Source organism: Ruegeria sp. N7 (genome assembly GCF_056531345.1).
This window is the reverse complement of record NZ_JBQFLR010000001.1, coordinates 114549-172219: the sequence shown is the minus strand read 5'-3', so window position 1 is coordinate 172219 and position 57671 is coordinate 114549. Positions and strand designations below refer to the sequence as shown.

Below are 57671 nucleotides of genomic sequence, written 5' to 3'. Positions count from 1 at the left end.
ACCTGCGATGCCGCGTGATGGATCAAAAGGTTCCTTGGTGTCACGGTCAACGACCAGTTCAATACCTCGGAACAACCCACGACCACGGATATCTCCCACGTTCGGGTGCTGTCCGAATGCTGCCTCAAGGGCGGATTGCAGCTTGTTGCCCATGACCCCGGCACGCGCAGGTAAATCCCGTTCGGTCAACTCACGGACCACCGCCAATGCGGCGGCTGTGGCGACCGGATGACCGACATAGGTGTGCCCATGCTGGAAAAACCCTGATCCATCGCGGATCGCGTCATAAATCTTGCCGGTGCACAGCATGGCCCCGATTGGTTGATATCCAGCCCCCAACCCCTTGGCAATACAAAGAATATCTGGTTCGATACCGTCATGATCGCAGGCAAACAGGTGACCGGTTCGGCCCATACCGCACATCACCTCATCCAAAATCAACATCACACCATAGTGGTCGCAAATCTCGCGAATACGCTTGAAGTATCCTTCAACCGCAGGAACTGCGCCAAGGGTGGCCCCGACCACTGGTTCGGCCATAAATGCCATGACCGTATCGAGACCCAGCCGCAGAATTTCAGTTTCCAATTCATTCGCCACACGCTGGCCGTAGTCAAAACTGCTCTCGTCTTCCGGTTTTTCGGCATATTCGTAGCATGCAGAGATATGGGTCATCTCGATCAGCATCGGGGCGAATTGTGCCCGTCTCCATGCGTTGCCCCCGGCGGACAAAGCCCCCAAAGTGTTGCCGTGATAGCTTTGCTTTCGCGCGATAACGTGACGGCGTTCAGGTTGTCCGATTTCAAGGAAATATTGGCGCGCCAGTTTGATTGCCGCTTCGGTCGCTTCGGACCCGCCCGAAACAAAATACACACGGTCCAGATCCCCCGGTGCATGCCGGATCAACAATTCGGCCAAAACCTCGGCCGGTTCCGATGTCATGAACCCGGTATGTGCAAAGGCGATCTGTTCCACCTGCTGCTGTACCGCTTGGATCACAGCCTGATTCGAATGACCCAGACATGATACTGCGGCATCACCGCAATCCAGGTATCGCTTGCCCTCTGTATCAATCAGATAACAGCCATCGCCGCCAACCGCGACGGGGAGGTCCGATTTCGTGTGACGTGGGAAAACATGACTCATTTCTTTGCCCTTCCAAGCAATTCAACTAATGCTGCGACCGAAGCCGCGTTATCTGCCCACGGTCTGCCATCCGGCCCGGTCAGACTGTTTTCAAACCCAACCCGCACGTCACCACCGCGTCGCGCAGCCTCGGCCAGACAGGCATGTTCTTGCGCACCAAAGGCGCACACCATCCAACGAGCCGGGCTTTTTGGAAAAGCCTCTAGATCGGCTGGCATAGATTGCTGGCCATCACCGTATCGCCCCAGAACAAGCAAACGGTCTGTCTGATCCGCCTGTACGATGCCCTGAGCGCGCCAATGGTCCAGTAGTCGTGCATCGTCAGCATCATACAGTATATGTTGAACCCGCGTGCCCTGATCCGCGCATTGTGCATAGACCCTGGGCGCAAGGTTCAGGTCGCGCGCGATTTCACGCACCGAGATTGAGGCCCATTCAGGTTGCACCTTTTGCAAACAGTCCAGTTGCGATGCTACGTCGAACTGCCCGGCTGCTTCGGTCGTGATCTGTAGCTCCATTCCTGGAACCTCGCGCTGCAATCCCGCAAGCGTTTCCCGGTACAATCCGGCGTCCAGTGAATGCAGTCCGTCTGCATCTCGAATATGCAGATGCAACCCGTCCGCACCCGCAGCATGACAATCCCGTGCTGACGTGACGATCTGATCAATCCTGAGCGGTAAGGCGGGATGATCCAACGCGCTCCGCCGGGCGCCGTTTGGCGCAACCAGAATGTAGGGCCTGTCCAAGCTGTCAGTTGTTTTTGATGTCATAGCACCACCCAAGTCTTTGCCCTCAGTTAGAGTCGCTGGATGACGTTTTCAATTTACACTAAAGAAAACATATGTTTCTTTTCTGCATGACACCCACCCTTGCAGCCTTGACCAGCCAAATTCGGCGCGAGATCGATGAGATGCCTGCGCAGATGCAAGTCGCGGCGAAGTATATCATCGACCATCCCGGTGATTTCGGCCTGAACCCGGTCCGGGTGACCGCTGACCGGATCGGCATCAGCACCAGTGTTCTTGTTCGACTGGCGCAGCGTATGGGTTTCGACAGTTTTGACGCCTTCCGCCACCCATTTCGCCTTGCCCTCACAACAGACAGCGAAGACAGGATAGGTCATGGGTGGCTAACCACATCACCCGGACAAGACCCTTTCCACGGCGCACAGGCCAGATTCGCGCGCAATGAGATGAATGTTGTGTCCCGCTCTCTGCGTCTGATGGAGCCGAATTTGGCCAAGCGTGCCGTTGAATACATGGTGTCTGCACGTCACTGTTATGTGACCGCCACAAGGTCCAGTCATGCGCTGGCCTATTATTTTCACTACGCGGGGCGCATGGCCCATCCCGGATTACAGCTGATACCTCGGCACATGGGCTCGGCCATCGATGACCTGGTCGAGGCCACGTCCGAGGATTGTTTGTTTGCCATCACGGTCCATCCCTACTCCGCAGATACGATCCAGTCGATGCGCTTTGCCCGCGACAGGGCCATAAAGATTGTACTGCTGTCGGATAGCGAGGTGATTGCCCCCGGCGTCAACCCGGATGTGGTTCTGCCCGTCAGCACCCGCACATTACATCCGTTTTCAAGCTTTTCCGGCGCGATGGCGGTTCTGGAATGCCTGCTCGGTCATCTCTTTGATGCAGGGGGCGAAGCTGCACGGGATAGGGTCGAACAGTTTCAAAAAGCGCGGGAGGACACCGGCGCGTATTGGCGGCCCGGCGTTTTGCCAAGGATGAGAAAACCCTAGAATATCAATAGTACATACGCAATATAGCGGACCTTGGCGGCGGTCAGTCGTTTCGTTTCGCTCGCGGCTGGGGTCTGGTCGGGATTTCCTTCAACAACCCGCCAACCCCCATTCCGGCAATATCTGCGCCTGTTGTTTCAATCCCGCATGCGACACGCGACAGCACCCAATCCGCCCCATTCAACGCCGGAGAGCGGGCGCATCCCGGCAAACCGATCACAGGTCGGCCTTGCAGGTCCCCCAGAAACAGCAGGTTTCCCGGATCAACCGGCATACCAAAGCGATCAATCGTCCCGCCAGCCAGCCGAACGGCCGACGGTGCGACATCGTTCGGGTCCGAGGTGGCCGAACCCGTCAATATCATCAGAAGATCACCTTTCCCCTTAGAAATCGCGCTGGTCAAAGTATCCGTTCGATGCGGAACAATCTGCACCTCCGAAAGCTCCATTCCCATTGCCTCGACCCGTCCCCGAATTGCGGCAATCCCCTTTTCGTTCGGCGGCCCACCGGGAATTTCCGTGACAACAAGACCGGCTGTCCGATGAACTGGCCGCGCCAAACGCACAGCTCCTTTTGCCAGCCCGGCGGCGCGCTGAACATCAGCCTCTGGCACGGCATATGAGATGACCTTGATGGTCGCCACCATGCCGTTCGCCCCCATTTGCTGGTACTGGGGAACGGTCGCAACGGTAATCATCGGATTGACCTGATTGAACATTTCAAGTGCGTGAACATCAAGCACGGCAACCCCGGGCCCATCGGCCAAAAGATTTACCCGCCCGGTAAAAGCCTCGGTTACCCGCAAGTTGGCTGAAGCTGGATCAGGTGCCAGCGCAGACGCCAGTTTGAGTGCCGCCTGATCTTCATGGCAATCACCGGTATCCAGCCGGGCAACAATGACCTCGCTTAAACCAGCCTTTTCCAGTTGCGCTACATGTTCCGCGCGCAATTCAAGCCCTTTGCGGAGCTTTCGCCCATCCGCTGTAACCGAATGCGCCAGAATAGCTCCTTCTGCCCGGGAGACCGGTACAGGCCCAAATTTCATGCCTTCCCTCGAAGAACTGCAGTGATCTGCGCCAGTATCGCAACCGCGATTTCCGAGGGACCGGCGGCCCCAATATCCAGGCCGATGGGCCCATGAATGCCAGAGATCTGCGCATCGGTGAAACCGGCCGCTTTCATACGCTCAATGCGCTTGGCATGGGTGCGTGTTGACCCCAATGCGCCGATATAGAACACATCGGCGTCCAATGCGGCTTGTAGCGCCGGATCATCAAGTTTTGGGTCATGTGTCAGCAGGACAATCGCGGTCCGCGCGTCCAGTCCAAGCTTCGCAACGGCTTCATCCGGCCAATCCGTCAGGATCGTTTCGCCGGGAAAACGCGCACTGGACGCGAAGGCGTCACGTGGGTCGATGATGGTTGGATCGTAGCCCGCAATCCGCGCCATCGGTACCAGAGCCTGCGCGATGTGAACCGCCCCAACAACCAGCAACCTCAGCGGTGGGTTATGTACTGCGACAAAGGTCTGGCCATCCTCTTCGAACCCTGACCGATCCATACGCAGCCTGTCGGCATAAGCGTTGCGACGCAGCGCCCTGCGCCCGGTCTCGATGTTGACTTCGTAGGCAACGGGCGTTCGAGCGGCCCGAGCGGCAACCAGTTCCGCCAACATAGATTCTGGCAGGACTTTTCCTATGGGTTCGACAAGAATGCGTATGGTCCCCCCACAGGCCAAACCAACCGCGAAGGCATCGTCGTCACTGACCCCGAATTCAAGCAAACGCGCTTCGCCTTCATCAATGGCTTCAAGCGCCTCGACGATAACAGCACCTTCGACACATCCACCAGAAACAGAGCCTTCTATCCGACCATCACCGCCAATCACCAATTGGGATCCCACCCGCCGCGGCGCACTGCCCCAGGTTTCGACAACTGTAGCGAGCGCCGCGCCGCGCCCGCTGCGGTGCCAGTCAAGCGCCGTTTCAGGACTGTTGTCGAATCGCTCCATCGGAACCTCCGGATGACCTATGACACCAACATAAGCGGGATTTGCGGGATGAAAAGCGCACCAAGCTTACCAAAAGGTCTATATTGAACCCCATAAGGCAACGCCACGGCCTGAAAGATATTCAACAAATCATAGCATTGATTGTTTGTGACCCGAGTTCTAGCCTGTACAGGCAACCGGCATCGGGTCTGGCTTGCATACCAAACAATTCATAGATCGGAGACATGCAGTTGAAACGTATTCTTGCACTGGGCGCGGCAGTTGGTCTTTTGACTTCAACCGCAGCGTGGGCTGACACATTCCAACGCTATGGAGAGGTTGAAGGCTGGAAAATCTTCATCGACAATGAAAAGAAATCCTGCCTGATCGAGGCCGTTGATGATGCGGAAAACGTCGTTCAGATGGGTCTGACCGAAGATCGCGGTGTGGGATATGTCGGCGTGTTCACCAAGGCTGAAACCGATATCAAACGTGGCGAGACGCAAGAAGTCGCCATCCTGCTGGGCGACAACATCTATCTGGGTGAAGCGACCGGCATGAAAGGTAACATCACCAAAGGCTATTCCGGTGGTTATGTCCTGTCGGACAGCCCTCAGTTCGCGGATGATCTGGCAAAGAAAAAGGTCATGATCGTGTTCCCCGAGACATCCTATGCCTTCACGGTCGATCTGACAGGCACTTACAAAGCCATGGAGATGGCCCGCAAGTGCAACGAAGAGCAGCTGTCGTAATCTGCTAATCAGAAAGCGCGGCCATCAGCCGCGCTTTCTGCCCCTGGTCGTCGGGTTCTGAAATCGCTGCGGCCAAGTCTTCGAGTGAGGCAATCGAATGCCCTGCGCGAAAACTGTCAACATGCGGCAGCATCGCGGCAACGCCTTGCGCCCTGGGTGCGAACCCGTCCCAACGCAACAAGGGATTCAGCCAGATCAGGCGTTTTGAGGAAAGGTGCAGACGCTCGATCTCTTTCCTGAGGAGCTCGGGATCACCCCGCTCGAGCCCGTCGGTGATCAGCAGAACGACCGCCCCTTGCCCCATCACCCGGCGTGACCAGTCCCGATTGAATTGATGCAGACACTCTCCGATGCGAGTGCCGCCTTCCCAATCCTGCGCCTCGGCCCCTGCGGCGGCAAGTGCCGCGTCTACATCCCGTTGGTGCAGGTGGCGCGTTATGTTGGTCAGGCGTGTGCCGAATGTGAAGGCATGGACCTTCGCCCAACCCGCTCCCTTGGTGTTCGATACCGTGTGCAGGAAATGCAGGATGATCCGACTGTACTGGCTCATCGAGCCGGAAATATCGCAAAGTGCGACAAGATTTGGCCAGCGCGGTTTGGGCTGTAGCCTGGCAATATCGCGCAACTCACCTCCTTGCCGCATGGCCGCGCGCAAGGTGCGGGCACGGTCGATGCGGTGCCCCAGATGGCTGGTCTGCCCGCGGCGTGATTCAATTGGCTTTACTGGCAGTGTCATCCGCGCCAATACGCGCTTGGCCTGCGCTATTTCGACCGTGCTCATCTGCTCGAAGTCCAGATTGCGCAGCCGCTCCTCGGACGATGCGGTCTGGGTTGCGTCGATTTCGATCTCGGTTTCGTCTTCCTCTTGTCCTGCAGCGTCCGGCAAATCACGCTCAACCCCGTCCAGCAGCGCCTCAGCTGCGCGCTTTTCAGCGGCATCGGCATTGCGTTCTTCCTGAACGCCGCGAATTGCAGGAAGCATCATAGCCATCATGTGTTCCATGTAACGCGGATCTCGCCAGTACATTCGGAAGACTTGCGCGAAAACCACGCGGTGTTCCGGGCGGTTCACGAAACAGGCGTGTAAGGTCCAATAGAAATCCTGTTTCTCGGAAAAACCTGCCGCCTGCACGGCACGAATTGCGTCGATCACACGACCGGGTCCGATTGGCAGCCCAGCCTTTCTGAGTGCGCGGGCAAAATGGGTGATGTTGTGCGCCAGCTTTGGGTTGTCCGGGATATCCAGCGAAAGTTGTTCGGCCATCAGACGTTATGGGGGCTCTGCCCCCATACCCCCGGAGTATTTGGAAAAAGATGAAACATCAGACCGGTTCGAGCGTGGCCTTGGCCTCGTCGAGGATGCGTTTGGCCTCGGACCCCTGAAGTTTTTGAATGTCGTCCTGATATTTCAGGATCGCACCCAGCGTGTCGCCGATCACCTCGGGGCTGAGGTTCAACACATCCAGCGCCAACAGGCATTTCGCCCAGTCGATGGTCTCGGCCACACCGGGTTTCTTGAACAAATCCTCGGTGCGCAAACGTTGAACGAAGGCTACAACCTCGCGACTAAGCCCTTCCGCAGCTTCAGGCGCGCGCGCATGCAGAATTTCGATCTCACGTTCGAAATCAGGATAATCAACCCAGTGATACAGGCAGCGACGCTTGAGGGCATCGTGCACTTCGCGGGTCCGGTTCGACGTGACAATTACAATCGGTGGTTCGGGTGCTACAACAGTGCCCAGTTCAGGAATCGTGACCTGAAAATCACTCAGAGCTTCCAGTAGAAAGGCTTCGAACGGTTCATCGGTCCGGTCCAGTTCGTCGATCAGAAGAACCGGCGCTCCATTTTCGTCCGGGCGCATTGCCTGCAACAAGGGGCGTTCGATCAGGTATTCGTCCGAGAACAGTTCAGTCTGCAACGCGCCCCGGTCGGCCCCACCCGCGGCCTCAGCCGTTCGGATCGCGACCATCTGCGCCGGAAAATTCCATTCGTAAACAGCTGACGACGCATCCAGCCCTTCGTAGCACTGCAACCGGATCAGGCGCCGGTTCAACCCGGATGCCAGAGCCTTGGCGATCTCGGTCTTTCCAACCCCTGCTTCGCCTTCCAGAAATAACGGGCGTCCAAGCTTCAGCGACAGGAACACAACCGTCGCAAGGGCGCGACCGCAGACATAGCCCTGACGACCCAGCATCTGCTGCACGGCATCGATGGAATCTGGCTGTGTCATGGAACCCCTCTCTGCTTTAGGGATAAACAGGTCATGCAAGTGTCTGGGCGTCAAGGCCTCAACCTTGGACAGAGCTACGACGTTCAGGTCGGTTGACAAGATTTTTTTTGTGCCTTGCGCGGACGCAGTTGGTCTTTCGCAACAGCTATGCTAGCGGAAGGCCATGACCGACACCCTTACGCTCCGCCGCCCCGACGACTGGCATCTGCATCTGCGCGATGGCGCGATGCTACAGGCCGTCCTGCCCGAAACCGCGCGCCATTTCGCCCGTGCGATCATTATGCCGAACCTGGTGCCGCCGGTTGTGCGCGGCGACCAGGCCGCTGCCTATCGAGACCGCATTCTGGCGGCCCTGCCCGACGGTATGACGTTCGAGCCGCTGATGACCCTGTATCTGACCGAGGATACAGATGCCGAAGATGTCGCTGCAGCCCATGCCAGCGGTCTGATCAAAGCCGTCAAGCTGTACCCTGCCGGGGCAACGACCAACTCTGCCTCGGGTGTGCGCGATTTCGACAAAGTGCGCCCGGTGCTTGAGAAGATGGCCGAAATCGGCTTGCCCATGTGCGTACATGGCGAGGTGACGGATCCCGAGATCGACATATTTGACCGCGAAGCCGTGTTCATCGACCGTGTTCTTGATCCAATCCGCAGATCGACACCAGGCCTGCGTGTGGTGATGGAACATATCACCACGTCAAATGGTGTGGATTATGTCAAAGCCAACGCGGTTGATCTGGGTGCAACGATCACGGCGCATCACCTGATTATCAACCGCAACCATATCCTGGTTGGTGGCATCAAACCGCATTACTATTGCCTTCCTGTTGCCAAGCGCGAAGAACACCGTCTGGCCCTGCTATCCGCCGCGACATCGGGCGATGCGCGGTTTTTTCTGGGCACGGACAGCGCCCCGCACACGGATGCCAACAAGGAAATGGCTTGCGGCTGTGCCGGTTGTTTCACAGCGACCAACACCATGTCTTTGGTCGCCGAAATGTTTGACCGGGAAGATGCATTGGACAAGCTGGAAGGCTTTGTGTCGCTCAACGGGCCAGGTTTCTATCGCTTGCCGGTGAACCAGGATATGATCACCCTGACCAAGGGTGAGCCCGTTTCGTATCCCTCAAGGATTGACACAGGCGATGGACCGGTCACTGTGTTTGACCCGGGTTTTCCGTTGCACTGGTGCGTGGCTTAACCCGCCATTCGTTCGGCCAGATCGCGGGCACGCCCCCCGGTGCGCAGCATCGACCAGATCGTGTCCGCCTCATCCGCGCCGATCAGCTTGGTCGCTTTGTCGCGCACGCGATCCTCGCGGTCAGACAGCGACATTGGGTTCAGCAGATCATGCGTTGCTTCGCGGCGAATGCCATCGCGACGCAACAGGGACAGATGCGCCTGCGTTTCTGACAGGCTGTCATCTGCCTCGACCGTGATGCAGTCGCGCAAAGACGTAATACGCGGGTCAAGGCAGACCTTGTCAGTGAAACTGCCAGGCAAAGCCGTATCATATCCCAGTGCCTGCATCGCGATCACTGTCCGATAGGAAAACTTGGCTCCCAGTCCGGTTGTCGGTGACAGCTGATTGCACACACTCATCCAGCGCGGATGCGTTTTTATCTGGATCTCGGCGACCTCGGGTTCTGCTATGTCCAACTCCCGCGCGGCTTCCAGCGCGGCGTGAAGACCGTGGCAACAGGCGTGAAACTTGTGGCTGACCGTTTCAAACAGCCATTCATCACCCACCCCATCCAGAGCAGTTTGGTCTGCCGCGCCTTGATGCGTTGCGCCAAACCCAAAAGGACCTTCCAGCGCGTCGGCGTTGGCCTGAAAACCGCGCTGCACCAGCAATGCTGTCTCGACCCCTGCCGAGGCGGCAAGTCCGGCGTTATACGGCTTGCCCATGGTTCCGAACTGCGCCTTCAGCCCTGCCGCACGCGTTGCCGTCAGACCCAGAACCATTCGCATCTGGTTTGCGTCAAAACCCAGCAAACGACCGACAGCGACAGCCGCCCCAAAGGCACCGGATGTTGCCGTCTGGTGAAATCCTGCCTGATAGTGGCCGCGCCCCAGCCACAAGCCAACTCGGATTGAGGTTTCCATACCCACCAAAGCGGCTTCGAGCATATCGACAAGAATACGATCATCCCATTCGGCCACCGCAAGGGCTGCGGGCAAAATGGCGACGGAAGGATGTCCGATATGGGCGAAATGCGTGTCATCGTAATCCAGCGCGTGAGACACCGTGCCATTGACCAACGCAGCACCACGCAGCGGCGCCGAGCCGCCGCCAAAGAGATGCGCCTGAGGGTTCCCGCCCTCGGACAGTATCATGTCACGAACCGTGATTGAGACAGGTTCGCGCGCGCCTGCCCGGCCCACAGCGACCCAGTCAAGAACAGAAAGCGACGTGACGATTCTTGCCTGAGACGACGTCGAAACCGGGCCTGCCGCAAAAGCGGCCAATGATGCAGTAAATTCCGTCATGCGCGTAGTCTAGCGTGCGCCTGACAAGGGTAAAGACCTAGCTGTAGAGTTGTTGCGCGCGCGCCTCAAACGCGCGCACGATCCGATGCATGGCTTCGTTGAATACCACGCCGATAATCCCTTGCAGGATGGCATTCTTGAATTCGAAGTCCACATGGAACGAGACGTTGCAACCCCCATCAGGCGCGTCCTCGAACTGCCAGTCGGATTTCATGTATTTGAAGGGGCCGTCCAGGTATTCGGTGTCGATTTTCTTTTGATCCGCAAACAGGGTTACTTTGCTGCCAAAACGTTCCCGGAAAACCTTGAACGAGATGACCAGATCGGCCTCCATCACCTCAGCCTCTTCCAGCGCATAGGTATTGCGAATGCGGGCAGCAGCGCACCACGGCAGAAATTGCGGGTACTTGGCCACGTCGGCAACCAAGTCGTACATCTGCTGGGCAGTATAAGGCAGGTGGCGGGTTTCCGAATGGATAGGCATGACGTCCGGTATTTGCAGGTGACAATGGCGCGTCATGTCGTATGTTGCGCGCCAAAGATCAAGGGGGCTGCGATGACTGACCGCGCATATGTGATAGATGAGATGATCTCGGCAAAGGCCATCGCTGCTCGAATCGAGGAGCTGTGTCGCGACATTTCGGCAGAGTTCAAAGACACCGACAAGCTGGTGGTCGTGGGTCTGCTGCGCGGCAGCTTTGTATTCATCGCCGACCTTGTGCGCGAACTTGACCTTCCGATCGAAGTGGATTTCCTTGAAGCTTCTTCTTACGGAGACGCGATGGAGAGCAGCCGGGAAGTTCGTATTCTCAAAGACTTGCGCGGCGCAATTGAAGGGCGCGACGTGCTGGTTGTCGAGGATATCGTTGACACCGGTCATACGTTGAACCATGTCACCAAGTTGCTGCAAAGCCGTAACCCCGCGCGCCTGAAATCCATTGCCCTGCTGGATAAGCCGAGCCGCCGTGAAGTGGATTTCCGATCAGACTGGATCGGGTTTGAGATTCCAGACGAATTTGTCGTGGGATATGGAATTGACTACGCCCAACGCAATCGCAACCTGCCCTATATTGGCAAAGTCCGCTTTACAGACGAATAGCTGAGCGGGCAATTTACAGATCACGTGCTCAGACCTGTTTAAAATTCTATTTTTAGAACATCATTGGACAATCATCGCCTCGTCGCTTTACCTTTCAGGAAATAGCAGGAGTATTGATAATGAAGCGGTTTTTCGCGATAGCGGGCGTCTTTTTGGCGATCGTGTCCCTTGCAGGTGCGTCTTATGCAAAAGACAACAAGGGCAAAGGGCAAGGTGCCAACAAAACCAAAGTAGAGAAATCCATTAAGTCAAACGGCAAAGCTGTTCCGCCCGGTCAAATCAAACGATACACCCGAGGTCAGAAATTGCCGAACGACCTGCGTTTTGATTATATTGACGAGCTCGACAACTGGAAGCTCAAACCGCTGAAGCCAGGGCAACGGTATATTCGGGTCGACGACGAAATAATCTCGATATCGGATGATACGAAGACTGTAATAGAAGCTGTTGGAATCGTTGGCGATCTGATGAACTGAAAGCCTCGGTCCTAGCAGTCGCGGCCTAACACAGCGTCGATGGCCTTCAAAAATATCCCGGTCCCAATCGGAATAAGCGCATCCGGGAAATCATAGTCCGGGTTGTGCAACTGGGGATGGTCGCTCCCCGACCCCAACCAGAACATGGCGGTTTTCGCGCTTTTTCCAAACTGGCCGAAATCTTCTGAAAAACGCTGTGGCTGATCGGTCAACCTGCAAGAAACGCCCTGCTCCGTGCAGGCTTTGGACAGGATCGAAACTGCTTCCGGGTGATTGGCACAAGCCTCAAACACTTCGTCATAACTGATTTCGACCGCCAGCCCGTCGGCTTTGGCCGTTTCGCGGACCAGCGACTCAGCGTCGCTGATCAGTTGCGCCATTCTCGCGTCCGTGACGGTGCGAAGCGTCACCCACAGCTCGGCCCGCCCCGGTGCTACTCCGACCGTGCGCTCACCCAACGTGGCATGTGTGACGGTCGTCAACGCGTAGCCGTCATTCAGATCCCCGCCGTCCCCTAACACGGTCAAAGCCGGCATCAGGCGTGCCAGCGCACCGGCAGGTGACACCCCATCTTGCGGAGCGGCAGCATGTGACGTCTTTCCGGTCAGAACAATCTGCATCCCGCGTGAGGCACAATTGGCAGAACCGCTGCAAATTTCGACCGCCCCCAACTCCAATCCCGGTAAGTTGTGCAAAGACAACACCAGGTCGGGCGCAACCTCGGCGTATTGGGGATCAGCTCGGAAAGCGATTGCACCATGGCCGGTCTCTTCGGCTGGCTGGAAGATCAATACGACGCGGCCCTTCTTGGGGCGTTGATGATTCAACACGTCTGCCACGCCCAGAACCATTGTCATATGCCCGTCGTGGCCGCACAAATGCCCTTTGCCCGCGACCTGTGATACATGGGAATGGTTCGCCAACTCCTGGATCGGCAGCCCATCCATTTCGCAGCGAATGCCCAGCGTGGGACCGGGTTGGCCACTTTCGAAAACAGCAGCGATCCCGTGCCGACCTATTCCGGTCATAACATGGTCAGCACCAGCGTCGCGCAGAAATTCAGCCACCCGCGCCGCGGTTTTCTTTTCTTGTCCCGAAAGTTCGGGGTGTTGATGCAGCTCGTGGCGCAGACGAGTCAGTCGCGCGATCTTATCCGGTGTCACGCTTTTTGTAGCTTTTCTAGACGCGCCGCGCGCAGTCGGGTGAAATCGTCACCAGCGTGATAAGAAGACCGGGTCAAAGGTGTCGCAGATACCATCAGAAAGCCTTTGCCGTATGCCGCCTTTTCGTATGACGCGAACTCGTCGGGTGTAACGAAACGATCAACGCCGTGGTGTTTCGGCGTTGGTTGCAGATACTGGCCAATCGTCAAAAAATCGATATCCGCCGCGCGCATATCATCCATGACCTGGCGCACCTGCTGTTCGTTTTCGCCAAGCCCAACCATGATGCCAGACTTGGTAAAGATCGACGGATCAAGTTCTTTCACCCGCTGCAAAAGACGCAGGGAATGGAAGTACCGCGCACCGGGGCGAACCTCGGGGTACAAACCCGGTACGGTTTCCAGATTGTGATTGAAGACATCCGGCTTCGCCTGAACCACAATTTCCAGAACATCCGCATCGCATTTCAGAAAATCGGGTGTCAGAATCTCGATCGTGGTTTTGGGAGAGCGGTGCCGCACCGCGCGGATGGTCTGCGCAAAATGCTCGGCTCCTCCATCGCTCAGATCATCCCGGTCGACAGAGGTGATAACCACATGGTTCAGGCCAAGTTTTTCGACTGCATGTGCCACCCGGCCGGGTTCAAAGGCGTCAAGGTCGTCTGGGCGACCGGTAGCGATATTGCAGAATGTGCAGCCACGGGTACAAATCTCGCCCATGATCATCATGGTGGCGTGACCCTGGCTCCAGCATTCGCCGACATTGGGGCATCCTGCCTCTTCGCAGACGGTGACCAGATTGTTGTCGCGCATGATCCGGCGCGTATCTGCATAACCTTTGCCGCCGGGTGCCTTGACCCTGATCCAGTTCGGTTTCTTGGGCTGCGCATTATCCGGGCGGTGCGCTTTTTCCGGATGGCGCTGTTCGGGGACCTTCAGATCTCGCACGGGCAATTTTCCTGACTTTGGGTCAATCCTGTCGCTCATAACATAGACAGATGCGCAGTGTTACACCAGCGGCGCATAGCCGCTATGCAACGCCGCCGTGCATAAGCAAGAGCACGATTGCAAATTCCCGTTTTACCGCATGTTTTCAATGCCTAATGAGAAGAGATTATTAGTTCAAAATGCGGCGTTTCGTCGATTGAAGGTAGTTTGGAACTGTTTTAAGTCACAACAAAATCACAAGTGAATCACAGGAGCTTGACCATGAAATCCGGCGCAATTCTGCCCAACGTGACCTTTCACACCCGTGTCCGTGATGACTCAATCGAAGGACCAAACCCATTCCGTTGGGAAGACAAGTCCACCGCTGACTATTTTGCAGGAAAACGCGTGATCCTGTTCTCGTTGCCCGGTGCGTTCACGCCCACCTGCTCGACATATCAACTGCCCGGCTTTGAAAACGGGTATAGCGATTTCATTGCCCGGGGCGTCGATGAAATCTACTGCATGTCTGTCAACGACAGCTTTGTGATGAACAAATGGGCGCAAGATCAGGGCCTGACCAACGTAAAGGTCATTCCGGATGGATCGGGCGAGTTCACCCGCAAAATGGGTATGCTGGTTGACAAGGATAATCTGGGCTTTGGCATGCGGTCATGGCGCTATGCGGCCATCGTAAACGACGGCGTTGTCGAAGCGTGGTTCGAAGAACCTGGCCTGATGGATAACTGCCCCGAAGATCCCTATGGCGTGTCTTCGCCCGAAAACCTGATGAAACACCTTCAGGCAACAGCAGAGCCCGAACTGGCCTGAGTATTAACAAGACGAATAAAGGCCCGTTTTGACGGGCCTTTTTTGTGCCTTCAGCCTATCATGCGGTCGCGTTCAGCCTATCATGCGGTCGCGTTCAGCCTGATCCTGATAGTGGCGCTTCAGCCGCTGTAACGCGATCCGCAGAACAATCTTTCCGGATCGTGCTGACCAGCCCATGCGTTTTTCCGCCAGTTCCAACCCTTCGAGATAGCAACAGCACCGCAGGGCAACGTCACTTAGTCCGGGGCCAAGATCAGACAAGGCCCGCGCCACGCGATCCCGCGCATCGGATGACCCCTTTCCTCCGTGGCTTTCACTGTCATAACTGCCGCGGCCACCAGCCGTTAGAAACCGCTCCCAGTTCTGTGAAACCTGAGGGCCAATCTGCGCCAACTCGAAATCTTCGCGCAAACGCTCTCCGGCGCTGACAAGCGATTCATCCAGAAATGGCTTGCCATCGCGGTCACGCCTGCGTGCAAGGGCAACCAACGGACTTTCCGTGGCGCTATAGCGAATGCGCTTGATCCGGTCAGCCGCCCCGGCCGACGTCTTAGACTGAAACAACGACTGGGCTTCGGCAAATCCAAATTCAGTCCCCACCCGCGCCTTGTTTTCCGCTTTCGCAATCAGGTGGCTCAGGGCCGTTCGGCCAGCTGCAGAAATCCGATACCGTGAAATACGACCGGGGTTATCGCAGGAAATCCAGTCCTTTAAGGCCAGAGCCTGAGCGATCTCGCAATCGACGACCGCGGTTCTGGTCGCTCCGGCGTTGCCGGTGTCGCGAACGACTACCGCTTTGTCCATTTCTTCAGCCACGGCAAGAACCGAACCGGTTTCACTCAGGCGGCGCAAAATGCGCAATGCTTCTCTTTCGAACGCTTCTTCCTGGGCAGCTTCATCCGCGATCACGACCGCGTCGCCTGCGTCATCGGACATGGAAAAATGTGTTTCTGCCAGCGATTGCAAAGCAGCATCCACCAATGGATCGTCACGGCGCATCTCGATACGCCGGATTTGCCGGAGGATGGTTGACGCATGGCAGCCTGCCGATCTCGCGATATCGCGGATCGAGCGTCCGGTTTCGGTATGAGCAAGGTATCTTTGCGCCCCCTCTGGAACCCATGCCGGAATGGTGAAAGCCATGTTGTTTTCCATGATTATTTGCCCTCGTCGACAAAACAAAATGTCACTTTTCGCCCTCGGATTGCGGGTTAACCAAATCTAACTAGAGGTCCATTCGTTACTCGTTCGTTAACCTCACAAGGCACGAACCAGATTTGATTCAAAAAGATAAACAGTCGTGAAACCATCGTTCGGAGAGGCTGTCACGCAGGCAACACCCGCTTAGGTTGTGCATTTAATGGTCCCGTAAACCTTCAGACACAGGACACATAAGATGCAGGACCTGATGACAATGATCTCAACGCTTCACCGCCCACGCATGTTGGCAAGAGCCGCAAATTTCGGAGCGAGAGAGTACAACCGGGACAGGCATCTGCAACGTATTCTGGGATACGGATCATTGCCGGGTTCAGGTCAGGCCCTGCTGCGACTGATGGAGATGGAAAAAGAGGTAAATGAACTGCGCAAAGAAGATGATGCCGCATACTCTCTGGTCCGGCATCTCGACATTCTTATCGCGCTGTTGGGTGAGGCGCGGCTGTATCAGGCCAGCCGCGCCCCGGTCCTTCAGTAATCAGGAGAACGCATCCGGCATGGAGGCCTTTTTCTCGGCGATATAGGCTTCCAGCGCTGCGGCTGTATCCGGTTCCATATGCGGTTGCTGGTAATTAGCAAGCAGGTGTTCAACCCGCGCAGAGGCCAGAGCCCGCGTATCACGTGCGCCTTCTTCCTGCCAGGTTTCATATGGCTTGTAGTCCAGCAGATCGGACTTCCAGAACGATTCCTTGAAGTTCGCCTGCGTGTGGGCACATCCTAGGTAATGCCCGCCCGGGCCAACTTCCCGGATCGCATCCATGGCCTGCGCGTTTTCGTCATAGGCCACGCCTTTGGCCAGCGAATGCAAAACACCCAACTGGTCGGCATCCATAACGAATTTCTCGAAGTCGGCCACCAGGCCGCCTTCCAGCCAGCCGCAGGCATGCAACATGAAGTTCACGCCAGCCAACAGTCCCATATTCAGCGAGTTCGCTGTTTCATAAGCCGCCTGCGCATCCGGAAGTTTCGAGCCACAGAACGATCCTGCGGACCGATAGGGCAAGTTCAGACGCCGCGCCAGTTGACCCGCGCCATAGGTGATATGCGCAGCTTCTGGTGTTCCGAAGGTCGGTGCACCTGAATTCATGTCGATCGAAGTCACGAATGCACCAAAGATCGCGGGTGCACCGGGACGGACGATCTGGCTGTACGCCACACCGGCAAGAACCTCGGCCAAAACCTGTGTCAAAGTACCGGCCACCGAGACCGGCGCCATCGCGCCGCCCACAATAAAGGGCGAGATGATGCAGGCCTGATTGTTACGTGCATAGACTTCCAGCGAGCCCATCATCACATCGTCGAATGTCATCGGCGAGTTGATGTTGGTCAGCGACGTCATCACCGTGTTTTGCTGAACGAACTCCTTGCCGAACAGGATTTCGCACATTTCGACCGAATCCTGAGCCCGGCTGGGATCGGTCACAGAACCCATGAAAGGCTTGTCCGACAGGGTCATGTGCGCCTTCAACATGTCCAGATGGCGTTTGTTCACCGGAATGTCGGTCGGCTCACACACAGTACCGCCCGAATGGTGCAACCACTTGGACATATAGGCGAGTTTCACGAACTTGTTGAAGTCGTCCATCGTCGCGTAACGACGGCCGCCCTGTGCATCGCGCACGAAAGGAGGGCCGTAAACCGGGGCCAGAACCATGTTTCGACCACCGATTACGACCGATTTCTCGGGGTTGCGGGCATGTTGGGTAAACTCGCTGGGCGCAGTTTTGATCAGCTCACGAGCCAGGCCACGCGGAATGCGCACGCGTTCACCGTCGATATCCGCGCCAGCGTCGCGCCAGCGTTCCAGAGCGGCAGGGTTATCAACAAAGTTAACACCGATCTCTTCCAACACGGTTTCCGCATTGTTTTCGATGATCTCCAGTGCCTCTTCATTGAGGATTTCGAAGTTCGGAATGTTGCGTTCGATGTATTTCGCGGTCTCGATACGAACTGCAGTCCGCTCGGCACGGCGGGCAGCGCCACCGCCACCTCTCGCCCTGCGCCGGGTGTTTGCCTCGGTCATGAGAAGATCCCGTGTTGTTGGTTAGATTGAGCGTTTGATACAGGTTTGCCGGAACGCAAGCATAGGGATTGCGGCACGTTGGGGGAAAAAGCGACATTGCCGTTCTGCAATCCCGCCAACGGGCTGCCATTGGGGATAATCGGATTTTGGAAAGTGCGGCCCAATTGTTACCGCACCTGTCTACTTCGGATCACGAACGGCGGGAAACACGAGTGCCGAAGGCCTGTGTGGCGATCTTCATCGAATCCCGCGCCGGAATCGGACCTCGCTCTTGCGAAATGTGCAGGCTTGCCCTAAGGCGCTGACATGACCCAGACATCCCACGACCGCCTTCTGATCATCGACTTCGGCAGCCAGGTTACGCAGCTTATTGCCCGCCGCCTGCGCGAACTGAATGTCTATTGCGAAATTCACCCTTACCAGAATGTCACGATGGATTTCGTGCGGGAAGTGGCCCCGCGCGCCGTGATCTTCTCGGGCGGGCCGGACAGTGTGACGCGCGAAGGGTCGCCCCGTGCTCCGCAAGAGATTTTTGACTACGGCGTGCCGATTCTGGGCATCTGTTATGGCCAGCAAGTGATGATGCACCAGCTTGGCGGCAAGGTCGAAAGTGGCCATGGCACCGCCGAGTTCGGTCGGGCTTTTGTCACGCCAAAAGACGAACTGGAAATTCTGAAGGGCTGGTTTGACGACGGGGATGAACAGGTCTGGATGAGCCACGGTGACCACGTCAGTGAAATCGCGCCGGGATTTCAGGTTTTTGGCACATCGCCTAACGCGCCCTTTGCGATCACAGCCGATCCAGCGCGCCATTTCTATGCCGTGCAGTTCCACCCCGAGGTGCACCACACGCCCAAGGGCGCGAAGCTGTACGAGAACTTCGTCAAGCTGGCCGGTTTCAAGGGCGACTGGACCATGGGGGCCTATCGCGAGGAGATGATCCGCAAGATCCGCGAGCAGGTTGGTGACAAGAAGGTCATCTGCGGTTTGTCGGGCGGCGTTGACAGCTCGGTCGCGGCGATCCTGATCCACGAGGCGATTGGAGACCAGTTGACCTGCGTCTTCGTTGACCACGGGCTGTTGCGCAAGAACGAGGCGACAGAAGTCGTCGGCATGTTCCGCGACAACTACAATATCCAACTGATCCACGCGGACGAATCCGAACTGTTCCTTGGCGAGCTTGAAGGGCAAAGCGACCCGGAGACCAAACGCAAGATCATCGGCAAACTGTTCATCGACGTGTTCCAGAAACACGCCGATACCATTGAAGGGGCCGAGTTCCTGGCCCAGGGAACGCTTTATCCGGATGTAATCGAATCGGTGTCATTCTCGGGCGGGCCTTCTGTAACCATCAAATCGCACCACAATGTCGGTGGCTTGCCGGAAAAGATGGGCCTGAAACTGGTCGAACCCCTGCGAGAGCTGTTCAAGGATGAGGTGCGCGCACTTGGCCACGAACTTGGCCTTCCGCAGAGCTTCATCGGACGCCACCCCTTCCCCGGCCCCGGTCTGGCAATCCGCTGCCCCGGTGAAATCACACGTGAAAAACTGGGTATTTTGCGGGAAGCCGATGCGATCTATATCGACCAGATCCGTAAACACGGCCTCTATGACGACATCTGGCAGGCTTTTGTCGCCATCTTGCCAGTGCGCACGGTAGGCGTCATGGGTGATGGACGCACCTATGACTACGCCTGTGCGCTGCGGGCCGTCACATCTGTCGATGGCATGACCGCAGACTACTACCCGTTCAGCCATGAGTTCCTGGGCGAAACGGCAACGCGGATCATCAATGAGGTTAAGGGCATCAACCGGTGCACCTATGACATCACATCGAAACCACCCGGCACCATCGAGTGGGAATAACCGGTGGGTGTCTGCGTAAAACTTAACTGATTGAGCTGCAAAACGTCCTTCTCGTTCAAGCCTTTGTTCGGGGCAGTCATCTATACGACCTTGAATCTGGTGCACCTTCGACGTTTGAATGGCCGGGCAAACCTAGCCTGCTTATCATAGGCTCTTGGCCTTGCGGTCTTTTGGCCGCGCGGCTACGCGACGAACCTGAGGGACGCCCGAAATGAGCCATGCGCAGAAAGACGTGTTGAAGGCCGGTCTATGGATGACAGGTGCGATCGCCTCATTCTCATCCATGGCGGTTGCAGGGCGTGAGCTGAGTTCTGCGCATGATACCTTTGAAATCATGATGTATCGCAGCATCGTGGGGTTCGTTGTTGTTGCAACAGTCCTGACTTTAACGCGCAACTGGCAGCAGGTTTCAGCCGAACGGCTGGGATTGCATGCTTTACGAAACACCTTACACTTTACAGGGCAAAATCTCTGGTTCTACGCCGTGGCAGTGGCTCCTTTGGCACAGGTTTTCGCGCTGGAGTTCACTCAACCGCTTTGGGTGATCCTGCTTTCGCCGCTGTTTCTGAACGAACGGTTGACCCCGCTCAAGTTGATTGCGGCGCTAATTGGGTTTTCAGGGGTTCTGATCGTCACACGCCCAGGCGCTGCCCCCCTGAGCCCCGGCTTAATAACAGCAGCGGCATCAGCGGTTTTCTTCGCGTTTACAACGATTACCACCAAGAATCTTACGCGATTTGCCAGTATTGGGTGTATCGTTTTCTGGCTAACTGCAATGCAAGCGGTCCTTGGGGCCACAGCCGCTGGCATCGACGGTCAGATTGTGCTTCCGACAATGCAAACCGCGCCCTACTTGATTCTGGTTGGGTTGGCGGGTTTGCTGGCGCATTTTTGCATTACCAATGCCCTGTCTATCGCCCCGGCAACCGTCGTAATTCCCTTTGATTTTGCACGCCTTCCGACAATCGCGGTGATCGGAATGATCCTCTATCACGAGCCCATCGACCATTGGGTGCTGATCGGCGCCGCTATCATCTTTGCAGGCATTTTCCTGAACATCTGGTCCGAAAATCGTAACAGTTTAGCAACAGTTCAGAACTGTAGTGGCAACAAGTAACGCACCGTCACCAGTTGACCTTAAACTAACTGAAAAGAAAGTATCGCGCATTACACACGAGTAGGCGCTGGACTCACTCAATTCTTCGCCAGGCAAATACTCGAAAAAGTTCGGGAGGACAGAATGAAAACAACACTACTCGCAACGTGCGCTTTGTGCGTTGGAGCAACGGCTGGTTTTGCAGGCGGCCTGGACCGCAGCGGTCAGGGTATCAACCTGATCTTTGAAGAAGGCTCTGCAGTTCAGTTTCGGTTGGGGTATACCGACCCAAGCGTGACCGGTACGATGCCAGACGTTTTTGGCACAAATGGTGGCCAACCCGTTGATTCAGGTGAAGTTGCGAACGACTTTTTTACACCGCACTTGGGGTACAAAACGGCGCTTACAGAAAAGCTTGATTTCGCCATCATGTATGATCAGCCCTTCGGTGCCGATATTCAGTACGCGAGCACGTATCCCCTGTCTATCAACCCAATTCCCGGCGGTCGAACCGACAGCCTGAGGGCGACAGCGGATACAGATGCCATCACAGCGCTGCTGCGCTACAAATTCGATGGCGGGTTCAGTGCGATCGGTGGTATTCGCGCGCAGCGCGTCAAGGCCTCGATAACTGTTCCTATTACCGCAGGCTATCAGGTGGATACCAGCGCTGATACCGCATTTGGGTATGTTGTTGGTGTCGCCTGGGAAAAACCCGAAATCGCAGCACGTGTATCGCTGACTTACAACTCCAAGATCAGCCACGACCTTTCGCAGACAGAATCGCTCAACCCGCCTCCTTTCCCACCAATTCCACCGGGGACTGTGGCAACGTTCAACACCACAAGTGAGATTGAAACACCGCAGTCAATCAACCTGGATTTCCAGACTGGTGTGGCGCCCAAGACATTGTTGTTCGGCTCGATCCGTTGGGTCGACTGGCCACAGCTTGTGTATAACCCGCCAAACTATCCGCCGACGACGAACCTGGTTGATTATGACGAAGCCACGTTCACCTACTCGCTGGGTTTGGGTTATCAGTTCTCGGAAGAATTTTCTGGTGCTGTGACACTGGGCTACGAATCTTCCCAAGGTACGCCGGTGTCGAACCTCGGCCCGACAGATGGGTTCTGGAGCATCGGTCTGGGTGGCACCTATTCTCTTGAGAATGCCAAAATTTCCGGTGGTGTGCGTTACACGGATATCGGAGATGCCACCGCGAATGGCGCCGGTCCGGCGGCACGTGGTACATTCACAGGCAACAGCGCCTGGAGCGTTGGTTTTCAGATCACATACGCTCTGAACTGATCTGAGTATCATATGTTCCTACAAAGCCTCGCAGTTTCTGCGGGGCTTTTTCGCATGAACCGGGTCGCCGTTGGTTAACTTCAATGAAACAGTGCCCGTATGGATGCACAAAAACGCCTCTCTCTTCGCGCCTGGGCCGAGCTTTTGTTGCTTGGACTGATCTGGGGCGCTTCCTTTGTTTCCATCCGGGTCGCTCTGGACACACTTCCCGTGATGACGTCGGTTTTGCACCGCACATTCTGGGCCATGCTGGTCTTGTGGCTGGTGACCTGGATCGGGGGGGGCAAGGTGCAAAGCGCGCCCCGAGTCTGGGGCGCTTTTTTGGTCATGGGGCTATTGAACAACGTCATCCCCTTTAGCCTGATGGCTTGGGGGCAGCTGTACATTGACACGGGTCTGACGGCGATCCTGAACGCGGCGACCGCGATCTTCGGCGTTCTGATTGCAGCACTGTTTTTTCGCGACGAACGATTGACAAAGACCCGGCTACTGGGTGTCTGCTTGGGCTTTCTTGGTGTCTCAATCGCGATCGGAGCGCAGAATTTCTTGAGTTTCAGCCTGCAAAGCACCGCTCAGATTGCAGTGTTGACCGGAACAGTTTCCTACGCATGCGCCGCGGCTTGGGCGAGGCAGACATTATCGCACCTTCCACCGGTGGTTGCCGCCGCCGGTATGCTGACGGCTTCGACAGTGTTGGTATTGCCAATAACACTAGCAGTTGATGGAGTACCCAGCTTGGCGTTACCCGCAATAACCTGGGCGGCCATCGGGTACTATGCGATCGTCGCAACGGCCGGCGCATATCTGCTTTACTATCGGGTTTTGGCAATGGCCGGCAGTGGCAATCTTATGTTGGTGACGCTTGTCATACCCCCGGTCGCTATTGTTCTGGGCGCATTGCTGCGCGAAGAGTCCCTGCCCCCAAACGCCTTTCTGGGCTTTGCCGTTCTGGCGATTGGCCTTTTGGTTCTGAATCGTTCGTCCCGGCCCAATTGACGCCGTGCGCTGCCCGATTTAGCTAGGGCAAAAAAGGACAGCGCAAAATGATCTACACCTCAGCCAATGACTGGCGCACCGCAAGCCGCAAGAAAGTGCTGTTCTTTGGCATGTCAGGATTGGGCAAGACCTACGTATCCAACATCCTCCGAGATTCCGGGAACTGGTTCCACTACTCGATCGATTACCGGATCGGAACGCGCTATATGGGCGAGTACATCACCGACAATGCCAAGGCCGAGGCTATGAAAGTTCCGTTCTTGCGTGAACTGCTGTTGTCGGATTCGATCTATATCGGTTCGAATATTTCATTCGCCAACCTGACACCTGTTGCCGCTTATCTGGGCAAGCCGGGAAACCCCGATCTGGGCGGCTTGGACATGCCGGAATACCGCCGCAGGCAGGAACAGTTTCGCTTGGCCGAAATTCATGCGCTGCTGGACACCGAATACTTCATCGACCGCGCCGAGCGTTTATATAAATATCCCCATTTTATCTGTGATACGGGTGGGTCGATCTGCGAATGGGTAGACCCCGAAGACCCAAGAGATCAGGTTTTGTCCGAACTCGCACGGCATACCCTCATGATCTGGCTAAAGGGTGACGAGGGTCACACGGTCGATCTTGTGCGCCGTTTCGACAAATCCCCGAAACCCATGTCCTATCAGGCCGATTTCCTGACCCGTTCCTGGACAGAGTATCTGGATCAACACGGCTGTGCCGAGACCGAGGTCAACCCCGATGATTTTGTCCGCTGGACCTATGCGCAAGCCCTGGCCCATCGTCAGCCCCGGTACGAGGCGATGGCAAAGAACTGGGGCGTGACGATTGATGCCAACGACATCGGCAAGATCCGAGATGCGGCTGATTTCGACGAGTTGATCGAACGCACCCTTGAGGCCAGTCGCAATAACGCCTAACTACCAGTTTTCCCTAATCTCTTCGAAGTCAGACACATGCCCATCAAAATCCCCTCAGATCTGCCCGCTTTCGACGTCCTGAACAAAGAGGGCGTTATGGTCATGTCCGAGGATCAGGCAATGCGTCAGGATATTCGCCCCCTGCGCATTGGGCTGCTGAATCTGATGCCGAAGAAGATCCAGACGGAAAACCAGTTCGCACGTCTGATCGGCGCAACTCCGTTGCAGATCGAACTGTCTTTGATCCGTATGACGGAACACCAGACAAAAACCACCGCCGCCGAGCATATGTCCGAGTTCTACCAGCCTTTTCAGGAGGTTAAGGACCAGAAATTCGACGGCCTGATCATCACTGGTGCGCCGATCGAGCATCTGGAATTCGGTGACGTCACCTATTGGGATGAAATCAGCGAAATCTTCGACTGGACCCAGACAAACGTTCATTCAACCTTTGGCGTTTGCTGGGGCGGGATGGCGATGATCAACCATTTTCATGGTGTCCGAAAACACATGCTGGATGCCAAGGCCTTTGGCTGTTTCCGTCACCGCAACCTGAACCCTGCATCACCTTTCTTACGTGGGTTCTCTGACGATTGCGTTATCCCGGTCAGCCGCTGGACGGAAATGAAACAAGTTGAGATCGACGCCGCGCAGGGTTTAACGACCCTGCTGGGCAGTGATGATGTGGGCCCATGTCTGGTCGAGGATCCCAGCCATCGCGCGCTGTATATCTTCAACCATTTTGAATATGACAGCGACACGCTGAAACAGGAGTATGACCGTGACGTCGCCAATGACACGCCCATCAACGTGCCGATCAACTACTATCCGGATGATGACCCATCCAAGACACCTCAAAACCGTTGGCGCAGCCACGCGCATCTTCTTTACGGAAACTGGATAAACGAAATCTATCAGACGACGCCTTTTGATATGAGCGAAATTGGCCGCTAAAACATTGATATCCTTTGGCCTCATCATTCTGGGCCTTGCCGTTGTGACTGCGTGGCGCAGCGCCCGGAACGAAGCACAGGCAGAAGCGGCTTTCCCACCCGAAGGCCAGATTCTTGATGTCGACGGGATCGCCGTTCATGCGGTTATCATGGGGAATGGGCCGGATGTTGTCCTTCTTCACGGCTCAAGCGGCAACACCCGCGACATGACCTTTGCGCTGGCACCCATTCTGGCGGAAAACTACCGCGTCATCGTTTTTGACCGGCCCGGCCTGGGGTTTTCAGAAAGTTTCAACCCAGACGGTGAAACGATCACGGAGCAAGCGGATATCCTGCAAAAAGCTGCTGCCCAACTTGGGGCGGAAAAGCCAATCGTTGCGGGCCAAAGCTATGGCGGTTCAGTGGCACTTGCATGGGCGGTCACAAGGCCCGAGGATCTCTCGGCGCTTGTTCTGATCGCACCTGCTGCCATTCCGTGGGAAACGCCGCTGGATGGGTTTAACCAATTGGCATCTACCACGGTCGGCAACGCGCTCGCCCTGCCCCTGATCTCTTCCTTCGTGCCCGATTGGTACGTGACACGGGCATTGGACACTGTATTTGCGCCCCAATCGGCCCCCGCTGGATATGCCCAGCATTTCGGACCCGGCCTGACCATCCGGCGCAGTTCCATGCATGCAAATGCCAAGCAACGGGCCAATCTATTGGATGAGATAACCCAATTGCAGCCAAAATACGGTGAGATTTCAGTGCCAACCGAAATCGTTCACGGCACCGCCGACGACACTGTCGGCCTCGAGTGGCATTCCCAACGACTGATCCAGCAAATCCCGCAGGCCGAACTGGTCGCGTTACCGGGGATCGGTCACATGCCGCAGGTTGTCGCAGCGCCCGAGGTTGCCGCCGCAATTGATCGTGCAGCGCGGCGTGCAGGTTTGCGTTAATCCAAGCTCTAATCCATAGTCGGATATGGGTTTTATCGCGAGGTGACATATGGCCCGGACCGAAAAAGGTTCTATCGAGAAGTATTTTCAGGAAAGCGCGCCCAAAGCTGTGCGGGACGAGATCAAGAATTCGAAGAAAGGCGAAATCCTGAACCCGACCTACCCGTATAGCGAGAAGATGAAGACCAAAGACTATGAAGAGCAGATGGAACTGCTCCAGATCGAGCTGGTCAAAATGCAATCTTGGGTCAAGGACACGGCGCAACGGATCGCCATCATCTTCGAAGGCCGCGATGCCGCCGGTAAGGGCGGAACGATCAAACGGTTTCGCGAAAACCTGAACCCACGCGGCGCGCGCAATGTGGCGCTCAGCAAACCCTCAGAGACTGAACGCAGTCAATGGTACTTTCAGCGCTACATCCCTCACCTGCCTGCCGCTGGCGAGATCGTGTTCTTTGACCGCAGCTGGTACAATCGCGGCGTGGTCGAGAACGTCTTTGGTTTCTGCACCCAGGAAGAGCGCGAGCAGTTCTTTCGTCAGGTTCTGCCGCTTGAAACGGGTCTGGTCAATGATGGCATCAAACTCTTCAAGTTCTGGCTCAATGTCGGGCGGGCTGAGCAGCTGAACCGCTTTCTGGCCCGTGAAACCGACCCATTAAAGCAATGGAAACTCAGCCCGATTGACGTGGCTGGGTTGGACAAGTGGGACGAATACACACAATCGATTTCAGAAACTCTGACCCGGTCACATTCAGACGTATCTCCTTGGACAATTGTCCGGTCGGACGACAAGAAACGCGCCCGTCTTGCAGCAATCCAAACGGTTTTGCACACGCTGGACTATGATGAGAAGGACGCAAAAAGCATTGGCGACATTGATCCCCTGATCTGCGGTGGTCCGGATGTCTGGGAAGCCTAGGTTGCGTTTTCACCCTGCCCGGCCAAGGATTTCAAGGGCAAGCGTTGGACGACCGTGTGTATTTGGTCTATCCCCTTGTCTTCCAATACCTAATCAAAGAACCTGAGGCCGGGATGTCGAAACGCGGTTATCATCACGGAAACCTAAAGCAAGCCCTGATCGAGGCAGCCTTGTCCCTGATCGAAGAAAAGGGGCCGACAGGTTTTACGTTATCTGAAGCCGCCAAAACCGCTGGCGTAACACCCGCCGCTGTCTATCGCCATTTTGAAGGGCGCGAAGACCTTATCGCCGAAGCTGCACGGCAAGGGTTCGAGATGTTCGCGGACCTGATGCAATACGCTTATGACAAGGGCCAACCCTCTGCCCTTGCCGCCTTCGAGGCAACCGGGCGGGCCTATCTGGCTTTTGCGCGGAAGAACCCCGGCCATTACATCGCCATGTTCGAAAGCGGAATATCGTTGAATCGCACCCCCGAACTATCAATGGCCGCCAATCGGGCCAAATCGGTTCTTGAAAAAGCCGCCGACGACCTGTCACAACATATTCCACCTGAAAAGCGCCCGCCCGCGTCGATGTTCAGCGCACATATCTGGGCGATGAGCCATGGCGTGGTTGAATTATACGCGCGCAATACCGGAGCGACGTCACCCTTCCCCCCGGAAGACCTGCTGGAAAGCGGCATTGGAATCTACCTGCGAGGGCTGGGCCTGATCCCGCAGGACGACTGACACCTGTCAAAAAGTTCGGCTGCTTTGCGGTAAGCTCAGCCCGGACGTTACGTTGATCAGATTCATCTCGCCCATTCCCTTTATATCAACACGTCCCAGGTCCGAGACCTGAAATTCGTCAATCAGGGCGTATTTCATCTCTTCCGGCGCAACGATTTTCATAGGATTGGCGAAAATTTGCAGTCGGGACGCGATATTTACCGCCGGACCGAAAACGTCGTAGACGTATTTCTGAATACCCACGACAGACCCGACCGCGGCCCCCATGCCCAAACCGATCCGGGCCTGCCATTTGTGCGGGTGGCTTTCGTTCCGGCGTTCGAGATAACGCAGGAAACGTACCGCGCAATGGGCCACTGCCGTCGCGTGATCGGGTGTCGGGTCAGGCATGCCTGAGACCGCAAGATATGCGTCACCAATTGTTTTGATCCTTTCACACCCGAATTGCTCAACGATCCTGTCAAACGCTGTGAAAATGTCGTTCAACTCGCTCAGGGTCACTGTCGGGTCGGTCTTGGCCGCGAAATCGGTGAAACCCACAAAGTCCAGCATGACTACAGACACCTGCTTGTAGAGCTGCGGAGTGACAACACCGAAGGTTTTGAACTCTTCATAAACGGCCCGTGGCATCAGGTTCAAAAGCAGCCGTTCAACCCGCTCTTTCTCGCGCTCCAGCTCTCGCGTGTTGCGTTCGACCATGGTGGAATAGCTGTCGATCATGCTTTCCAGCTCGCGAATGCGCGTGATGTTCTGGCATTCGACAATCAGAACCTGCTCGGACAGCCCTTTGGCCAACGAAACTGCGACTGCAAAGATCAAGGTCCGCCGCTTCGGCTTGATTTGCAATTCAACCGAATATCTCAAGCCCGATTGCTTGACGTCTTCCAATTCTTTGGGATCAAGGGCGGGAAGAATGTCCGTAAGAGTACTGCCGTTCTCGGGGGTTCCAAACCACTCCGAAAACGGCCCGTTATGAAAAACGAACTGAAGATCCGAGGCGCGCACCACGGCAATGCCGACACCGATGGCGCGTAACAGCTGTTCGTTTATTGCATGAATGCTCATGCCGCGTTTCGGGCGACGATAATTGAACGCTTCCCTTCAATTGCAGCCAGCGCGGTTTTGATATCCTGATCGGACATACCATGCACGCTCAGCGCTTCGCCAAACAGCTCAGCCATCACATCAAATTCGTCGTGTGAAATACTCAGATGCCTGTGCACGGCTTCGATCCTGTCATCACTGAATGACGCCGGTCCGCCAATCAGGGACGATACAAACTTCGTCTGATGATCAATCAACCGCGGCATATCAATATCTTCAAAATAATGGCCGATGTCATCCGAATCCAACGCCATTTCATAGAAGGTCATCACGACACGGCTAATCGTTTTGAAGCCACCGTATTTATCATAAAGCGTTTGCGCCACACGAAAACCCAAGAGTTACCGAACAAAAACACTGTAATTCTATATCAAATGGACATTTTTGTTAATGTTTATGGTATTTTTTTCGTTTTCCGGCTTAACGCGCGTTCATTTTAGGAAAAGCAAAAGTGTCCTGGATTTAAAATCCTGCGCTTTCGAAGACCCGGCGTGGTACACGAAACCACGTTGTACACAGCCGAGACGCTGGGGCGGGTTTGGGTTTCTGACTAAGGGGGTAATGGCGGAGAGACAGGGATTCGAACCCTGGAGACGGTTCCCCGCCTACACACTTTCCAGGCGTGCGCCTTCGACCACTCGGCCACCTCTCCGTGCCGGCGATGTTTGGACCAATGTCATGAGATTTGCAAGGCCCCAATTCGGTGAAATCATCGGAAAGGATCAATTAAATCCGGTAGTCTACCCAGAGCGTCAAGCGACCAGAAACGCGACCTTTCAGCTGTCGGGCTGGTCGTCAGATTTCATCGCCCGCGTCAGGGTCCAGATCAGATTCTGTCAGCTCAACTGGCTTTCCTGCCGTTGAATCGGTTGTGTTCTGTTTGGGCGCAAGGCCTGCCTCTTTAACCTTGTTCGAGGTCTGCAAAGCTTCGGGATTGCGCAACCAGATATCACGCTGTGCAAACGGCACCTCGATACCCGCTTCCAGAAAGCGCCGATTGATCTCGTGGTTCATGTCGGATTTGACGGATAAAACCCAGTTCACATCCCGTAGGATCGCTCTGATCTCGAAATCCAACGCATCCGCTCCAAATCCCTGAAACACTACACTGGGCGCCGGGTTGGCCAGAACCATCGGGTGGTTGTTTGCGACCTCGCCCAGAATGGTCTCGACCAGCCGTGTATCTGTTCCGTAGGCGACACCGACCGGTACAATCACCCTACCGATGGTATTGCCACGTGTGTAGTTGGTGACGACGCCGCTGATCAGGTCCGAGTTTGGAATGATCACATCCGTTCTGTCGAACGTCTCGATCCGGGTCGATCGGACGGAGATGTCACGCACGTAGCCCATCATCCCGTTCACATCTATCCAGTCACCCTTGGAGATCGGCCGTTCGACCAGAAGGATGATGCCGGACACGAAATTAGACACAATCGTTTGCAGGCCAAAGCCAATACCGACAGACAGTGCACCAGCGACAATTGCCAGCGACGACAGATCAAACCCCGCGACCATGATCGCTGCCAACGCAGCCAGAAAGATCCCGATATACCCAGAGCCAGCGACAATCGCATTCTGCCCGCCCGGATCGATGCTGGTTTTGGGCAACAGCGAGTTGCGCAACCCGCTTTGCAACAACCGTGTCAGCGTATATCCGATTGCGAAAACGGCGATAAATGTCAGGAAATTGCTGGGCGAGATCATGACACCGCCGATGTCAAAGCCAAGCAGCAGACGTGACCACACCTCAAGCAGGTCCGTTTCGCGCGCGCCCCAGTATATCGCCAGAACAGGCAGCGCGACGATGGCCAGTGCAAAGCCCACCAAGACTGAAAAAAGAGAGTCGCGCGCAGCGTCGCCCTGCCCTGTGATCCATCCGTATATCTGACTGACAAACCGTTGGAAAATCGCCAGAGCGGCAATCAGAACCAGCGTTTTTACCGCCGGAAACACGATCGCTTCGGCCGCATTGGTATAGCCGGCCAGTGCCAGTACGGGTGTTGCGATCCCCAGCAGGAACATGGCCTTGCGCAGGAATTCCAACAACTGGCTGAATCCGGCGGCCCGGGTAGACGCCGTCTGGTCCAGCAGGCGGTCGTTCGTTCTGATCTGCCGCACGCGGAGCAAAAGCAATGCCGTTCCAACAATCACGGGAAAGCTGATCACCGCACGAGTCGCATCCGAGACGTTTTCGATCTGCTGAAACAGAAGCGCCAGTTCGTGCAGGATCAACATCAAAGCCAACAGATCAATGTATATCCGCAATTCGGTAATCCGAGCAGCAGACAGGCGCTTGAATCCTTGTGAAGCGCCAATCACGTAAATCTGTCGGCCAATCCAGTCGTAGAAGAAGGCAATTGCCGCCCAGTAGGGGATTTTTTCCAGCAACAAACTGCCTCGCAGACCCGGAATACCCGAAAGACTGATTGCGGCGATGGCGGCAACGACACCGATCCATGGCAACAGAATCCGCAACAGAGAAATGATGAAGGACCAAACACCAGTGCCCGCTCCGCCCAGCAACCTCAGATAGTCGCCGCCCCGTTCGGACCAACGTTTGCCGAAGATCAGTAAAACCGCGGCCAGGATCACCAGAAACAAGATTCCCAAGCCACGATCACGGATACGTTCTTTCACTACGTCCGAACGCAGGTTGGTAATTGTTTCATTTGTCAGGCTCTGAAGCGCCTCTTTTACGTCTTGCCAAGCAGGTCCCCAATATACGGGGTTGATCGGTGACGGCCCGCGCTCAAAGAATTGTTTTGTCTGCCGCGTCCGGATGATCCGATCGATTTCACTGATCAATCCATTTGCGCGGGTATAAGCTTCTTCGGAAATGATGCGCGGCACCCGCAAACTGTTGAGCTGATCATTAAGATGAGTTCGCAGTTTGGCGATGTCTTCAGGTTCGGTCGCGTCCCCTTCGGGTTTCGGACCAAGCGCCTTGATCTGGCTTTCCAGCGTTGCGATACGATCCGTGTTGGCGCTGCGCGCCTTGTTAAAGTCCTCTCGGTAACCGTTTATTTCAGAACGCAAATTCTCGAACGCAGCGTTTGACGCACGGTTCGCTTCGATCACCGACTCGGCACGGTCCGCAGTTTTTATCCAGCCCCGGTAATACTCACTTTGCCTGTCGGTCAGCTGCGCAACAGCGCCGCCTGCGACCCCGACAAGACACAGGAAAACCAGTGTCAGAAACAGGCGAACCTGCTTGGGCATCACACGTCCTCAAAAACGCCAGGAATGCTGCGCGGTGCTTCGGTCATCCAATTCGGTACCGGCAGGTCTTTTTCGCGCAGGAAATCCGGGTTGAACAGCTTGGACTGATACCGTGTGCCATAGTCGCAAAGGACAGTCACAATCGTGTGGCCCGGCCCCATTTCCTTGGCCAGACGCACGGCGCCCGCCATGTTGATCGCGGTCGACCCGCCCATAACCAGCCCCTCTTCGCGGAGCAGGTCAAAGATATACGGCAACGCCTCGGTGTCAGTGATCTGATAGGAATGATCCGGCGTGAACCCTTCCAGGTTCTTTGTTATCCGCACCTGTCCGATACCTTCGGCAATCGATCCGCCCTCCATCGCGATTTCACCGGTGGTGTAATATGAATAGAGACCCGCACCCATAGGATCGGCCAGACCGATTTTCACACCCTTGGGCTGCAACGCTTCGGCAACCCCGGCCAACGTACCGCCCGACCCGACAGCACAGATAAACCCGTCGACCTTACCGTCTGTTTGTTCCCAGATTTCGGGTCCAGTGGTTTCAACATGGGCCTGACGGTTCGCCACGTTGTCAAACTGGTTGGCCCAGATTGCCCCATTGGGTTCCGTCTGCGCCAATTCCTCGGCCAAACGCCGGGAATAATGCACGAAATTGTTGGGATTGCGATAAGGTGCAGCCGGAACTTGAACCAGTTGTGCACCGGCCAGCCGCAGCATGTCTTTCTTTTCTTCCGACTGGGTTTCCGGGATCACAATCACGGTCTTGAACCCCATTGACGCCCCCACCAGCGCCAGACCAATACCGGTATTGCCGGCGGTGCCTTCCACAATGGTGCCACCGGGCTTCAAATCGCCCCGCGCAATGGCATCACGGATAATATAGAGTGCAGCACGGTCCTTGACGGATTGACCGGGGTTCATGAATTCGGCTTTGCCGAGAATTTCGCAACCAGTTTCTTCACTGATGCGGCGCAGCCGGATCAGCGGTGTTTTTCCTACTGCGTCAGCAAGATCTCGTGCAATGCGCATGATGGCCCCTTGTCGTTTTGTACCATCGAAGATTTACAGCCGCACCGCCGCGACCACAAGCGGGATAGTCACCCGCGCAATCTGTCCCGGTGGCGGGCCAGCCAATAAGCCAGAGACACCAATTGTAGATCCTTGAAAACATGGCGATCCGTCATGTCTATGAATTCGTCGAACGGCAGGATTTGACTGCGGATGTCTTCACCTTCTGTGTCCAGGCCACCGGTGATTGTGGTGTGCGTCAACTCACCCAGACCAACATAAAGATACATGAACCCGGTGGAAGATCCGCTCGAGGTGTAGGCACCGCCAGCATATTCCAGCCTGTCAAAACGAATACCCGCCTCCTCCATCGCCTCTCGATGCGCGGCCTGTTCGGGTGTCTCACCCGGATCAATCATCCCGGCCACCGCTTCCCAAAGCCAGGGTTCCGGATCGTTGTTCAGGAAAACCGGTGGTCTGAACTGTTCCACGATCAAAACGGTATCGCGGACCGGATCATAGGGCAGAACGCCGACCGCACTACCCTGCAACAAGCTTCCACGGCGCAGTACCGGCCCCATGCTGCCGTCATGCCGCCGATGTTGCAGATCGATTTCCTCCATCCCGAAATAATCAAGATACACCCGGTCATGGCGATGCACGATCACGTCTTTTGCAATGTCCCGCGGATCACCGGTTCTCCGCTGCCCGGCCATAATCTTTGACCAGGCACGCGTTTGAGTGGCGCGAATACTGCGGGCCAAGATCCGGGGATCAACCTTCCCGAAATAGGCCATCTCTTCCTCAGCGGCGAGCGTTGTAAGTTCGCCCAATCTGTCCGCCCAGTCCTGAAGCGACCACAAATCACCCGGTCTCCAGGCATCGGGGGCAGGAAAAAAGACCTGCGCTTCGGCCTCGGTCCCGTCTTCCAATTCGACCTTCAACGGCTTCAGATCATAGTCGAATGACCCTTCGTAATAATCAAGCCTGGCCAGATCCACAGACGACAATTCCTGCACCAGTACACCTTCGGCACTGGCACCTTCCATTTCCAGGATCATTGGGAAATCCTGCCCCTGAACAGAATGGACAGCATGGCCTCGAAGTTGGGCGGGCCGCGCTTTGGTTTTGCTCAGAGGATGACCAAGAACGCGTTCCAACAACGGCAAGTGTCGCAGCGTTCCATAAAAAAACAAATCAGACAAAGTCGATCTCTCTTGTCGGGAAACGGATCAGCGCCATGATCGGGCGGCCTGTTCTGTGGCCAGTCCCGATACAACAGCCCCAATTAGGAATGCAATCAGGATTTCCGGGTAAATCAACAGCTTACCGTACTCAATCCCGATCTTGAAAATGGCCAGAATGGCCTCAAATGGGCCACCGTAACGATTGCGCATGGCAAGCCGGAACATTTCGTAACAGCCCTGCACGAACAACGCCCAGAAAATCAGCGAGGCGACACCAGTCAGACCGTTATTGATCCCAGCAGTCCAGCCGCGCCCTGCACGCTTGCCCATGATTCCCCACCCGCATACCGCGCCAAGGCCCATGTTAACCAGGGTAAAGTACCCGTAATCCTTACCTTCTTCACCGTTTTCGATAATCATGCCAGAGACAATGAATGCCAGCACGATGAGACAAACGGCGGCTACAAGACGCGAGGCAGTGGGCATGTTACGGTCCGTCAGTTAACTTGCTTTGATACGGTGATCTGTGTCACATCGCAATTGCGCGTGTCAAAGGCTGCGCCACAGGCAGTCAAATAATAATTCCACATGCGGCGAAAACGCTCATCAAAGCCGAGGTCTGCGATCTGTTCCCATTTTGCATTGAACGTCTCATACCACCGCCGCAGCGTCAGGTCGTAACTTTTGCCGAATTCTTTCGACTTCACCACATTCAAACCCGCCTGATTGATCTGCTGCCGTAGGATCGTGGGCGACGGAAGCATTCCACCCGGAAATATGTATTTCTGAATGAAATCAACACCGTTCTTGTAATAATCCCAGCGGTGGTCACTTACGGTTATGATTTGCAAGGTCGCTTGCGCCCCTGGCTTCAGCCTCTCACGAACGGTTTCAAAATAAACCGGCCAGTATTTTTGACCCACCGCCTCGAACATCTCGATTGAGGCTATGCCATCATATTGTCCACGCTCGTCGCGATAGTCCTGCAACTTGAATGTCACTTGATCTGAAAGCCCTGCTTTTTCAATACGTTCATTAGCAAACTTGAACTGTTCCTCACTAATCGTAAGGCCGGTTACATGCAAACCCCGCTCTTTCGCGGCATATTCGGCAAAACCGCCCCAACCGCATCCGATTTCCAGAATGTGGTCACCGGGTTTGGCCCCCATTTCATCGACAAGGCTGGCATATTTGGCAGTTTGCGCCTTCTCAAGACTTTCTTGCCCGGTCTCAAAAATGGCGCTGGAATAAGTCATCGTGTCATCCAGCCACAAACCGTAGAAGTCGTTACCCAGATCATAGTGGTACGAGATATTCTTTTTCGCCTGCGTCCGGCTATTGCGATGAAGCCAGAACCGCAGCCGTTCATAGGCCTGGACAAGGAACTTTCCAGTAAACCCGTCATAGACGGTTTCGGACCCCAGATGGACAAGATCCATGAATGAGCGCAGATCAGGCGTGCTCCAATGTCCTTCAAGGTAGGCATCAGAAAACCCCAGCTCGCCTTCGCGGATCAGACGGGCAAAAACATCTCCGTCGTGGATATCGATCTGAGCAACAGGCCCTGCCTTTGGCCCCTCTGCGCGAAAGATGCGGCCATCAGGCAATGTTATGTCTAGTCGCCCCGACTCCATTCGGGCCAGCATCTTGAACACCTGGGCGAAATACCTGGGCAGATCCGACTGCCCCTCTATCGTCGTCAGCACCATCCGCTCTCCCCTCTGCGGCACAGGTATCAGGCTAGGCCGCGATTTTGTTTCTGGCAAGTTTTCAGTTCCTTAGTGGGATTTTCGGCTTTCATACGCACGCAAGGCGCGGTTTCGTCCATCCGCCAGTTTCACGACAGGTTCGGGATAATCCGCCTGCGGACACAGGTTCCATGAACCGGGAAGCGCAGCGAAATAGGAAAGTGCAACGTCACTGGGTTTCGTCTGGCCTTCGGCGATCCAGCGCCGCATGTAAGCCCCCTGCGGATCAAACTTTTCCGCCTGCGTTTCGGGGTTGAATATACGAAAGAAGGGCGACGCATCGGGGCCTGATCCCGCAACCCACTGCCAGCCCATGGCGTTACAGGCTGGGTCCCAGTCAATCAGGCAATCCTCGAACCAGTTTATCCCGATTTTCCAGTGTGTCATCAGATGTTTGGTCAGGTAACTGGCAACAATCATCCGGGCCCGGTTATGCATACGGCCTGTCACATACATCTGCCGCAGGCCAGCATCGACGACAGGAATTCCGGTTCGGGCCTGCCTCCAGGCGGCAACTTCAGGGTGATCTGGATCGATATTCCACGGGAAATCATCCCATTCCGCTTTCCAGTTATCAGTCATCAGATGCGGTGAGTGAAACATCAGGTGATAGGCAAACTCACGCCAGACCAACTGCCGCAGAAATGCCTCGGCGCCGGGGGTTCCCGTCATCGCAGCCTGTTGAACCCTGTGCCAGACCGTGCGTGGCCCGATCTCGCCCAATGAAAGGTATTCTGACAGGTTTGATGTTCCGTCCAGATCCAACCGGTCACGGTCATTGGAATAACGGGGGACTTGGTCGAGAAAGTGCTCAAGTCGATCGCGGGCGGCCTTCTCGCCGGGTTGGACATAGGGGCGCACGATTGCAGCGCCTCGGTACATGTCCGCACCCATATGCCAGGTGCTCAGTTTATCACTGGAAGGCCAGGTTGCAGGCCCCGCCAAGCGTGACACCAACGCATCCGGCGCTGGCACGTCCCGCCGCTGAACCGCGCGCCACATAGGGGTGTAGACACGAAACGGCTGGCCCTGCTTTGTTGCTACTGTCCAGGGCTCAAAAAGCAAATGACCAGGAAACGACTTTGCGCTTACACCCAGTTCGGACAGCGCCGTTTTGATCTGTGTATCGCGTCTGATCGACGCTGGATCATAGGCCCGCGACCAATAGACAGCCTTTGCGCCCGTCTCTTTGACAAGTGTCCGCAATTGCTCAAGCGCATCGCCACGCCGCAGGATCAGACGGCTACCAAGCCTCGTCAGAGCGTCGCAAAAGACCTCCAGACCCAACCCCAACCGCCATTTCGGGGCCGCGCCAAGGTGTTGCACAAGAGGGTCATGAACAAAGACTGGTATGATCGGACGACCGCTTGCAACAGCAGCAGTCAATGCCGAATGGTCCGACAGGCGCAGATCCCGTCGGAACCATAAGATGATCGGAGACGGCTCGTTTTCCATATCCACCCTGAGGTTTTCTTCGTTCTACGAAGCCCCAAGCAGAGTGGATCACAAAACGCGTTCAAGCGCCTCCAAAAGCTGATCAATCTCCTGCTGCGAGGTATAATGCGTAAAGCTGACCCGCAAAACGCCCTGTGCCGGATCTACTCCCATCGCTTGCAATGGGCGCACAGCATAAAAGTCGCCGCCACCAGCCATAACACCGTATTGCGCCAGTTCCGCTGCAACCGGTTCAGCCGGGCAGTTCAACGACAGCGCAACAGTCGGCGCGCGCCGGGTGGCGTCTGATGTGCCGATCAGACGCACCGCATTGCGATCCTTTACCGCATCCAGAACCGGTTGCAATAAGGACACCTCATGCGCGCGCATTAGATCATGGGCAAAGGCACCCTGCTCTGCCGCGCCCATGTCAGGCCCGCCGTGATGAGCACACAAGAGCTCGACGTAATCGGCCATACCTGCACTTGCAGCAATCTGTGCATGATCCGGGCCCGCCGGGGTAAAGCGTTTATACAGAACGTCAGCGTTGAAATAATGCGCTTGGTTGGGCAGTAACTCTCCCAGTGTGCGGCGAATGACCATGCAGCCTTGATGCGGGCCGTAAGTTTTATAGGCTGAAAACAGATAGATATCCGGCCCCAGATCGCCAACATTCGGAAACCCATGCGGGGCGTAAGATACGCCGTCCACGCAGACAAATGCACCAGCCGCGTGGGCAATCGCAGTGATCTCGGTGACCGGGTTAATCTCGCCCACGACATTGGAACAATGCGGGAAACAGACCAGACGCACTTTTTCGTCCAACATGTTTTCCAGATCCTGTGGGTTCAGTGATCCGGTTTCCGGATCGATCTGCCACTCCCTCACCTCAATCCCTGCCTCGGCCAGACGACGCCATGGGCCCGAATTTGCCTCGTGATCCTGATTGGTCACGACAATCGCCTCACCGGGTTTCATCCACTGCCGGAATGCCTGCGCCAAAACATAGGTATTCTGTGTTGTCGAAGGGCCAAAGCTCAACTCATCAGTTTCAACACCCAGGATGGCGGCCATGCGCGCACGTGCCTCATCCATCTCGGCACCTGCAAGACGGCTTGCTTCATACGGGGCGTAGGGCTGAACCTTTCGTTGCGTATAGAACCGCGTCAACCGGTCGATCACCGGCTTGCAAGTATAAGACCCGCCAGCGTTCTCAAAAAAAGCCTGTCCTTCCAGGCTGGGTTCGGAAAAAGCCGGAAACTGTGCCCGAACGAAATCGATATCCAGAGAGCTCATGCCTCATTGCTCCTTAGTTGTGCTGTCATATCAACAAGATGCCCGCTCATGTTTCCGGACATCTCAGAAATCATGGCAGGTCTTCCAGCCCAGCCTGTGCTTGCGCCATGAGCTGACGAAACACCGGGCAGCCCTTCTCTTCGGAAGGACAACGCTACTTAGACAGCACCATCCGCGACCGTCAAGCTGAAGCAAAAGAAAAAGCCCGGCGGGGTTGCCGGGGCTGAATTTCCAACACTCTGGGGCGGGTCTCGTTCGGGCCTCAACCCTGAACTTTGGTATATGTCCCCTCGCCTGCAAGAATTCCACGGAAACCGCCGGGCTCATCCAGACCAAAGACGATCAGAGGCAGGTTGTTGTCACGCGCCAGCGCGATGGCTGACGCATCCATGACCCGCAACCGCTTGGCTAGAACGTCGTCATAGGTGACCGTGTCATAACGCACCGCGTCGGCATGTTGTTTGGGATCCTTGTCGTAAACGCCGTCGACACCGTTCTTGCCCATGAAAATCGCCTCACACGCCATTTCATTGGCGCGCAAGGTCGCCGCGGTGTCGGTGGTGAAATACGGGTTGCCGGTGCCGGCCGCAAAGATGCAAACCCTTTTCTTTTCAAGGTGTCGTACGGCGCGGCGGCGGATATACGGCTCGCACACTTCATCCATGCGAATGGCCGAAATGACCCTGGTGAACACCCCAATCTCTTCCAGGGCAGATTGCATACCCAGTGCGTTCATCACCGTGGCCAACATCCCCATATAGTCTGCTGTCGTCCGCTCCATACCCTGAGCAGATCCACTCAGGCCCCGGAAAATGTTTCCGCCACCGATAACCATGCAGATCTCAACGCCCAGATCGTGAACCGATTTCACCTCTTGCGCGATGCGTTGAACTGTCGGCGGGTGCAGGCCAAAGCCCTGATCCCCCATCAATGCCTCTCCTGAAATTTTCAACATGACACGTTTGTATGTGGTTTTCGGGGTTTCGGCAGTTTCAGAAGACGGGGAAAGGCTCATGTTGCGCTCCGGGCTGGCACGGGGTTAATTTCCGGCGCAAAATGAAGCAAAAGCTCCGCAGGTTCAATGCGGTTGGTGAGGATTGAGGCAACCGCATATGACCCGGCGATCAACAGACGCGATATTTCAGCAATTACCCCCTATTCCCGACGACAAACCTGTCCTGATTGCAGGGCCGACGGCATCCGGGAAATCAGCACTGGCGCTGGAGATCGCCGAACGGCATGGCGGGGTCGTCGTCAATGCAGACGCAAGTCAGGTCTATGACTGCTGGCGAGTGATCTCGGCCCGACCATCTGTCGAAGAAGAAACACGCGTGCCGCATCTGCTCTATGGTCACATCGCCTATGATCAGGACTATTCTGCCGGTCACTGGCTGCGAGAAGTGGTGCCACTGCTAACCGGGGGCCAGCGGCCAATCATTGTCGGCGGGACAGGATTGTATTTCTCGGCCCTGACCGAAGGCATGGCCGAAATTCCTGCGACCCCAGCGCAGGTGCGGGCCGAAGCAGACTTGCTGACCGTTGCCGAGCTGGTCGCCGGGGTCGACGAACAGACACTGTCTGGCCTGGATATGCAGAACCGCGCGCGCGTGCAGCGCGCTTGGGAAGTGCAGCGCGCCACTGGTCGCAGCCTGTTATCTTGGCAGGCCGATACGCCACCGCCAATTTTACGGCTGGATGATGCGGTTCCTATCGTTTTTGACGTCGACAAAACGTGGCTTCTGGATCGGATTGAACGCCGTTTTGATCAGATGCTGGAGCTGGGCGCAATCGACGAAGTACGCGCCATGCGGGATCGTTTCGACCCCGCTCTTCCCGCCTGCAAAGCCATTGGTGTGCCAGAGCTTATGGCCTATCTGGATGGAACACTGACTTTGGATCAGGCCCGTGAACGGGCCACAATCTCGACCCGGCAATTTGCCAAACGTCAACGCACGTGGTTTCGGGCAAGAATGAAAACATGGAATCACGTCGATTTCTCAAAGTGATATCTGGTGTTGTTCATTCCGCTGGATTTGATAGCGAAAGCAATTTGATCAACAGATAAAGAAGAAGTTTCTCGTCTTTTATCAGTAATTTGACATCGAAATTCCGCAAGAGGCTCCCCCTGCGGTGTGTCATATAGGTATATCCCTATCGAAATATCAACAATGCGGTAACGTCGTTTTTGTGCATTTTATGTCGATTCCGAACGTTGACGTTGAGTGATTTCTGGTGCCGAATGGCGGCATGGGGATGCACAGAGTCCAAAAACCGGAATCCTTCTTTCTTTCGACCGGACAAGCCCGCGTCGCTTAGAACAAGAACAAATCAACAAAATCAATGTCACAGGGAGACATTTATGACCAATACGGCAATCACCAACGACAAGGTGCACTGGGCGGCCGAGATGCACGCGCAGGAATACCGTGACGGCAAGCTTAGCCGCCGGGAATTTCTGGTCCGCGCGACGGCGCTGGGTGTCGCTGTACCGACGGCCTATGGTTTGATCGGTCTGCAATCGCCTGCGGCGGCACAAGAGCCGCAGCGCGGTGGTACCATCCGCTACCAGATGGAAGTGCGCGCGCTCAAAGATCCGCGAACCTATGACTGGACGCAAATTGCCACTTTCACAGCAGGCTGGCTGGAGTACCTCGTTGAATACAACAACGACGGCTCGTTCAAGCCAATGCTGCTGGAAAGCTGGGAAGCCAACGCCGACGCCACCGAATACACATTGAACGTTCGCAAGGGCGTAAAGTGGAACAATGGCGATGACTTCACAGCCGAAGACGTGGCCCGCAACATAGAAGGATGGTGTGACGCTGGTCTGGAAGGCAACTCGATGGCATCGCGTATGGCGTCGCTTATCGACGAAAGCACTCAGAAAGCTGCGGACGGCGCAATCACCGTTGTCGACTCCCATACTGTCAAACTGAAGTGCAACGCGCCTGACATCACGATCATCCCGGGCATGGCGGACTATCCCGCCGCAATCGTTCATAGCAGCTTCGATGCGAACGACATGCTTTCAAACCCGGTCGGCACAGGTTTCATGCTGCCTGACAGCCACGAAGTTGGCGTTAAAGGCGTGCTGGTGCGCAACGAAGGCTTCGACTGGTGGGGATATGAGGCCGGAAAAGGCGGCTATATCGACCGCATCGAGTTCATCGACTACGGCACTGACCCGGCTGCATTCCTTGCGGCTTATGAGGCCGAAGAGATCGACATGAACTGGGAATCTGTTGGCGAATTCGTCGACATCTTCGACGGAATTGGGCTTGTGCGCTCGGAAATCCCGTCGGGCTTCACCATCGTTATCCGCCCGAACCAGTTGGCCGAAGACGAAAACGGCAACAAGATCTACGGCGACAAGCGCGTTCGTCAGGCTTTGGCCATGGCGGTGGACAACGAAGTGTGCCTGGAGCTGGGCATGTCAGGCTACGGCATTCCAGCAGACAACTGCCACGTCGGGCCGATGCACCCTGAACATGACTCGGCCGTGACTCGTATCCCGTATGATCCTGCCGGGGCGAAAGCCCTGATGGACGAAGCGGGTATGGGTGATTTTGAGCACGAAGTGCAATCAATCGACGATGACTGGCGCCGTAACACCACGGCCGCGGTTGTAGCGCAGCTGAACGACGCGGGCATCAAGGCCAAGCATACAGTTCTGCCGGGGTCGACCTTCTGGAACGACTGGACGAAATACGCCTTCTCGTCGACGAACTGGAACCACCGCCCATTGGGCACTCAGGTTCTGGCACTGGCCTATAAATCGGGAGTCGCGTGGAACGAATCCGGTTTTGCCAATGCAGAGTTTGATGCGTTGCTGGCCGAGGCGAACTCGATCGCAGATGTCGACAAACGTCGTGAAGTGATGGCCAAACTGCAGGGGATCATGATCGACGAAGGTGTCACGATCCAGCCTTATTGGCGGACAGCGATGCGCCATCACCGCGACAATTTGGTGGGTGTCGAAAAGCATATCGCAGACCTGCCGCAGCTTTATAAGTTCGGCTTTACGTCCTGAGCCAAAACGCAAAAGGCCGCGCCACCCTGGCACGGCCTCTTCGTCCTGAATGCGACGAACAAATAATAACAGCTAAGCGTGGCGTTCCATGAAACCCGCGCTAGCCGACCCACAGGGGCAAATATGGGACTTTTCATTCTAAGGCGCGTTGGCATCATGCTGTTGACGGCATTGTGTCTGACATTCCTGGTTTTCTTCTTGACCAACCTCTATCCGAATCTCGAGAAGCTGGCGAAAACGCAGGGCAACTTTCGGATGTCGGATGAACAGGTTGAGAGCTACCTGAGCAAAAATGGTTACCTCCAATCCACTCCGATAAAATACGGCGAATGGCTGGGTGTCCTACCATCTTATCGGTACACGAATGAAGACGGAACCGTTCAGGGAAGATGCATCCTGCCGGGCAAAACCGCCGAAGAATCTCCGAATTTTTGCGGAATCCTGCAAGGGTATTGGGGCTATTCGACTGTCTTCAAAGAAGAGGTTTCGACCGTTGTTGGCAACAGATTGGCTCTGACTGGCCGTCTGATGCTCTGGGTCATGCTGCTGATGGTTCCGTCTGCGTTGATCCTTGGTGTTTTGGCAGGAATGAAAGAAGGATCTGCCACCGACAGGACGCTGTCGACCTTCGCCATCACAACGACGGCGACACCGGAATACGTCTCGGGCGTGATCTTTATCGCCATCTTCACCTCTTCTGCAGTTGGATTGAAGTGGTTCAAGGGTACGGCCACGCAAGCGATGGAGAACCCGACCTTTGAAAACTTCTTCCTGCCGGTCCTGACCATTGCGCTTTATGGGATGGGCTATATTGCACGGATGACCCGCGCCTCGATGACCGAAGTGATGACGGCGCAATATATCCGCACCGCGCGCCTGAAGGGTGTTTCGTTCCCGAATATCGTCATGAAGCATGCGTTGCGTAACGCGCTGATCGCACCGTTCACCGTCATCATGCTGCAGTTCCCCTGGCTGCTGAATGGTGTAGTGATCGTCGAGACCCTGTTCAACTACAAGGGCTTCGGCTGGGCGCTGGTTCAGGCCGCAGGCAATAACGACATTCAGCTGTTGCTGGCGATTTCGGTCGTGTCGGTCTTTGTGGTGCTGGTGACCCAGCTGATTTCGGATATCGGCTATGTCTACCTCAACCCGCGCATCCGCATTTCTTAAGGAGGGTTAGATCATGGAACCACTTACCTGGACCGGCTCTATCGCCTTCCTGAACCCGCTTTTTGCCCTTGGCCTTGCGCTAATGGTCTTGTCAATTGCCGTCTGGATGCTGGCCAGCATCGTGCTGCCCGAAGACCAGATGACGGTGAACCCGGACGGTACGTTGAGCTCAAGCTCGGGCCTGCGGACACTGATACAACTTGCACTGCGCTACAGTTTCTTGGCCAGTGTCGGAATCGCGCTCGCCTATATCGTACTGGGCGTACTAATGGGCACAAGCGCCGGGATTATTGGCGCCATGTCCCAGCAGTTTTTGCCCGTATGGGTGTCGTTGATCATCCTTTATGCCATGTCGATCGCTTTCAAACGCAAGCTTGGCCTCTACGGCAAACTGTTTGACAGTCCCATCGGCATGATCGGCTTTGGCCTTGTAATGTTCTGGGTTTTCACCGGAGTATTCGGCGCGATGGATTTGATCGTCACGCATGACCCGCTGTCGCAGGTTTCGGGCATGAAGAACAAAGTGCCAGGTACGCCACTTTCCAATCTAGAGGACGGTCAATACGCCTGGTATCTGCTGGGTGGCGACAATCTGGCGCGCGATGTGTTCAGCCGCATGGTCAAAGGGGCATGGATTGTTGTTCAGATCGCCCCGCTTGCCACGATGTTTGCCTTCATGGTTGGCATCACGCTGGGTCTTCCGGCAGGCTATTATGGTGGTCGGCTGGATACTTTGCTGTCGTTCCTTGCGAACCTGATCCTGGCCTTCCCGGTGATCCTGCTGTTCTATCTGCTGGTCACGCCCGAGATCGTTGCGACCGGTGTACCGAACTATATGGCGGCCGTTTTGTTCGTATTCCCGATCATATTCCTCGGCGTGCTGCTGAACTCACGCTACTATACCAGACCAAACTTCCGAACACCGCTGCTGATCGGAGTTTTAGGGGTAGCGGGTTGGTTCTACCTGTCTCTGATTTCGACTGGTGGCTACATCATCAATACCGACGCCTATCGTATCTGGGGGCTGCCGACCTATCTGGATCTGTTCGATATTCCAGGCGGTATTCTGGTGGTCTTTGTCTCGGTGGTCTTTGTGAATTCGCCGACCGTGTTCCGCATCGTGCGCGGACTGGCGCTGGACATCAAAACACGGGACTACGTGGCGGCAGCACAAACCCGTGGCGAAGGTCCGTGGTACATCATGTTGTGGGAAATCCTACCCAACGCGCGCGGCCCGCTGATCGTCGATTTCTGTCTGCGTATTGGCTATACCACCATCCTACTGGGAACCTTAGGTTTCTTTGGTCTGGGCCTGCCACCTGAAAGCCCTGACTGGGGGTCGACGATCAACGAGGGGCGCAAGCTTTTGTCGATCTACCTGCACCCTGCTCTGCCACCCGCGCTGGCCTTGTTGACGCTGGTTCTGGGTCTGAACCTGCTGGCCGACGGGTTGCGCGAAGAAAGTCTGAAAGACTGATGTGAAAGCGACCGGGGGGCCAGCCCCCCGGACCCCCCGAGATATTTTTAGCCAGATGAAGAGGATCCCCTCGATCTGGCGAGGAGATACAAGATGAGCAAGATGGCGGATTATGACGGCCCGATCCTTGAGATCGACAAGCTGTCGATTTCCTTCTTTACCCGCCTGCGGGAAATTCCGGCCGTGATGGATTTCTCTGTCAGTGTGCAACCCGGTGAAGCTGTTGGTCTGGTCGGTGAATCCGGTTGCGGCAAATCCACGGTGGCGCTGGGTGTCATGCAGGACCTTGGCAAAAATGGTCGCATCGTTGGTGGTACGATCAAGTTCAAGGGTCGTGATCTGGCGGAAATGAGTTCAGACGAATTGCGCGACATACGCGGCAATGAGATCGCGATGATCTATCAGGAGCCGATGGCCTCACTGAACCCGGCAATGAAGATCGGTAAGCAGCTGATGGAAGTGCCCATGATTCACGAGGGCGTCAGCGCGGAAGAAGCGTATTCGCGCGCGCTGGAAGTTGTCACCGATGTGCGCTTGCCGGACCCCGAGCGAATGCTCAACTCGTTCCCGCACCAGCTGTCAGGCGGTCAACAGCAGCGCATCGTGATCGCGATGGCCTTGATGTCGAAACCGGCGCTGCTGATCCTTGACGAACCAACAACGGCACTTGACGTGACGGTTGAGGCTGCCGTGGTCGAGCTGGTGAAGGATCTGGGCAAGAAATACGGCACCTCGATGCTGTTCATTTCGCACAACCTCGGGCTGGTTCTTGAAACCTGTGACCGGCTTTGCGTGATGTATTCGGGTGAGGCGGTCGAGCGCGGCTCGATCAAGGATGTGTTTGACGAGATGCAGCATCCTTACACGCAGGCCCTGTTCCGGTCGATCCCGCTGCCGGGGGCCGACAAGAATTCGCGTCCGCTGGTGGCTATACCGGGGAACTTTCCCCTACCCCATGAGCGGCCCCCTGGTTGTAACTTCGGTCCGCGCTGCGACTATTTCGAAGAAGGTCGCTGTGACGCCAAGGACATCCTGATGGAGGCGGTGCCCGGAAATGACCGGCACCATACCCGTTGCCTTAAATTCAAAGAGATTGACTGGAACGCACCAATCACGGTGGGTGAACAGAAAGAGAAAGGTGAGATCGGCAGGGTCGTTCTGAAGATGGACAACCTCAAGAAATACTATGAGGTTGCAGCAAATGCCCTGTTCGGCGGTGGCGAAAAGAAGGTTGTGAAGGCAAACGAAACGCTCAGTTTCGAGGCGCATGAATCCGAGACGTTGGCCATTGTGGGCGAATCCGGTTGCGGCAAGTCCACCTTTGCCAAAGTTCTCATGGGTCTTGAGACGGCCACGGACGGGCAGATTCTTCTGGACAACCGCAATATCGAACAGGTGCCCATAGAAGAGCGCGACGCAAAGACCGTTGGTGAAGTTCAGATGGTGTTTCAGAACCCGTTCGACACGCTGAACCCGTCGATGACCGTTGGGCGCCAGATCATCCGGGCATTGGAAATCTTCGGTGTTGGCAATTCCGAGGCCGAGCGCAAGAAGCGGATGCTGGAGCTGCTGGATCTGGTAAAACTGCCGCGCGCCTTTGCCGACAGAATGCCGCGTCAGCTGTCGGGTGGCCAGAAGCAGCGCGTAGGTATCGCGCGCGCCTTTGCCGGCGATGCGCGCATTGTGGTAGCCGACGAGCCCGTATCGGCACTGGACGTTTCGGTGCAAGCTGCGGTGACCGACCTGCTGATGGAAATTCAGCGCGAGCACAAAACCACGTTGCTGTTCATCAGCCATGACCTTTCCATCGTGCGATACCTCAGCGACCGAGTGATGGTGATGTATCTGGGCCACGTGGTCGAGCTGGGCACAACTGATCAGGTTTTTGCCCCCCCCTACCACCCTTATACCGAAGCGCTTCTGAGTGCTGTTCCCATCGCCGATACATCGGTCGAAAAGCAGCACATCGTACTGGAAGGTGATATTCCTTCAGCCATGAACCCGCCACCGGGATGCCCGTTCCAGACACGGTGTCGCTGGAAATCCGAAGTGCCTGACGGCCGCTGCGAGTCACATGTGCCACCGGTGCAGACATTGGCCGAGGGTCATCAGGTGAAGTGCCACTTGTCCGAAGAGGTGCTGGCACGGATGCAACCCGTGATCAAAGTCGCGGCCGAGTAGGTTTGCGGATCTTCACTGGAAAGGGCCGGTCGTTGACCGGCCCTTTCTGTGAGCGCCGCGTTTCACGAGGAAACTGGCGGCGCCTGTGAGTGGTGGTTCCCTGTAAGACTCTCAGCCGGTCATGACATTGTTGCCGAAATGCATGAACTCCTGGTTCATACCAGCAATCTCTCCGGCCTCCAGTTTCAGGCTGGCACTGTCAAGCATCTGATAGCTTTGCTGTCCCTTTACCCACTCGTCTGCTGATTGCAGCGTGGTCAGCGTATAAGACGTGACTTCGTTCAGGTAATGAGTTGGGATAATGATCTTGGGCTTTAGCTTGGCCACGATGTCATTACCCTGATCGAAACTCAGGATATGTTGCGACCCGTCTACCGGAAGGGTCAGAACATCGACCTGTCCGACGGCGTCCCAAAACTCCTGAGGCGGATTGTGGCGATTATCACCCCAGATCAGCGTACGAATGCCGCCTGTTTCCACCAGATAGACCACCATATCCATATGACCCACATTGTTCGGTGGGCAGGCTTCGACCCCAAACTCGGCCAGTGCATTGGTCCAGTTGTACCACCCCGGCGCCACGCAGGCATGTTTATCTGCAAAACCGGTGATCTTGATATCGGCGAACTCGAAATTGCCCACCATCCTGTCCAGCACCATGGTCGAGCTTGGTCGTTCGATCGCGTCGTGATCGAAATGCGCATGTGTCGACAAGGTAATGTCCACCGGGATCTGGGGGAATTCATTGCGGAACCAAAGCCCCCACGCGCCCGACGGGTCATCACGCCAGGGGTCGAACAGGACCGTTGCGCCGTTGGGCGAGGTGATCTTTATGGCGCAATGGCCATAATAGTCGATACCGACAACTCCGGCACTGGCCTGACCCGTCGATCCCTGCAGGTCGATCACGTGGTTATTGTTTCCTGGCTGCAACCAGGCTTGCGATTGCGCCTCGGCCGGTTTTGCCCCCAGCACTGAAGCTGTCGCGCCAACACCGGCAGCACCTGCCGCCATGAAAAATGACCGCCGAGACAGCCCCGGTGCCAGATGATCCCTGTCCCCTTTCAGGATGGTCGGTTTCAGATCCTTGCGATCCATATCTTTGTACCTCTCTGTTGGACGTGCGCCGTTTTTCCGCACCTCAACCCAGAGGGTAACAAGCCAAAGCACATCGGCTCAGACCGAAAAAATGGGGGTGAAATATGGGGGCAATCCCCATATTCGGCATTCACGAAATCGAGAGCAAATGACTGCGCAGGTTTTGATCCCGTCCCTCAAGTCCTAGTTTTCGACGAATGTTGTTGCGGTGAAAATCGATTGTCGACGTCTCTCGGGACAGGGCCTTGGCAATGTCCTTTGTGGTTTTCCCAAACATGACCATCTGCGCAATTTCCATTTCGGTCGGGGTCATTGCCGCGAAGGCATCCGTCAACTTGTCAGACAGCGAAGATGTGATCTCGTTCAGGTTCTTTTCGGCCAGCTCAAGATAGACAAATTGCGCCTCGTCGCCGGAAAGCTGCGCCCGAACCTTTTCAAGATACGGCAAAACTCTGCTTCGAACCTGCTCGACGATTTCGTGATCCCGGTTCTTGCGGTCATCGTCGAGACTTGAGAGCAATACGCGCAACGCTGTGTTCGTCTCCTGCAACTCTCGGGTTCGATCCGAAACACGCGTTTCAAGCTGGGCAAGTGTTTCGTTCAGTTTCTCCTCCAACGCGCGTCTCAGATAAACCTCTTGCAACAAAGCCAAATCCGACTCGACCATGCGCGCGAACTGCGCCAGCCCCTCTCGGAACAACAAGGCCCGCCGGTTCTGTTTACGGTCCAGAACACAGATTGTGCCAAACACCGAGCCATCGGGCCATTTCAGCGGTAAGCCGATGTAAAAGGTCATTCCGTGTTCCAGGTCGTCGTTGTCCGCCCAAACCGGATCACATTTGGCGTCCTCGACCACCAATTCTCCGTCACGCTCCAGAACACCCTGGCAATATAGCTTGGGGTTCAACTGGAAACTCAGACCGACCGGATATGGATTCTCGGGGTGATCGGATGTGATCAAAACCGCATGATCCGGCGCGTCGGTTTTCATGATCAGGCTTGCGGGCACGTCGGCCAGTTCTGCGACCAGATCAACAAGTTGCTGCCAGTTTGCCAGCGTTTCTTTGGGAATCTGCGGGTGATCAGCAGGCATAAGGGGCCTCACCAGTTATTGGGCGATACCCTGTCAGGTTAGTTGGAGGCGTTACACTGAATCAAGAATACGACACTCTGCGGCGCAGCATCGGTTTCAGCCGCCCCAGATAATCTTTACGTAGTTCTGGGTTTCCTTGTACGGCGGGATACCACCATGCTTTTCAACCGCATCAGGCCCCGCGTTATAGGCCGCCAGCGCTAAAGGCCACGATTTGAACTTGCGGTACTGCCAGGACAGATATCTAGCACCGCCTTCGAGGTTCTGCTTGGGATCATGCGGGTTTACGCCCAAAAGCTCGGCCGTTTGTGGCATAAGTTGCGCCAATCCCAACGCACCTTTATGTGACTTCGCCTGAGGGTTCCATCCACTTTCCTGCTGCACGAGACGCAAAAACAGATCTTCAGGAATGTTGTGAAGGCGGGCAACACGCCGCGCGATTTCCAGATATTCTCCGCGATATTTTCCTGAATATCGTTTGCTGACCTGATCGCGCGTTGTTTTGGGTTTCAGCCGGGCCGAGTCGCGGTACTGGGTTGCCGCACGAGAATCCAGAACCTTCGCCTGTTTCAGGAAAATATCCTTGCGGCTTTTGCTGGACAATGTTTGTGCCTGCACCGGCGCAACGGCCAATACAAGGCAGGCAACGGAAAACCCAGCAACCCAAGAACGCATCTTTGCTTATCCTGCTCGATCAAAACCAGTGGGAGTATAGGTATTCCCGCAAAAAATGAAAGCTTGGTAAATAGTACAGTAAGACTCTTGTTCGACAGTGTTGTATCAACTGTTTTCAACCATGATGCAGGCCGTATAGGGTCTCACGAAACTCATTGCGCCAGATTCGGCGCATTTACGCAGAACAGAACGAGGATTTACATGGCGGGTTCAGTCAACAAGGTCATTCTGGTGGGAAATCTTGGCCGCGACCCCGAAGTCCGGTCGTTCCAGAACGGTGGCAAAGTGTGCAACCTGCGCATTGCCACCTCGGAAAACTGGAAAGACCGCAACACGGGTGAACGTCGTGAACGGACAGAATGGCATTCGGTTGCTATCTTCTCGGAACCGCTGGCCCGCATCGCCGAGCAATATCTGCGCAAGGGCAGCAAGGTTTATATCGAAGGCCAGCTGGAAACCCGCAAATGGCAGGATCAGTCCGGTCAGGATCGGTACACGACCGAGGTTGTCCTGCGCCCTTATCGCGGGGAACTGACCCTGCTGGACGGTCGTGGCGAAGGCGGTGGCGGCAGCGGCGGCGGTTATGGTGGCGGCCAGGCCGGTGGCGGTTACGGTGACCCCTATGGCGGTCCATCCAGCTCTCCGGCGCCTGCATCGGGCGGAATCGACGACGACGAGATTCCGTTCTAAGTAGAACGGAGAAACAACATGACATGGTCCTTCTCTCTCGGCCGATTGCTCGGGTCCGAATTGAGGGTCCATGTCACCTTTTTTCTGCTGCTCGCTTGGGTCGGTTTTGCCGCTTTCTCAGCCGGTGGAATGCCAGCCGCGATTGAGAACCTTCTCTTTGTTCTGGCGCTGTTTGCCTGCGTTGTCGCGCATGAGTTCGGTCACGCCCTTATGGCGCGGCGCTATGGCATCAAAACCCCCGACATCACCCTTCTGCCCATCGGCGGCCTGGCCCGGCTTGAGAGAATGCCGGAAAAACCGATGCAAGAGGTTCTGGTGGCGCTTGCGGGTCCGGCAGTGAATATCGCTATCTTTATTGGCCTTGCCGCGCTTGGCGCAGGTATGCCGCTTGAGACCCTCGCGCAATTGGAGTCACCAAATGTGAGGATTGTGGACAAGCTGGCCTATATCAATCTGCTTTTGGCCATCTTCAACTTGATCCCGGCCTTCCCAATGGACGGAGGCCGCGTCTTTCGCGCCCTACTGTGTTTACGCATGAATCGTGTCAAAGCCACCCGAATTGCAGCCGTTGGTGGCCAGGTTGTCGCCATCGGGTTTGGATTTCTAGGGCTGAGCTCTGGCAATCCAATTCTGGTATTGATCGCCGTATTCGTGTTCTTTGCAGCCAATGCAGAAAGCCAGGAAGTCGCTTTGCGATCTGCGGTTCGTCGTGTTCTGGCCCGTGACGCGATGATCACCGAGTTTCACGCACTTTCTCCCAGTGATACGCTGAGCACAGCTGCACAAGCCGTCATTCACACCACGCAGCACGAATTTCCGATACTGGACCCAAATCACACGTTGCTGGGCTTTGTGACACGCGATCGCCTGTTCACCGCCCTTGCAAGCGACCAGCCCAGAACCGCACCCGCGACCTCGATCATGGATACAAACGTCCCCACAGTCCTGCTGACAACCGGCCTTGAGGACGTGCTGGAACACCTGCACAATGGGGCGCCGGCCATTGCAGTTCTGACCCATGGCGGTCGCATGATCGGTTACATAACCCGCGAAAACATCGGCGAGCTGATGGTCATTCAGGGTCGTTAACCCCTTGCGTCACACCGGGGCGAGAGCGTCCGACAGAACCGACAAGACCGCATCCTTCGGCACATCCGAAGTCACATATGCCTGACCAATTCCGTGGGCCAGGATAAACCGCAGTTGGCCGTCCACGACTTTTTTGTCCTGCCCCATCAGATCCACCAGCACCTCGGCACTTGGCAATTCGCCCGGAATATCAGCCAGATCCGTTTTCATGCCCATCGCCCGCAGATGTGCGCGTACCCGGCTTGGGTCCTCTTGTGAACACAGGCCAAGGCGGGACGAAAGCTCGAACGCAAGTGCACAGCCGATGGCCACGCCCTCGCCATGCAAAAGACGGTCGGAATACCCTGTGGCGGCCTCCAAGGCATGGCAGAAGGTGTGCCCCAGATTCAGCAGGGCGCGGTCACCTTGTTCGGTTTCATCCCGGGCCACGATATCGGCTTTCATCTGAACCGAGCGGGTTACCGCACGCACACGTGCGGCCATGTCGCCTGAAGACACACTTCGCCCGTTCGCCTCAAGCCATTCAAAGAAATCAGCATCCCCAAGCAAGCCGTATTTCACCACTTCGCCATACCCTGAAAGAAAGTCCCTCTGGGACATGGTCTGCAACACAGATGTATCGGCCAGAACCAGCGATGGCTGATGAAAAGCGCCGATCAGGTTCTTCCCCTGAGGGGCGTTGATCCCTGTTTTCCCCCCGACAGAGCTGTCGACCTGCGCCAGCAAAGACGTGGGGATTTGTACGAACCGAACACCTCGGCGCAGAACGGCTGCGGCAAAGCCGGCAAGATCACCAATTACCCCACCACCAAGGGCCACAACAACGTCGCTGCGTTCAACCTTTTCAGTCAACAGCCACTCAACCGCGCGTTCGAAATGTGGCCAGCTTTTTGTTGCCTCTCCGGCGGGTAAGGCCAGCGCGGACATTTCGATCCCGGTGGTTTTCAGACCCGCACGCAGCGTTTCCAGATGCAGATCAGCGACATTTTCATCTGTCAGGACGGCCACCTTAGGACGCGCCAATAGCGGTGCAATCCAATCGCCCGCGCGCGCCAGAAGATCCGGACCGATCTCAACGTTATATGACCTGTCGCCAAGTTCAACGTGTACTGTTTGATGCATTATCTGATTTCCAAAACATCAGGGCGCGCCAACAAGGCGTCGACAACCCGGTCCACCATATTCTCGATCGAAGTTTCGCCATCTGAATCCACGATCAGATCCGCCTCGGCGTAAACCGGAACACGCGCCTCGTAGAGGGCTTTCAAAGTCGCAAAAGGATCAGCGGTACGAAGCAGCGGGCGCGTGTCCTTGTGGCGAACTCGGCTCCACAAAACTTTCAGGTCTGCCCGCAACCAGACAGACGCCCCACGCAAGGTGATCAAACGCCGGTTGTCAGGCTGAAGAAACGCCCCGCCACCCGTTGAAAGGATGCCTTTTTTTTCGTCCAGCAGGCGGCTGATGACCTGTGTTTCCTTGGTGCGAAAAAACGGCTCCCCGTCCCGCTCAAAGATTTCGGGGATGGTCATGTTGGCGGCTGATTCGATTTCAGCATCACTATCCAGAAAGGGAACACCCAGACGCGCGGCCAAAGCGCGGCCCACGGCCGTCTTACCGGCCCCCATCATGCCCACCAGAACCACGGTTTTGTGCAGATCAAATCGGGTCTGCGCGTCCGCTGAATGCGTGTTATGCTTAATTTCGCTCATTTCACCGTGAATGACGTGATCTTGGGAAAAATGCCAGTTATAACTTGGTCAAAATCAAAAATTGAGGCAGCGTGACGCCATGAGCCGTCTGATCAAGTTCCTGATATATGTTCTGTGCCTGACATTCATCGGGCTGGTTGCCTATGCCTATGTCGGTCCATTCTTTGGTGTGGATTTCTCTGCGCCTCAAAGTGAAATTCGCGAGCCGGTTGTACTGGATGTCAACTAAGCAACTGCTTTTGGCAATCACACTGGCCGGGTCGGCACATGCGCAGGAACCCTTATCCGCCATCGAATGGCTGACAGACCCGCCGGAAAACCTGCCGGGAACCGTTCTGCTGGAACCACCGGTTACGCAAGATGGCGCATTGCCGGAAATTGAGGTGACTTCGCTTGAGGCACTATCGCAGCCGCTGGGCCTTGTTTCGTCCTCTGTCACCGGTCTGCCCGTCGACCTTTGGCAGGGCAGCGAGGCGGATCGCCTGGCCGAACTGATCGCCGACGTCCACGTGCGTGACAACCCGGCCATGCAGCGTTTGTTGTTCACGTTGCTCTTGTCTGAAACCCGCGCGCCGTCGGGACCTCTGGCCGAAGAAACCCTTTTGCTGGCCCGGCTGGATCGGTTGATGCAACTGGGTGCCGCTGATCCGGCACAATCGCTTGTTCAACTGGCCGGACCCACTGACACGCAGGACCGGTTCAAGCGCTGGTTCGATGCGACGCTCTTGACCGGGGACGAGGATCGCAGTTGTACCGCCCTTATTGCCGAACCGTATCTTTCGCGGGACTATGCGGCTCAGATCTTCTGCAAGGCCCGCCGCGGGGATTGGGCTTCGGCTGCGCTGACGCTTGAGGCGGCACATGCGCTTGAAATCCTTCCACCCGAGGATCTGGCGGTTCTGGACCGTTTCCTCAGCCCGGAACTGTATGAAGGCGCAGCTTACCTGCCGCAGCCGGAAAACCCTGATCCCCTGACGTTCCGTTTGTTTGAGGCAATTGGCGAACGGCTTCCTTCCGCTCCGCTGCCGCGGGCGTTTGCCAATGCGGATCTGCGCGATGTCGCGGGTTGGAAGGCACAGATCGAAGCAGCGGAACGGCTTACCCGTATTGGCGCATTAACCCCCAATCAGCTGCTGGGCCTTTATACCGAGCGTGATCCGGCAGCCTCAGGTGCTGTCTGGGATCGGGTGGCCGCCGTTCAGCGTTTTGAAAGCGCGTTAGACACCGGGAACGCGGAAGCGATCGGAAAGACTTTGCAACCGGTCTGGCAACAGATGCGCGGTGTCGGGCTTGAGGTTCCGTTTGCCGAACTGTTCGCCGAGCGCTTGTCGTCTGTCACATTGCCGGTTGCCACCACCGAAATCCTGCGCTGGCGTATTCTGATGCTGTCGGGGCTTTACGAACAGGCCGCCTTGGCAGCGCCCGACACATCCAACGAAACCCGATTTCTTGCCGCTTTGGCACAAGGTGACCCCGGGCGCGCGGTGTCCCCGTCCCCTTTGGCTGATGCTGTCGCTCAGGGGTTTGAATGGGCAGCGCCTGTGCCGGGCGACATTGATGCGCTGCTGGCCAACGGTCAATTGGGCGAAGCCATTATTGAAGCCATGCAACTGTTTGCACATGGCGCACGGGGCAATCTGGTGGACCTGACAGCGGCGATTGCAACATTCCGGCGCGTTGGGTTGGAAGACACCGCGCGACGTGCGGCCCTGTCCCTTTTGATCCTGCAAAAGCGTTGATCATGGGCTCTCCGGCATCAGACGCCCTGTGGATTTCAACGTTCTTGCAGGCGCAGGCGGCAGAGCTTGGCGCGGCTACCAATACGCTGCTGGCCTATGGGCGCGACCTGAAAGATTTTGCCGAATGGCTGGACCGCAAGAAATCCGGATTTGATCAGGCAGATCGCGACCTGATCGAAGCCTACCTGATCGACTGCGATGCACAGGGCTTGTCACGTTCGACCCGCGCACGGCGTTTGTCTGCTATCAAGCAGCTGTACCGGTTTGCCTTCGAGGAAGGCTGGCGCGCGACCAATCCTGCCATTCAGATCAAAGGTCCCGGCCGGCAGAAACGGCTGCCCAAGACGCTGGATGTGCCCGAAGTTGATCGTTTGCTGGAGGCTGCTCGAAAAACCGGGCGAACCGAATCTGACAGGCTAAGAAACACCTGCCTGATGGAAGTTTTGTACGCCACAGGAATGCGGGTGACTGAGCTTGTCTCCCTGCCCGTCTCTTCGGCCCGTGGCGATCCCCGGATGCTGCTGGTGCTGGGGAAAGGGGGTAAAGAGCGAATGGTCCCCCTGTCGCCCCCGGCCCGGGATGCTTTGGCCGCGTGGCTGACCGCGCGGGACGAGGCCGAGGACTTGGCCGCGGAAAAAGGCGCTCAGCGCTCGCGCTTTCTGTTCCCATCACGCGGAAAGTCCGGTCATCTGACACGGCACAGGTTCTTTTTGCTGGTGAAAGAGCTGGCTGTACGGGGTGGTGTTTCTTCTGAAAAAGTCACACCACACACGCTGCGCCATGCATTCGCCACGCATCTGCTGGCCAACGGCGCTGATCTGAGATCGATCCAGACGTTATTGGGCCATGCAGACGTAGCGACGACAGAAATCTATACGCATGTTCTGGATGAACGTCTGGCGGAACTGGTGTTGCAACATCACCCGCTGAGCAAGGACCGCAATGAGGACAAGGGCTAAGACCTTGATTCAGCGGGGCGACGTCCCCATAACGGATGCAGTACACAAATCTATCAAGGACCAATGGAACCCTCACCTTCTATGTTCGACGGCGCATTCTGGGTTACGACCGGCGCTATCCTGTTCCTGCTTATCCTGTCCGGATTTTTCTCGGGCTCGGAAACGGCGCTGACCGCCTCGTCAAGGGGGAAACTACGCGTTCAGGCCGACAAGGGATCGCGCGGGGCTAAAAAGGCGCTGGAAATAACCGACGACAACGAACGTCTGATCGGGTCGGTTCTGCTGGGCAACAACCTCGTCAACATTCTGGCCGCGTCACTGGCGACGGCGTTGTTCACACGTCTTTTCGGTGAAAGCGGCGTGGCATTGGCAACGCTGGTCATGACCTTTCTGGTGTTGATCTTTGCCGAAGTGCTGCCCAAGACATACGCCATCACCAATTCCGAAAAGGCCGCTGCGGCCGTTGCGCCGATCATTAGCGTGGTCGTGACAGTGTTTTCGCCTGTTGTCGCGGCCGTACGTTTGTTAGTGCGTGGCGTATTGCGCCTGTTCGGAGTTCAGATCGATCCTGACAGCAACATTCTGGCCGTGCGCGAAGAAATCGCAGGCGCCCTGCAACTGGGCCATTCGGAAGGGGTTGTCGAAAAAGAAGATCGCGACCGCATCCTCGGCGCACTGGATCTGGGCGACCGCACGGTGGAAGAGATCATGCTCCACCGTTCCAACATCGAAATGATCGATGCGAACGCCCCACCCGAAGCTATCCTAAGGCAATGCCTTGAAAGCCCTCACACTCGTCTGCCTGTTTTCAGGGACGAGCAGGAGAACATAGTTGGCGTTGTTCACGCCAAGGACTTGTTCCGCGCGATGTATGCACAGGCTGGCAGCAGCGATGGCGGCACCGACCGGCTGGCCAGCTTCGACATC

At 56.1% G+C, this 57671-nt stretch carries 54 protein-coding genes and 1 tRNA gene (2 of these 55 cut by a window edge); 27 read left to right on the top strand and 28 right to left on the bottom strand.

Annotated elements, in window-relative coordinates; genetic code table 11:
* On the bottom strand, window positions 1-1146 hold the 5' portion of the coding sequence (locus ACR0ES_RS00805; RefSeq protein WP_480869221.1) for an aspartate aminotransferase family protein. It extends 171 nt beyond the left edge of the window; 1146 of the gene's 1317 nt are visible here — the first part of the coding sequence; the start codon lies at window positions 1144-1146; the stop codon falls past the left edge of the window.
* A complete protein-coding gene (locus ACR0ES_RS00800) occupies window positions 1143-1916 on the bottom strand; it encodes a beta-keto acid cleavage family enzyme (protein WP_480564971.1) in 774 nt (257 codons plus the stop codon). The genes ACR0ES_RS00805 and ACR0ES_RS00800 overlap by 4 nt, the downstream gene beginning before the upstream one ends.
* An 86-nt stretch (window positions 1917-2002) precedes the next feature.
* On the opposite strand from ACR0ES_RS00800, the gene ACR0ES_RS00795 reads away from it, so the two are divergent.
* Window positions 2003-2902, top strand: coding sequence for a MurR/RpiR family transcriptional regulator (locus ACR0ES_RS00795; RefSeq protein ID WP_480505367.1), 900 nt, complete (start codon window positions 2003-2005; stop codon window positions 2900-2902).
* Window positions 2903-2945: 43 nt separating this feature from the next.
* On the opposite strand, the gene ACR0ES_RS00790 is transcribed toward ACR0ES_RS00795, so the two are convergent.
* Complete coding sequence (locus tag ACR0ES_RS00790) at window positions 2946-3947, bottom strand: molybdopterin-binding protein (protein ID WP_480869219.1); 1002 nt, start codon at window positions 3945-3947, stop codon at window positions 2946-2948.
* Window positions 3944-4912: an XdhC family protein gene (locus ACR0ES_RS00785; protein ID WP_480772634.1), complete on the bottom strand. Its 969-nt coding sequence runs from the start codon at window positions 4910-4912 to the stop codon at window positions 3944-3946. The genes ACR0ES_RS00790 and ACR0ES_RS00785 overlap by 4 nt, the downstream gene beginning before the upstream one ends.
* Window positions 4913-5136: 224 nt before the next feature.
* Here ACR0ES_RS00785 and ACR0ES_RS00780 point away from each other — a divergent pair, with 224 nt between their 5' ends.
* A complete protein-coding gene (locus ACR0ES_RS00780; RefSeq protein ID WP_480485800.1) occupies window positions 5137-5643 on the top strand; it encodes a hypothetical protein in 507 nt (168 codons plus the stop codon).
* Window positions 5644-5647: 4 nt separating this feature from the next.
* Here ACR0ES_RS00780 and ACR0ES_RS00775 read toward each other — a convergent pair whose 3' ends face one another.
* Together ACR0ES_RS00775 and ACR0ES_RS00770 are read right to left on the bottom strand one after the other, a co-directional pair.
* Window positions 5648-6907, bottom strand: a complete 1260-nt coding sequence (locus ACR0ES_RS00775) for a vWA domain-containing protein (protein WP_480564977.1) — start codon at window positions 6905-6907, stop codon at window positions 5648-5650.
* A gap of 58 nt (window positions 6908-6965) precedes the next feature.
* A complete protein-coding gene (locus tag ACR0ES_RS00770) occupies window positions 6966-7874 on the bottom strand; it encodes an AAA family ATPase (protein WP_480869217.1) in 909 nt (302 codons plus the stop codon).
* 163 nt (window positions 7875-8037) lie between these two features.
* On the opposite strand from ACR0ES_RS00770, the gene pyrC reads away from it, so the two are divergent.
* On the top strand, window positions 8038-9075 hold the full coding sequence (gene pyrC / locus ACR0ES_RS00765; RefSeq protein ID WP_480564983.1) for a dihydroorotase: 1038 nt from the start codon (window positions 8038-8040) through the stop codon (window positions 9073-9075).
* On the opposite strand, the gene ACR0ES_RS00760 is transcribed toward pyrC, so the two are convergent.
* Both ACR0ES_RS00760 and ACR0ES_RS00755 read right to left on the bottom strand, forming a co-directional pair.
* Entirely contained in the window at window positions 9072-10364 is a 1293-nt protein-coding gene (locus ACR0ES_RS00760) for an MmgE/PrpD family protein (RefSeq protein ID WP_480869215.1), read from the bottom strand. The two genes, pyrC and ACR0ES_RS00760, sit on opposite strands and share 4 nt — an antisense overlap.
* 37 nt (window positions 10365-10401) lie before the next feature.
* Window positions 10402-10848 (bottom strand): type II toxin-antitoxin system RatA family toxin, encoded by a 447-nt coding sequence (locus ACR0ES_RS00755; protein ID WP_480869653.1) that lies wholly within the window; start codon window positions 10846-10848, stop codon window positions 10402-10404.
* A gap of 72 nt (window positions 10849-10920) precedes the next feature.
* Between ACR0ES_RS00755 and hpt the strand changes: the two genes are divergently transcribed.
* The gene (gene hpt, locus ACR0ES_RS00750) at window positions 10921-11463 is read left to right on the top strand and encodes a hypoxanthine phosphoribosyltransferase (RefSeq protein WP_267365856.1); all 543 of its coding nucleotides are present in this window, start codon (window positions 10921-10923) and stop codon (window positions 11461-11463) included.
* Window positions 11464-11582: 119 nt separating this feature from the next.
* Window positions 11583-11939, top strand: coding sequence for a hypothetical protein (locus ACR0ES_RS00745; protein ID WP_480485807.1), 357 nt, complete (start codon window positions 11583-11585; stop codon window positions 11937-11939).
* 11 nt (window positions 11940-11950) lie between these two features.
* On the opposite strand, the gene ACR0ES_RS00740 is transcribed toward ACR0ES_RS00745, so the two are convergent.
* Together ACR0ES_RS00740 and lipA are read right to left on the bottom strand one after the other, a co-directional pair.
* On the bottom strand, window positions 11951-13102 hold the full coding sequence (locus ACR0ES_RS00740; protein ID WP_480485809.1) for an amidohydrolase: 1152 nt from the start codon (window positions 13100-13102) through the stop codon (window positions 11951-11953).
* The gene (gene lipA / locus ACR0ES_RS00735; protein ID WP_480485811.1) at window positions 13099-14049 is read right to left on the bottom strand and encodes a lipoyl synthase; all 951 of its coding nucleotides are present in this window, start codon (window positions 14047-14049) and stop codon (window positions 13099-13101) included. Before lipA ends, ACR0ES_RS00740 begins: the two co-directional genes overlap by 4 nt.
* Window positions 14050-14310: 261 nt before the next feature.
* Here lipA and ACR0ES_RS00730 point away from each other — a divergent pair, with 261 nt between their 5' ends.
* Window positions 14311-14859, top strand: coding sequence for a redoxin family protein (locus ACR0ES_RS00730; protein WP_480481177.1), 549 nt, complete (start codon window positions 14311-14313; stop codon window positions 14857-14859).
* 72 nt (window positions 14860-14931) lie between these two features.
* Here the strand turns inward: ACR0ES_RS00730 and ACR0ES_RS00725 are convergent, their stop codons facing one another.
* Window positions 14932-16014 (bottom strand): DUF6456 domain-containing protein, encoded by a 1083-nt coding sequence (locus ACR0ES_RS00725; protein ID WP_480565001.1) that lies wholly within the window; start codon window positions 16012-16014, stop codon window positions 14932-14934.
* Window positions 16015-16255: 241 nt separating this feature from the next.
* Here ACR0ES_RS00725 and ACR0ES_RS00720 point away from each other — a divergent pair, with 241 nt between their 5' ends.
* Window positions 16256-16555: a DUF6477 family protein gene (locus tag ACR0ES_RS00720; RefSeq protein ID WP_480481181.1), complete on the top strand. Its 300-nt coding sequence runs from the start codon at window positions 16256-16258 to the stop codon at window positions 16553-16555.
* Here ACR0ES_RS00720 and ACR0ES_RS00715 read toward each other — a convergent pair whose 3' ends face one another.
* On the bottom strand, window positions 16556-18100 hold the full coding sequence (locus ACR0ES_RS00715) for a trimethylamine methyltransferase family protein (RefSeq protein ID WP_267366259.1): 1545 nt from the start codon (window positions 18098-18100) through the stop codon (window positions 16556-16558).
* Window positions 18101-18406: 306 nt separating this feature from the next.
* Between ACR0ES_RS00715 and guaA the strand changes: the two genes are divergently transcribed.
* From guaA to ACR0ES_RS00670, 9 genes are all read left to right on the top strand, one after another.
* Window positions 18407-19966, top strand: coding sequence for a glutamine-hydrolyzing GMP synthase (guaA, locus tag ACR0ES_RS00710; RefSeq protein ID WP_480869213.1), 1560 nt, complete (start codon window positions 18407-18409; stop codon window positions 19964-19966).
* 211 nt (window positions 19967-20177) lie between these two features.
* Window positions 20178-21083 carry a DMT family transporter gene (locus ACR0ES_RS00705; RefSeq protein WP_480869211.1) on the top strand — a complete coding sequence of 302 codons (906 nt, stop codon included), beginning with the start codon at window positions 20178-20180 and terminating at the stop codon, window positions 21081-21083.
* A gap of 123 nt (window positions 21084-21206) precedes the next feature.
* Entirely contained in the window at window positions 21207-22370 is a 1164-nt protein-coding gene (locus ACR0ES_RS00700; protein WP_480869209.1) for an OmpP1/FadL family transporter, read from the top strand.
* A gap of 99 nt (window positions 22371-22469) precedes the next feature.
* The gene (locus ACR0ES_RS00695; protein WP_480869207.1) at window positions 22470-23366 is read left to right on the top strand and encodes a DMT family transporter; all 897 of its coding nucleotides are present in this window, start codon (window positions 22470-22472) and stop codon (window positions 23364-23366) included.
* Window positions 23367-23413: 47 nt separating this feature from the next.
* A complete protein-coding gene (locus ACR0ES_RS00690) occupies window positions 23414-24286 on the top strand; it encodes an ATPase (protein ID WP_480583960.1) in 873 nt (290 codons plus the stop codon).
* Between the two features lie 36 nt (window positions 24287-24322).
* Window positions 24323-25240 (top strand): homoserine O-acetyltransferase MetA, encoded by a 918-nt coding sequence (gene metA / locus ACR0ES_RS00685; RefSeq protein WP_480772629.1) that lies wholly within the window; start codon window positions 24323-24325, stop codon window positions 25238-25240.
* Window positions 25230-26183, top strand: coding sequence for an alpha/beta fold hydrolase (locus ACR0ES_RS00680; RefSeq protein ID WP_480565016.1), 954 nt, complete (start codon window positions 25230-25232; stop codon window positions 26181-26183). The genes metA and ACR0ES_RS00680 overlap by 11 nt, the downstream gene beginning before the upstream one ends.
* A gap of 49 nt (window positions 26184-26232) precedes the next feature.
* Window positions 26233-27102 (top strand): polyphosphate kinase 2, encoded by an 870-nt coding sequence (ppk2, locus tag ACR0ES_RS00675; RefSeq protein ID WP_480772628.1) that lies wholly within the window; start codon window positions 26233-26235, stop codon window positions 27100-27102.
* A gap of 113 nt (window positions 27103-27215) precedes the next feature.
* Window positions 27216-27830 (top strand): TetR/AcrR family transcriptional regulator, encoded by a 615-nt coding sequence (locus ACR0ES_RS00670; RefSeq protein WP_209504101.1) that lies wholly within the window; start codon window positions 27216-27218, stop codon window positions 27828-27830.
* A gap of 6 nt (window positions 27831-27836) precedes the next feature.
* Here the strand turns inward: ACR0ES_RS00670 and ACR0ES_RS00665 are convergent, their stop codons facing one another.
* From ACR0ES_RS00665 to pyrH, 11 genes are all read right to left on the bottom strand, one after another.
* The gene (locus tag ACR0ES_RS00665) at window positions 27837-28895 is read right to left on the bottom strand and encodes an adenylate/guanylate cyclase domain-containing protein (protein WP_209504102.1); all 1059 of its coding nucleotides are present in this window, start codon (window positions 28893-28895) and stop codon (window positions 27837-27839) included.
* Window positions 28892-29260: a group I truncated hemoglobin gene (locus ACR0ES_RS00660; RefSeq protein WP_209596705.1), complete on the bottom strand. Its 369-nt coding sequence runs from the start codon at window positions 29258-29260 to the stop codon at window positions 28892-28894. Before ACR0ES_RS00660 ends, ACR0ES_RS00665 begins: the two co-directional genes overlap by 4 nt.
* Window positions 29261-29496: 236 nt before the next feature.
* A tRNA-Ser gene (locus ACR0ES_RS00655) sits at window positions 29497-29586 on the bottom strand.
* Between the two features lie 143 nt (window positions 29587-29729).
* The gene (locus ACR0ES_RS00650; RefSeq protein WP_480869206.1) at window positions 29730-32156 is read right to left on the bottom strand and encodes a DUF3772 domain-containing protein; all 2427 of its coding nucleotides are present in this window, start codon (window positions 32154-32156) and stop codon (window positions 29730-29732) included.
* Entirely contained in the window at window positions 32156-33190 is a 1035-nt protein-coding gene (locus ACR0ES_RS00645) for a cysteine synthase A (protein ID WP_267367392.1), read from the bottom strand. The genes ACR0ES_RS00650 and ACR0ES_RS00645 overlap by 1 nt, the downstream gene beginning before the upstream one ends.
* A 68-nt stretch (window positions 33191-33258) precedes the next feature.
* Window positions 33259-34365: an NUDIX domain-containing protein gene (locus ACR0ES_RS00640; protein WP_480556355.1), complete on the bottom strand. Its 1107-nt coding sequence runs from the start codon at window positions 34363-34365 to the stop codon at window positions 33259-33261.
* A 36-nt stretch (window positions 34366-34401) separates the two neighbouring features.
* Window positions 34402-34842 carry a TrgA family protein gene (locus ACR0ES_RS00635; RefSeq protein ID WP_480485825.1) on the bottom strand — a complete coding sequence of 147 codons (441 nt, stop codon included), beginning with the start codon at window positions 34840-34842 and terminating at the stop codon, window positions 34402-34404.
* An 11-nt stretch (window positions 34843-34853) separates the two neighbouring features.
* Entirely contained in the window at window positions 34854-36065 is a 1212-nt protein-coding gene (locus ACR0ES_RS00630) for a class I SAM-dependent methyltransferase (protein WP_480772939.1), read from the bottom strand.
* A gap of 69 nt (window positions 36066-36134) precedes the next feature.
* On the bottom strand, window positions 36135-37559 hold the full coding sequence (locus tag ACR0ES_RS00625; RefSeq protein WP_480869651.1) for a cryptochrome/photolyase family protein: 1425 nt from the start codon (window positions 37557-37559) through the stop codon (window positions 36135-36137).
* A 48-nt stretch (window positions 37560-37607) separates the two neighbouring features.
* Window positions 37608-38834: an aminotransferase class V-fold PLP-dependent enzyme gene (locus tag ACR0ES_RS00620; RefSeq protein ID WP_480565024.1), complete on the bottom strand. Its 1227-nt coding sequence runs from the start codon at window positions 38832-38834 to the stop codon at window positions 37608-37610.
* 262 nt (window positions 38835-39096) lie between these two features.
* The gene (pyrH, locus tag ACR0ES_RS00615) at window positions 39097-39849 is read right to left on the bottom strand and encodes a UMP kinase (RefSeq protein ID WP_209504110.1); all 753 of its coding nucleotides are present in this window, start codon (window positions 39847-39849) and stop codon (window positions 39097-39099) included.
* 97 nt (window positions 39850-39946) lie between these two features.
* On the opposite strand from pyrH, the gene miaA reads away from it, so the two are divergent.
* The 5 genes from miaA to ACR0ES_RS00590 all read left to right on the top strand — a co-directional run bounded on the left by miaA (window position 39947) and on the right by ACR0ES_RS00590 (window position 47692).
* Window positions 39947-40840 (top strand): tRNA (adenosine(37)-N6)-dimethylallyltransferase MiaA, encoded by an 894-nt coding sequence (gene miaA / locus ACR0ES_RS00610; protein WP_480537711.1) that lies wholly within the window; start codon window positions 39947-39949, stop codon window positions 40838-40840.
* Window positions 40841-41193: 353 nt separating this feature from the next.
* Window positions 41194-42864 carry an ABC transporter substrate-binding protein gene (locus ACR0ES_RS00605; RefSeq protein ID WP_480537709.1) on the top strand — a complete coding sequence of 557 codons (1671 nt, stop codon included), beginning with the start codon at window positions 41194-41196 and terminating at the stop codon, window positions 42862-42864.
* Between the two features lie 123 nt (window positions 42865-42987).
* A complete protein-coding gene (locus ACR0ES_RS00600) occupies window positions 42988-44034 on the top strand; it encodes an ABC transporter permease (RefSeq protein WP_209504113.1) in 1047 nt (348 codons plus the stop codon).
* Window positions 44035-44047: 13 nt separating this feature from the next.
* The gene (locus ACR0ES_RS00595; RefSeq protein ID WP_209504114.1) at window positions 44048-45511 is read left to right on the top strand and encodes an ABC transporter permease; all 1464 of its coding nucleotides are present in this window, start codon (window positions 44048-44050) and stop codon (window positions 45509-45511) included.
* A gap of 93 nt (window positions 45512-45604) precedes the next feature.
* A complete protein-coding gene (locus ACR0ES_RS00590; protein ID WP_267363907.1) occupies window positions 45605-47692 on the top strand; it encodes an ABC transporter ATP-binding protein in 2088 nt (695 codons plus the stop codon).
* Window positions 47693-47803: 111 nt separating this feature from the next.
* Here the strand turns inward: ACR0ES_RS00590 and ACR0ES_RS00585 are convergent, their stop codons facing one another.
* The 3 genes from ACR0ES_RS00585 to ACR0ES_RS00575 all read right to left on the bottom strand — a co-directional run bounded on the left by ACR0ES_RS00585 (window position 47804) and on the right by ACR0ES_RS00575 (window position 50558).
* Complete coding sequence (locus ACR0ES_RS00585; RefSeq protein WP_480537707.1) at window positions 47804-48790, bottom strand: MBL fold metallo-hydrolase; 987 nt, start codon at window positions 48788-48790, stop codon at window positions 47804-47806.
* A 130-nt stretch (window positions 48791-48920) separates the two neighbouring features.
* A complete protein-coding gene (locus tag ACR0ES_RS00580) occupies window positions 48921-49883 on the bottom strand; it encodes a LuxR C-terminal-related transcriptional regulator (protein WP_267363905.1) in 963 nt (320 codons plus the stop codon).
* A gap of 96 nt (window positions 49884-49979) precedes the next feature.
* Window positions 49980-50558, bottom strand: coding sequence for a lytic transglycosylase domain-containing protein (locus ACR0ES_RS00575; RefSeq protein WP_480481225.1), 579 nt, complete (start codon window positions 50556-50558; stop codon window positions 49980-49982).
* A 201-nt stretch (window positions 50559-50759) separates the two neighbouring features.
* Here ACR0ES_RS00575 and ssb point away from each other — a divergent pair, with 201 nt between their 5' ends.
* Together ssb and ACR0ES_RS00565 are read left to right on the top strand one after the other, a co-directional pair.
* Window positions 50760-51248 carry a single-stranded DNA-binding protein gene (ssb, locus tag ACR0ES_RS00570; protein WP_267363903.1) on the top strand — a complete coding sequence of 163 codons (489 nt, stop codon included), beginning with the start codon at window positions 50760-50762 and terminating at the stop codon, window positions 51246-51248.
* Between the two features lie 18 nt (window positions 51249-51266).
* Window positions 51267-52337 carry a site-2 protease family protein gene (locus ACR0ES_RS00565; RefSeq protein ID WP_480772619.1) on the top strand — a complete coding sequence of 357 codons (1071 nt, stop codon included), beginning with the start codon at window positions 51267-51269 and terminating at the stop codon, window positions 52335-52337.
* 9 nt (window positions 52338-52346) lie between these two features.
* On the opposite strand, the gene aroB is transcribed toward ACR0ES_RS00565, so the two are convergent.
* Entirely contained in the window at window positions 52347-53459 is a 1113-nt protein-coding gene (aroB, locus tag ACR0ES_RS00560; protein ID WP_480772618.1) for a 3-dehydroquinate synthase, read from the bottom strand.
* Window positions 53459-54046, bottom strand: coding sequence for a shikimate kinase (locus ACR0ES_RS00555; RefSeq protein ID WP_480772617.1), 588 nt, complete (start codon window positions 54044-54046; stop codon window positions 53459-53461). The genes aroB and ACR0ES_RS00555 overlap by 1 nt, the downstream gene beginning before the upstream one ends.
* 79 nt (window positions 54047-54125) lie before the next feature.
* On the opposite strand from ACR0ES_RS00555, the gene ACR0ES_RS00550 reads away from it, so the two are divergent.
* From ACR0ES_RS00550 to ACR0ES_RS00535, 4 genes are all read left to right on the top strand, one after another.
* Window positions 54126-54275: a hypothetical protein gene (locus tag ACR0ES_RS00550; protein WP_267363898.1), complete on the top strand. Its 150-nt coding sequence runs from the start codon at window positions 54126-54128 to the stop codon at window positions 54273-54275.
* A complete protein-coding gene (locus tag ACR0ES_RS00545; RefSeq protein WP_480869204.1) occupies window positions 54265-55785 on the top strand; it encodes a hypothetical protein in 1521 nt (506 codons plus the stop codon). Before ACR0ES_RS00550 ends, ACR0ES_RS00545 begins: the two co-directional genes overlap by 11 nt.
* 2 nt (window positions 55786-55787) lie before the next feature.
* Complete coding sequence (locus ACR0ES_RS00540; RefSeq protein WP_480472401.1) at window positions 55788-56744, top strand: site-specific tyrosine recombinase XerD; 957 nt, start codon at window positions 55788-55790, stop codon at window positions 56742-56744.
* 63 nt (window positions 56745-56807) lie between these two features.
* Window positions 56808-57671: the 5' portion of an HlyC/CorC family transporter gene (locus tag ACR0ES_RS00535; RefSeq protein ID WP_480481235.1), read on the top strand. The gene runs 444 nt beyond the window's last position; 864 of the gene's 1308 nt are visible here — the first part of the coding sequence; its start codon is at window positions 56808-56810; its stop codon lies off the right edge, out of view.

Excerpts from the sequence above, each read along its gene's own strand:
- ACR0ES_RS00800 (WP_480564971.1), bottom strand. The coding sequence starts at position 1,916 with ATGACATCAAAAACAACTGACAGCTTGGACAGGCCCTACATTCTGGTT.
- ACR0ES_RS00795 (WP_480505367.1), top strand. The coding sequence starts at position 2,003 with ATGACACCCACCCTTGCAGCCTTGACCAGCCAAATTCGGCGCGAGATC.
- ACR0ES_RS00790 (WP_480869219.1), bottom strand. The coding sequence starts at position 3,947 with ATGAAATTTGGGCCTGTACCGGTCTCCCGGGCAGAAGGAGCTATTCTG.
- ACR0ES_RS00785 (WP_480772634.1), bottom strand. The coding sequence starts at position 4,912 with ATGGAGCGATTCGACAACAGTCCTGAAACGGCGCTTGACTGGCACCGC.
- ACR0ES_RS00780 (WP_480485800.1), top strand. The coding sequence starts at position 5,137 with ATGCAGTTGAAACGTATTCTTGCACTGGGCGCGGCAGTTGGTCTTTTG.
- ACR0ES_RS00775 (WP_480564977.1), bottom strand. The coding sequence starts at position 6,907 with ATGGCCGAACAACTTTCGCTGGATATCCCGGACAACCCAAAGCTGGCG.
- ACR0ES_RS00770 (WP_480869217.1), bottom strand. The coding sequence starts at position 7,874 with ATGACACAGCCAGATTCCATCGATGCCGTGCAGCAGATGCTGGGTCGT.
- pyrC (WP_480564983.1), top strand. The coding sequence starts at position 8,038 with ATGACCGACACCCTTACGCTCCGCCGCCCCGACGACTGGCATCTGCAT.
- ACR0ES_RS00760 (WP_480869215.1), bottom strand. The coding sequence starts at position 10,364 with ATGACGGAATTTACTGCATCATTGGCCGCTTTTGCGGCAGGCCCGGTT.
- ACR0ES_RS00755 (WP_480869653.1), bottom strand. The coding sequence starts at position 10,848 with ATGCCTATCCATTCGGAAACCCGCCACCTGCCTTATACTGCCCAGCAG.
- hpt (WP_267365856.1), top strand. The coding sequence starts at position 10,921 with ATGACTGACCGCGCATATGTGATAGATGAGATGATCTCGGCAAAGGCC.
- ACR0ES_RS00745 (WP_480485807.1), top strand. The coding sequence starts at position 11,583 with ATGAAGCGGTTTTTCGCGATAGCGGGCGTCTTTTTGGCGATCGTGTCC.
- ACR0ES_RS00730 (WP_480481177.1), top strand. The coding sequence starts at position 14,311 with ATGAAATCCGGCGCAATTCTGCCCAACGTGACCTTTCACACCCGTGTC.
- ACR0ES_RS00725 (WP_480565001.1), bottom strand. The coding sequence starts at position 16,014 with ATGGAAAACAACATGGCTTTCACCATTCCGGCATGGGTTCCAGAGGGG.
- ACR0ES_RS00720 (WP_480481181.1), top strand. The coding sequence starts at position 16,256 with ATGCAGGACCTGATGACAATGATCTCAACGCTTCACCGCCCACGCATG.
- ACR0ES_RS00715 (WP_267366259.1), bottom strand. The coding sequence starts at position 18,100 with ATGACCGAGGCAAACACCCGGCGCAGGGCGAGAGGTGGCGGTGGCGCT.
- guaA (WP_480869213.1), top strand. The coding sequence starts at position 18,407 with ATGACCCAGACATCCCACGACCGCCTTCTGATCATCGACTTCGGCAGC.
- ACR0ES_RS00705 (WP_480869211.1), top strand. The coding sequence starts at position 20,178 with ATGAGCCATGCGCAGAAAGACGTGTTGAAGGCCGGTCTATGGATGACA.
- ACR0ES_RS00700 (WP_480869209.1), top strand. The coding sequence starts at position 21,207 with ATGAAAACAACACTACTCGCAACGTGCGCTTTGTGCGTTGGAGCAACG.
- ACR0ES_RS00695 (WP_480869207.1), top strand. The coding sequence starts at position 22,470 with ATGGATGCACAAAAACGCCTCTCTCTTCGCGCCTGGGCCGAGCTTTTG.
- ACR0ES_RS00690 (WP_480583960.1), top strand. The coding sequence starts at position 23,414 with ATGATCTACACCTCAGCCAATGACTGGCGCACCGCAAGCCGCAAGAAA.
- metA (WP_480772629.1), top strand. The coding sequence starts at position 24,323 with ATGCCCATCAAAATCCCCTCAGATCTGCCCGCTTTCGACGTCCTGAAC.
- ppk2 (WP_480772628.1), top strand. The coding sequence starts at position 26,233 with ATGGCCCGGACCGAAAAAGGTTCTATCGAGAAGTATTTTCAGGAAAGC.
- ACR0ES_RS00670 (WP_209504101.1), top strand. The coding sequence starts at position 27,216 with ATGTCGAAACGCGGTTATCATCACGGAAACCTAAAGCAAGCCCTGATC.
- ACR0ES_RS00665 (WP_209504102.1), bottom strand. The coding sequence starts at position 28,895 with ATGAGCATTCATGCAATAAACGAACAGCTGTTACGCGCCATCGGTGTC.
- ACR0ES_RS00650 (WP_480869206.1), bottom strand. The coding sequence starts at position 32,156 with ATGCCCAAGCAGGTTCGCCTGTTTCTGACACTGGTTTTCCTGTGTCTT.
- ACR0ES_RS00645 (WP_267367392.1), bottom strand. The coding sequence starts at position 33,190 with ATGCGCATTGCACGAGATCTTGCTGACGCAGTAGGAAAAACACCGCTG.
- ACR0ES_RS00635 (WP_480485825.1), bottom strand. The coding sequence starts at position 34,842 with ATGCCCACTGCCTCGCGTCTTGTAGCCGCCGTTTGTCTCATCGTGCTG.
- ACR0ES_RS00630 (WP_480772939.1), bottom strand. The coding sequence starts at position 36,065 with ATGGTGCTGACGACGATAGAGGGGCAGTCGGATCTGCCCAGGTATTTC.
- ACR0ES_RS00625 (WP_480869651.1), bottom strand. The coding sequence starts at position 37,559 with ATGGAAAACGAGCCGTCTCCGATCATCTTATGGTTCCGACGGGATCTG.
- ACR0ES_RS00620 (WP_480565024.1), bottom strand. The coding sequence starts at position 38,834 with ATGAGCTCTCTGGATATCGATTTCGTTCGGGCACAGTTTCCGGCTTTT.
- pyrH (WP_209504110.1), bottom strand. The coding sequence starts at position 39,849 with ATGAGCCTTTCCCCGTCTTCTGAAACTGCCGAAACCCCGAAAACCACA.
- miaA (WP_480537711.1), top strand. The coding sequence starts at position 39,947 with ATGACCCGGCGATCAACAGACGCGATATTTCAGCAATTACCCCCTATT.
- ACR0ES_RS00605 (WP_480537709.1), top strand. The coding sequence starts at position 41,194 with ATGACCAATACGGCAATCACCAACGACAAGGTGCACTGGGCGGCCGAG.
- ACR0ES_RS00600 (WP_209504113.1), top strand. The coding sequence starts at position 42,988 with ATGGGACTTTTCATTCTAAGGCGCGTTGGCATCATGCTGTTGACGGCA.
- ACR0ES_RS00595 (WP_209504114.1), top strand. The coding sequence starts at position 44,048 with ATGGAACCACTTACCTGGACCGGCTCTATCGCCTTCCTGAACCCGCTT.
- ACR0ES_RS00590 (WP_267363907.1), top strand. The coding sequence starts at position 45,605 with ATGAGCAAGATGGCGGATTATGACGGCCCGATCCTTGAGATCGACAAG.
- ACR0ES_RS00585 (WP_480537707.1), bottom strand. The coding sequence starts at position 48,790 with ATGGATCGCAAGGATCTGAAACCGACCATCCTGAAAGGGGACAGGGAT.
- ACR0ES_RS00580 (WP_267363905.1), bottom strand. The coding sequence starts at position 49,883 with ATGCCTGCTGATCACCCGCAGATTCCCAAAGAAACGCTGGCAAACTGG.
- ACR0ES_RS00575 (WP_480481225.1), bottom strand. The coding sequence starts at position 50,558 with ATGCGTTCTTGGGTTGCTGGGTTTTCCGTTGCCTGCCTTGTATTGGCC.
- ssb (WP_267363903.1), top strand. The coding sequence starts at position 50,760 with ATGGCGGGTTCAGTCAACAAGGTCATTCTGGTGGGAAATCTTGGCCGC.
- ACR0ES_RS00565 (WP_480772619.1), top strand. The coding sequence starts at position 51,267 with ATGACATGGTCCTTCTCTCTCGGCCGATTGCTCGGGTCCGAATTGAGG.
- aroB (WP_480772618.1), bottom strand. The coding sequence starts at position 53,459 with ATGCATCAAACAGTACACGTTGAACTTGGCGACAGGTCATATAACGTT.
- ACR0ES_RS00555 (WP_480772617.1), bottom strand. The coding sequence starts at position 54,046 with ATGAGCGAAATTAAGCATAACACGCATTCAGCGGACGCGCAGACCCGA.
- ACR0ES_RS00550 (WP_267363898.1), top strand. The coding sequence starts at position 54,126 with ATGAGCCGTCTGATCAAGTTCCTGATATATGTTCTGTGCCTGACATTC.
- ACR0ES_RS00545 (WP_480869204.1), top strand. The coding sequence starts at position 54,265 with ATGTCAACTAAGCAACTGCTTTTGGCAATCACACTGGCCGGGTCGGCA.
- ACR0ES_RS00540 (WP_480472401.1), top strand. The coding sequence starts at position 55,788 with ATGGGCTCTCCGGCATCAGACGCCCTGTGGATTTCAACGTTCTTGCAG.